Below are 57,671 nucleotides of genomic sequence, written 5' to 3'. Positions count from 1 at the left end.
GCATTCTTTGCTTAATTACGCTATTCAATGGGGAAAGGATAATGGTGCCAGAAGAAGTTTTCTAGCTTGTGACGTTCAGAATGATAAAGCTATGAGCATTTACCAGAATTTTGGATACGAAAGTAATGAGGGAAGAGGACAAATTAATATGAAATATTGTTCCCAAGATTAATATCATATAAGTTAAAGACGCTGGAATGCCATGAATCAGATAGTAAAAATAATTGATGATGATGAGGTGGGATATTTATGAATAAATTAACTAGATGGTTAATCAGATTATTAATAGTTGTAGTTGGATTAATAGCAGTTATACTTCTTGTTAATATTAAGGGATCTGGGGAGAATGTTATTGATAGAGTCTTTATCCTTGGATTATTGGTCACCTTATTTAGTGTAGCAGGTATGGTAAAAGCCTCAAAATTTATGGGTGGACCTGTATCTTCAGCCACTAATGACAAAGGGAATGTTAATTTACATCAAGTAACATCCGCTTGTGAAGCTAATTATTCGACATCAAAACATATGGATAATAGGGCAGAATATTTGAGTAATGGTGGTTTCATTTTTGGGAAACCTAATGCATACTTAGTGACGATTGGCATATCACTCATCATTCTTAGTTGCTTAGCATATAGATATGAGTTTTTCTTTGAATTGTTAATAACGGAATCATTTTAATGCTTATAGAGATATAAGATTGATCTACTTCAGAAGATATGAAAAGGACTTTAGGTCCTTTTCTTGTTTTAAATACCAATAATAGTTGACTCTGTTAAAGGAAAACATTACAATGATTAGTAGAAAGAACTCATGTGATGAATGCAACACAAAAGCAAAATACGAATCAGTAAAGTATATTTTTACAGAAATGAGGGATGAAAATGGTCGAGAAATATGTTACAGAGCGTTTGGAACTACGTATATTAAAACCTGAAGATGCAAAGTTGGTTTTAGATTTTTATATTAGAAATAGAGAATTTCTTCAGCCATGGGAGCCTCTTAGGGATGAAAGCTTTTTTACTCTTGAACAACAGAAAGAAATGTTAGAAATGGAATACAGTAAAATAAAGGCTGAAGAGTCTTTACGATTATGGATGTTTAAAAAAGGTGAGAAAAAAGCCATTGGTAATATTGGGTTTAGTAATATAGTTAGAGGTGTTTTTCAATCCTGTCATTTGGGTTATAAGCTGGATGGAGCAGCAACAGGTAATGGTTATATGAATGAAGCGCTTGTAAAAGGAATTGAACTAGCTTTTAATGATCTGAAACTTCATCGTATTGAAGCGAATATCATACCAAGAAATCATGCGTCGATACATGTAGTGGAAAAGTTAGGGTTCCATGATGAAGGTTTAGCCAAGGAATATCTTAAAATAAACGATGTTTGGGAAGACCATATTCACTATACGCTTTTGAATAAAAACTTTAAGTAGTACATTATAAAATGCAGGTGATAAAGAATGGGGTATGCTGTAGAATTATATTTTGATGAAGATAGTGAAAAAATTATTAAGGATATTTGGCAAGTCCTTTATGAGAAAAATGTAAGCAAGTTCATGTATGAGTCCAATAGTAGACCACATATTACTTTAGCAGTATATAATGACTCATTGACTGATTTAATAACCTTCCAAAAATATGTTGAAACATTTGCAAGTGGCTTGAGGCTGTTTGAGCTCAATTTATCTCATATAGGTATCTTTAATACAGATGAAGGTGTTGTGTTTTTAGGACCAAAAGTTTCTGAGGGACTTCTTCTTATACATAAGCGGTTTCATGAAGCAATGAAAGCATATGAAGAATATGTCTGGCCGTACTATCAGCCCAATCTATGGGAACCACATTGTACTTTGGCCATTGACCTCAGTAAACCAGATGTACTAAAGTGTATTGAGATAATGAGTAAAGACTTTAAGCCAATGATAGTCAGGATTGAAAAAGTCGGTCTTATCAAGTTTAAACCCATTGAATATTTGAGTGAATGGGAAATAGAAGGAGGTACAGGTAATGAGTCAATTAAACCAACTTCCTAATATAGGTAGTATCTTAGAGAACAAGCTTATAAGTGTAGGTGTGAAAACATCAGAGGATTTGATAAAACTTGGTAGTAAAGAAGTATTTAATAGAATTAAGTTGAATGATCCAGAAGCATGCTTGAATAGCCTTTATGCTATAGAAGGCGCTGTTCAAAGTAGAAGGTGGCATGATCTGACAAAAGAAGAGAAGAGAGAGCTTCGGGACTATTATCAAAGCTTATAATATATATAATAATTCTGGGGGAATAACTAATGATGGAGCTAAAAAAAGAACAATTTCATAGAATAGAGCATATGTTATCAGTTGATAAATGTAATTTAGAAATCAAGTCAGTTATTGCATTAAATAATCCTGGTAAGGTATATGTTGATAATGCTAGAGAACCAAAATCTGCAATCATTTGGTCCAAGGGGATAGGGGGCTATTATCTGATTGGAGAAGAAAATAATCCATCTTTTGTAAAGGGGCTCAGTCAATATTTCGATGAGGTTATAATTCCGCAATCACAGGATTTAGATTATAATAATATTGAAATCAGTGGTACAAGTGAGATATGGGATGATATATTAGAAATGACATTTGATAACAGAGCGGGTTATCATAAATCATATCAATACGTGTATCAATTTCAAGGTCTTAAAGATCAAGAAGTAAAAAGACCACCTTTATTGGATGGTGCTGAAGTCAAACGTGTTGATGGACATTTCCTTACTTCCGATGTTAACAATATAGATTTTGTTAAGAATAATATCTTGGAATGGTGGGCCAGCCTCGATTTATATCTCGAAAAAGGTATCGGGTATTGTATTGTATATGATAGCAAAATAGTAGCCAGTTGTGTAACGAGTTTTATGGCAGGTGATGAGATGGAATCTCATATTGAAACAGTTGAAGACTATCAAAGAAAAGGCTTTGCTAAATATCTTATATATGAGTATCTTAAAGATTGTAAAAATAAAAATTTAATTCCTTATTGGGACTGTATGGCAACTAACATAGGATCATACAAGACTGCAGAATGGCATGGGTACAAAAAAGCCTTTGAATATCCGTTATTTACATTTGCTATATAGTAATGAAGAGAAGAATAGTTTATTATTAAATAACAAGAATAAGCTAATGATTAATAAATATTTAAGATGGAGGGAATAAAATGATTGTAACTACTACACCAACTGTTGAAGGTAAAAGTATCAAAGAGTATAGAGGTGTTGTTTTTGGAGAAGTTATAACAGGTGTCAACTTTGTAAAGGACTTCGCAGCAGGTTTGACCAATTTCTTTGGAGGTAGATCCAATTCCTATGAAGGTGAATTGATTGAGGCTAGACAGACAGCTTTAAGAGAATTAGAAAATAGGGCTATGAAGGTAGGGGCAAACGCTGTTGTAGGTGTTGATATTGATTATGAAGTACTAGGTCAAGGGAATATGTTAATGGTGACAGCATCGGGAACAGCTGTAGTATGTGAATAGTGTTTAACAATTAACCCCTGGTGAAGGCTAGGGGTTAACTCATGAAGTTATATCAAGAAGAAAGAGGTGTTATATGGAGAGATATAGATGTTATGGAGACTCACCCTATCAAATAGTTGTCGTTCATGGGGGGCCTGGTGCTCCTGGTTCTGTTGCACCTATATGTAAGCTGCTTTCAAAGGATTTTAGTGTTATTGAACCTTTCCAATCGGCTGATACCGTAGAAGGACAGATTGAAGAATTGAGAGCCATTATTCAAGAGGTTGCCGATAAACCAATAACTTTAATTGGCCACTCATGGGGGGCTTGGCTGGTTTATTTATTAGCTGCATCTAACCCCGACTTAGTCAAAAAAGTAATCTTAGTCGGCTGTGGGGCTTTTGAACAAAAATATGTTAAAGAGATGAACGCTACACGGAATTGTCGTTTTTCAGAAGAAGATCAAATGCTGTTGAATCAGCTTCAAAAAAGATGGTCAGAAGTAGACAGTCTACAGGAAGAAAAAATTATCTTTGGGCAGTTTGGAGAAATTATGTCTAAAGCTGAAACATTCAAACCTATTGAAATATCCGCTAATGATACCATTGATTATCAACCAGAAATCTACAATAAAGTCATGCCTGAGATGTTAAAGCTGCGTCAGAATGGAGATTTATTAAATAAAGGTAGTGAAATTCAATGTCCAGTCTTAGCTATTCACGGTAAATACGATGCTCATCCTTATAAAGGGGTCATTGAACCGCTTAAGAAAGTAGTTAGTGATTTTGAATATATTCTACTTAAGGATTGTGGCCATTATCCTTGGAATGAAGTACTAGCGCATGATAAGTTTTTTGAGATACTCAAAGAGGTTATTTGATAATATACAAAGGGGGACAAAATGTTAAAAGTTGATTTTTATGAGTTAGGAAAAATAACAGAAGAAAAACTAAAATACGTCGTTATTCAGTCTCAATATCAAAATCAGTGGGTTCTTGTACGACATAAACAACGTGATACATGGGAAATTCCTGGAGGGCATATTGAAGAGGGAGAAAGTGCAAGTCAAGCGGCTTCAAGAGAGTTATTTGAGGAGACAGGAGCTAAGGCATTTGAGTTAATCCCTGTTTGTACCTATTCAGTTACAAGAGGTGAGGAGCAGTCTTACGGTCAATTATTCTATAGTAAAATAACTACTTTAGTTGAATTACCAGATTCAGAAATTGCTGAAATTAAGTTTTTTAAAAAGTTACCTCCTAACTTAACTTATTCACAAATCCAACCTCACTTGCATCATCAAGTAATAGATTTTATAAAGGATAGATCTAATTAATCTTCTATAACTAAATTAAAGTTTTGCTAATGTATTTTACTTGAAAGGAAAAAGCATGAAAATTATTAACGAGAAAGAGCATTTTAATAAAAATCATCAATCATGGCTACGCCAACCAGATGATCATGAGAAAAAAATCATAAAAGACATGCTCAATAAATTAAATATAGATGAAAATTCTAAAGTACTTGATATTTGCTGTGGTTCAGGTATTCTTTATCCATATCTGAGATTTAAAAGCATAAAGAAGTACATAGGGCTAGACATTTCTGAGAAACTACTTCAGAGCTTTAAGCTGTGTTTTCATGAAGTTGAAACGATCTGTGAAGACTTTGACCAACCCTTTAAACTGGATCAATGCTTCAATAGGATACTCATTTACAATAGTATTCCACATTTTGAGAACCTAGAAACTGTGTTTAGTAATGTAAGAACTCTACTAGCAGATGGAGGGACATTTGCAATAGCCCATGCGCGTTCTAGACAAGGTCTAAAAGAGCACCATCAACGTATTGGCTATAGCTTGGGAAGAGATGCTATTCCTACAGATTTAACCTTAAAGCAGCTATGTCATCAAAATGGTTTCAAAAATATAAGAATTGAAGATGAAAACTACTTTTATTTTAGTGTAGGAAAGTAATGCGTTTTGCTCGCAAGGGACCATACTTTCCTGCACATACTTGAAACGTGACGTTAGTCACTTTTTTGTAGTGTAGGAAAGTAATGCGTTTTGCTTATAAAAGTAATAAAGCATCGAACCTCATTACTTTTGATACATATCGTTACACGAAATGATCAAGCAAGGAACCATACTTTCTCGTAGTTGTGATAGGTAAACCGAAAGCCCGATACAAGTCAATGTATCGGGCTTTAATCAATCTTGACAATACTTATGCCACATAAAAGGTAAGACCAATATAAAGTGCATAGGTAGCGACCATAATAAATCCTGTTAAACGGCTAAAATAACCTTTCTTACTAAAGGTAGCTAAAATAGGTATACATACAATGAGTATAACGAATGGTAGATGCATTGTTAAATAGCTTGGCTCAATATTAATTGGTAAAATAGTTGTTGATAAAGCTATTACCAATAGAATATTCATTAAGTTAGCACCAATGATATTACCTAATGATAAGTCACCAGCTTTTTTAACAAATGCTGTTATAGCAGTTACTAGTTCAGGTAAAGAGGTACCGAAAGCAGTTAGAGTTAATCCAATTACCACGTCTGGTACACCAAGGAGGCGGGCGATTTTCTCACCATTATCAACAAGTAAGTTAGCACCCCATATGGTTAATACTAAACCAATCACAAATAGAACAAGCATTCTCATGACAGTTGATTTACTTTTATCAATGGCTTCTTTTTCACCATCATAAGGCTTCTCCATAGCTACTTTGACATTTGAAATAAGATATAATAATAAGATACCTAGTAAGCCAAATCCAATAAAAAGAGGTAGTTCACCATAATAATATCCAACTCCCATTAATCCTAATAACAAGGAAATGAGTAATAACCCCTTCTTTTGGAAGTCTAATTTCTCATGAATTGATGGTTTTGATAAGAGAATTGTAATACCTAGTATAAAACCAGTATTACATGCAATAGAACCAATAGCATTACCGAAAGCAATATCTGCATTACCTTTCAAAGCAGAACTTGTTGAAACCATGGCTTCAGGCAAAGTAGTACATAAACTCACTAGAGTGGCTCCAATAATAATGTTGGGTACATTAAGTACCTTTGCCACCCAAATCGTTGAATCGATAAACCAATCACTACCTTTGATGATCATTATGAATCCGACAAAAAAGAGTATAAATGGTAGCAGTTGTTCAATGTCCATGAAAAATTCCCCCTTAGTTATTTGTGAAAGTCCTCTTATGTCTAGAGCTAGCGTAATTTTTCCAATATAAAAAAGACCTCCACTGTATGTGAATACAGTAAAAGTCTTGCTTTCATTGACCAGTCAATAAAGAATCTATTGACTACTATGTATCCAATGATTGTTGACCGGGATAAACCGTATTGACGACCAACAATGCAAATATTTGCCAGCTACTCCCTTTTACTACAATAATTATTATATGAAAAGAAGCAAAGAAAGTCAAGTTATAACTTCGGGGAGTTTTAACTATAATGGTCATAAGATTGTGTAAAATGTCTGTATGTGTTATAATGATATGATCAAAATTAGTTTATTTGTTAAAGGAGAATTTGTATGAGACCTTTCTCATTATTAATAAAACCATCATCTGCAGATTGTAATTTACGATGTGCTTATTGCTTTTACTTAGATCATGCATCAATGTATCCAGAAACCTATAAACATCGTATGTCTGACGAAGTATTGGAGCAAATGATTAAGAGCTATATGGCAACTGACCAGCCAGTATATTCCTTTGGATGGCAGGGTGGTGAGCCTACTTTGATGGGGACCGATTTTTTCAAGAAAGTTGTTAGTTTACAGAAGAAATATGCAAGGGGTAAACAGGTGAGTAATGGTCTTCAAACCAATGGTACCTTGCTAACTGATGATATGGCTAAGTTATTTAAAGAAAACAATTTTTTACTTGGAGTAAGTTTAGATGGACCTGAGTATATCCATGATCGCTATCGAGTAAACAAAGGTGATAGTGGAACTCATGCTAGTGTAATTAAAGGGATTGAAACACTCAAAAAACACCAAGTTGATTTTAATATTTTAACGCTTGTTAGCCAATCTAATGTAGGACATGCTAAAGAAGTGTATCATTATCTTACCGACAATGGACATTATTTTCACCAGTACATACCTTGTGTTGAATTTGATATACATGGTAAACATGTTCCTTACAGTATAACTGGTAAGCAATGGGGACAATTCTTAATCGACATATTTAACGAATGGAAGAAAGAAGATACCTATCGGGTATCTATACGACGTTTTGATGCTATATTATCATTTATGATACTGGGTCAAATTAATGTCTGTCCTATGAGTGGTAACTGTTGTCAATACTTTGTTGTCGAACATAATGGTGATATATTCCCATGTGATTTCTTTGTAGATAAAAAGCTTCAAGTAGGTAATGTTACAGCAGATAACTGGGAAGACATGCAAGACTCTCAGATTTATAAGCAGTTTGGATGTCAAAAGAATCAATGGAATAAGGCATGCCAAAAATGTGAGTATCTTTATTATTGCTCAGGAGACTGTCTGAAGCATAGAGTGTATGGCGATAATCAACCGGATCACATCAGCTGGTTATGTGAAGGTTGGAAGATGTTCTATGAAGCTACATTAGATGAGTTTCGAGCTATAGCAAAGGATTATATAAAGAATCATATGCATAATCAAAGTCCGATACTCTTTGAAAATAGACGTATTGACAGAAATGGACCTTGTTTCTGTGGAAGTGGAAAAAAGTATAAACATTGTCATGGATGATGACTGGAGAAGATAGTCTTGTAATGGGACTATCTTATTTTGGAATAGGGTTAATCTTTTTTTAAAAATAAATAAGGTTCTTGATTTTTTATCGCTGTAAAGATATAATATAGTAAACGATTACTATTACTTAAAGGAATGAGTAAGATGGCAACGATAAAAGACGTAGCAAAAGAAGCCAGGGTTTCCACAGCCACAGTCTCAAGAGTTTTGAATGGTAACTATCCTGTCAGTCAAGATGCAAAAGAAAAGGTTGAAAATGCGATTAAAGCTCTGAATTATCATCCTAATGCAGTAGCTAGAAGTTTAAAACAAAATAAGACGTATTTAATCGGTGTCTTAGTTCCTGATATTGCCAATCCTTATTTCATGGATTTGGCAAGAGGAATAGAGAGTGTGGTTAGTGTAGAAGGCTATAACTTGGTTTTTGGTAGTACTGATGAAGATGCATCGAAGGAAATGAATTTATTAAGAGTCCTCAACGAAAAGCGTGTTGATGCAGTAGTAGTTGCAACACGGCAAGAAAAACCTGATAAGATTAATGAGCTGATTAATCAAGGGTTAAATATCTTAATGGTAGATACATATATCAAAGATATCAAGTGTGATTATGTCGTTGAAGATGACTATGATGCTGCTTATAGACTTGTCAAACATTTAATTGAACATGGGCACACTCAGATAGCTATTGTTAATGGTTTACTCTCAGTGAGTACTTCACAACAGAGATTACGAGCTTATAAGGATGCATTAGAAGAATATGGGATTCCTATTAATGATAAATTTTTATTGCAAGGTGATTATAATAGAGAATGCTCATATCAATCCATGAAGCAATTACTAAAAGAAGAGGTATTACCAACAGCAATTTTTTCAACGAATAACATTATGACGGAGAGTGTTATGCTAGCAGCTAAAGAAGCAGGGCTCAGTATTCCAGAGGATCTTTCTTTAGTTTCATTTGGAAATATTACATTACCAGGTCTTATTGAACCTCAACTAACTTATATTAAGCAAAATTCATTTGAAATGGGAAAACGAGCAGGTAATTTGATACTGGATAAGCTCGATCATACTTTCTTTGAGTCAAAAGAACATATTATTCATCTTGATATGCAAGCAGGTGACTCAGTCAAAGACATGCATTAAACTGAATGAGTGGCAAGATTAAAGACATAATTTTACTATGAATTATCTTGTGGAGATTCAGATAGGAGTAGTTGTATTCCTATATTGGAATAGTAAACGTTTACTATAGGTATTCAAAGCACATCTTCAGTAGTTTTAGGAGATAGCATTAATTATATGAAGGAGGAGTTTTCATGAAAAAGAATGAACCAATTAGCAGACTTAATGGTGACATGCCTAAGATTGGTATTAGACCTACAATCGATGGAAGAAGAAGAGGTGTTAGAGAAAGTTTGGAAGACCAAACAATGGGGATGGCAAAAAGAGTTGCAGAATTTTTATCATCAAATTTAAGACATTCTAATGGTTTACCTGTCGAATGTGTTATCGCTGATTCAACAATCGGAGGTGTCTCTGAAGCTGCTCGTTGCGCTGATAAATTTGCAAGAGAGGGTGTAGGTGTATCGATTACTGTAACGCCATGTTGGTGTTATGGCGCAGAGGTTATGGATATGGACCCCTTTATGCCAAAGGCAGTATGGGGCTTCAATGGTACAGAAAGACCAGGAGCAGTTTTCTTAGCGGCAGTATTAGCAGGTCATGATCAAAAGGGATTGCCAGCCTTTGGAATCTATGGTCAAGATGTTCAAGATTCAGATGATGATACTATCCCAACTGATGTACAAGAAAAATTACTTCAATTTGCAAAAGCAGGTTTAGTTGTTGCTACTATGCGTGGAAAGTCTTATTTATCAGTAGGTGGCGTATCCATGGGTATTGCAGGTTCTATTGTAGATCCAAATTTCTTCGAAGACTACTTAGGTATGCGTTGTGAATACGTTGATATGTCAGAAGTAACAAGAAGAATTGATGAGAAAATCTATGACCATGAAGAATATGAACGAGCACTTGTATGGGTGAAAGAAAACTGTAAAGAAGGATCTGACCTTAACGCTGAAGACCTTCAAGCTACACGAGAAAGAAAAGATTTTGAATGGGAATATGTTGTGAAAATGACAATGATCATACGTGATTTAATGGTTGGCAATAAACGATTAGAAGAATTAGGTTTCGGTGAAGAGGCTGAAGGACATAATGCGATTGCTTCTGGTTTCCAGGGACAAAGACAATGGACTGATCACTTCCCAAATGGAGACTTCTCTGAGGCAATGTTAAACTCTTCTTTTGATTGGAATGGTATACGTGAAGCCTTTGTTGTAGCTACAGAAAATGATGCACTCAATGGTGTGCCCATGTTATTTGGTCATTTATTAACAGGAACTGCTCAAATCTTCTCAGACGTGCGTACATATTGGAGTCCAGAAGCAGTGAAGCGAGTAACTGGTAAAGAGTTAACTGGTAGAGCGGCAAATGGTATTATTCACCTTATCAATTCTGGATCAACTACACTTGATGGAACTGGTCAACAATCAGACGCTAATGGCGAGCCTATAATGAAGCCATTCTGGGATATTGCTGAAGAAGAGGCTGAAAGATGCTTAGATGCTACTTCATGGCGTCCAGCTGATCAAGGTTATTTTAGAGGTGGCGGTTATTCTTCATGCTTCTTAACTAAAGGTGGCATGCAATGTACAATGTCACGAATCAATCTTGTTAAGGGCTTAGGACCTGTATTGCAAATCGCAGAAGGGTATACAGTGGATATTGATGAAGATATCCATAAGGTTTTAGATGCAAGAACAAATCCTACTTGGCCAACAACTTGGTTTGTTCCTAACTTAACGGGTGATGGTCCTTTTAAAGATGTTTATTCTGTTATGAATGCATGGGGAGCTAACCATGGTGCTATCAGTTATGGTCATATTGGTGCAGATCTTATTACATTAGCCTCTATGTTAAGAATTCCTGTGGCAATGCATAATGTATCTGAAGAGAAGGTATTTAGACCAAAAGCGTGGGGTTCTTTCGGAGCATTAGATCCACAAGGAGCTGATTATAGAGCTTGTGATAATTTTGGAGCAATTTATAAAAAATATTAGAGATATAAATTAGAAAACTGACCGAGAGGTCAGTTTTTATATGTCTCATATTTAGGAATATAACAGATACCTATAGCAGAAGAGCCAGTATTGGTACCAATGGTCGTACCTATTGTGAATTCAGGGTAATCTATGTATATACCATACTCCTCATTCAATTTTTTTTCTAACTTATTAATTTCATTAGCTGAATGAACGTGAGCTAGTACGAAGCGATAATCCCCATAAGATCTACCCTCTAAATCAGATACTGTCATGTCGACAATCTTTTGGAGGGCTTTTTTTCGTCCTCTTATAACACCAGAGGGAATTAATTCGCCTTCTTTCATAACAATTAAGGGTTTAACGTTTAGAATACTACCAGCCAATGCACTTGCTTTACCAATACGGCCACCCATTTGAAGATACTCTAAAGTATCTACTGTAAACTGAATCCTTACATCATTCTTTAGTACTTCGATTTTAGAGAGTGTTTCTTCTAGAGATAGCCCATCATCTCTCATCCTTACTGCTTCTAAAACAATTAATCCTTGACCTGCTGTAGCCTGTCTTGAATCCACCACTTCGATTTTAATATCAGGGTATTCTTCAGATAAGATATTTTTTGCATTTTGTGCGGACTGATAAGAACCACTAAAGACAGAAGATAGACAGAAACAAAGTATGTCTTGACCTTCTTTAGCATATGACGTAAATAGTGTTAAATAGTCCTGCATAGATGGTAAGGATGTTTTAGGGAAAATCTTTTCTTTCTCAAGTTTATAGTAAAAATCTTTAAGTGATATTTCGACGCGTTCCTTGAAATAATTCTCTTTATCAAAGCTAACATAAAAGGGTACCAGTGAGATGTCATTTTCATTCAGTAGGCTATCAGGTATATCACAGGAACTGTCGGATATGATTTTGAAATCTGTCATATATACCTCCATGGTTTTATTTAGACATAATCAGATTCTCATACTGTTCTCCTGTCCTAAAGAACAGCTACTATTGCTCAATTGTATTCATAATTCCAAAAATATTATATCATAGGATGTATTATTTTTAAATAAAAATATAAAGAGATAAAGGGTTAAAGAAGGAGAAGTAAAATGGAGATTAAAAAAGTTGGAAGTTATAATTATTGGGTTAATAAGTCTCCTGATCAATACAAAGATGAAGTTATTAGTGGATTAAAAAAAATTAATTCCATTAAAAATTATGATCAACCTGTTACACCAAATCGGTTATTAGAGCCAGCTATCGACTTCTATGAACGTGCTCAAGAAATTGATTTCTATGGATTGGTAAAAAAATTGCCGAAAAGATACTTTTACTATAAGGGCTATAGTGGTGATATGAATGAAGATGTTTTACGACGAATTTTGAGTGAAATGGAAGTGGTTCTTGAAGATGATCGTGGCGAAAAAGTTGTTAAAGTTGATAAAGATGGCTATTACAAGATTGGACTTGTAATGAATGACTATATCCCAAGATTAGCAACAAATATCGAAGAATTATGTGATGGTGAATACATGCACTTAATAGGTAAAAAAAGGTTTAAATCAGTTGTAGAAGAGTCTTTTAGCCTAATGAAAAAATATACCGATGATAGTCAATGGATTTACACAAGCAATATTTTATTTTTTTTAGATAGATTAAATGTCATTGCTTTAGAAGCAAGATTAATCCAAAGAGATTAAATTGATTTAACAAACTATGTATAATTTGCTTCATAAGGATTAAATTAATAATAAACAATTAAGGAAAAAACTAAAATAATTACTGCCATATAAAATATTAAGCGGTTTGATTATTTTACTTATTTCTAAGGAGGTCTTGAGATGAAGAAACTATTGACTTATATGTTCTTGTTTATGTTTATATTTAATCTAAGCTTTGTAGAATCTCTAGCAGAAGGTGAAGAGTTAGCTGTAGATGCTGATAATGCAGTAACTATTGGCTCAAAATCAGCTCTTTTAATGGAGGCAGAGACAGGTAAAGTGTTATATGAACATAATGCTGATGAACAATTAAGACCAGCCAGTGTAACCAAGGTTATGACTTTGCTTTTGGCTTACGAAGCTTTGGCAGCAGGTAAAGTATCAGAGGATGATGTAGTTACTATTAGTGAACATGCAGCAAGTTTTGGTGGTTCTACTATTTTCTTAGATACCAATGAACAAATCACTCTTGGTTTATTATTGAAGGGTGTTGCTGTCGCCTCTGGTAATGATGCAGCTGTTGCTGTTGGTGAATATATCGGTGGTAGCGAAGAAGGTTTTGTTGCTATGATGAATGCAAAAGCAAAAGAGCTTGGTATGGTTAATACCAATTTCGTTAATCCCTGCGGTCTTGACGCAGATGGGCACTTAACTACTTCACGTGATATAGCATTAATGAGCCGCGAATTAATAACCAAATACCCACAAGTACTAGAGTTATCCAGTATATACCATGATACATTAACTCATCAAAGAAAAGATGGTACACAGGAAACTGATTTAGCTAATAGAAATAGATTAATCAAGTTCTACGATGGTTGTAATGGATTAAAAACTGGATGGACATCTAAGGCCATGTATTCTATATCCGCAACTGCAGAGCGGAATGGTTTGAGTATCATTGCTGTTATTATGGGTGCAGAAGATAAGAAGACAAGAACAAAAGATGTTGTCACATTGTTTGACTATGGATTTGGTCATTATCAAATGGTTATTGAAGAAGATGCTAATAAATTAGTAGGTCAAATTGATATTAAACAAGGTGTTAAAGACAAAGTAGATTGTTATATCAAAGAAGATTTTAAAACTCTTCTTGATAAATCAGCTGGTAGTCCAGAAATAACAAAGGAATATATGATGGAAGAAAAGATAGCTGCACCAGTTGAGAAAGGTCAAAAGATTGGTGAAGTCAAATACTATTTAGGTGAAAAAGAAATTGGTACAGGAGATATTATCATTCAAGAAGATATTGAGAAAGCTACTTTTAAAGGAATGATTGAACACCTAATTGATATGTGGTTATAAGTCCAAGTTTACTTGGGCTTTTTCTTTGCTTTTGTTCCCTGTTTAACTTGCATTTTCTATAATAAATTAGTAAAATAAGATGTACATGTTCTATTAAGGTCTTAAAGGTAAGCCTAATTTTATAGAGAAGGTGAGTAAGTGGAAAGTTTGATAAAGTTTGGTTTGAGTATATTAGCTGCACTTTTAGCTATATCTATACATGAATATCCTAAAGCGGTAATGGCAGTTTTTCTTGGAGATGAAACACCAAGGTATACGGGTAAATTGTCTTTCAATCCTTTTAAACATATGGATCCTATTGGCTTCATTTTGTTGATAGCTCAAAATGTTGGGTGGGCTTATCCAGTTGAATTTAATGCTAATAACTTCAAGAATAAGAAATTAGGAACAATCATGGTAGCTTCCATTGGTATCGTAACCAGTTTGGCAGTGGCCTATGTCTTCGTTGTTATTTATGGTTATTTAGATAATCCAATGTACTTAGATGGTTACAGTAGTTATTTCAAATTCTTTATTCAGTATTTGATTTACTATAGTATATCCATTTCTGTGTTTAATTTAATACCTGTACCACCTTTATCCATTACTAAAATGATATCTGTCTATTCACCTCGAACATATTTTAAGTTGTTACAATATGAGAAGATGTTTCACGTGGTTTTCTTTTTACTATATTTTCTAGGGTTTATACCGATAGTAGTTAACGCGATTTCAAGTACGCTATTTATTCTATTTACATGATTGGTGATAATTATGGCAATTAATATAAAGTTAGAAGTATTTGAAGGTCCTATGGATCTTCTCTTGCATTTAATAGAGAAAAATAAACTTAATGTATATGATATTCCTATTGTAGAAGTTACTGAACAATATCTACAATATTTAAAAAGACTAGAAAAACTTAATATGGAAGTAACCAGTGAATTTTTGGTTATGGCAGCTACACTACTCAATATAAAAGCCAAAATGCTTTTACCCACCCATGAGGAAGAAGAAGAAGATCCTAGAGAAGAATTAGTTCAAAAATTAATTGAGTATAAAAAGTATAAATATGCTGCATCGAAGATGGGGGACATGATTCTTGGTCCCAATCTCATTTTAACCAAGAAACCTACTATTCCAGAAGAATTAGTTGATCAACCACAAAAGCCAGAGTTGGATGATTTGCTAGGTGGAATTAGTTTAAAGTTATTATACGATATTTATATGCGTATGATGAAGAATCAAAAAGAAAAGATTGACCCCATCCGTAGTAAATTTAACTCCATTCAAAAAGATAAATTTACTGTTGAAGAAAAAATTCAGTTTTTATTAGATGAATTGAATAAGTTAAAGAAGATTTCATTTAGTCGTGTGATGAATAAAAAATCTAAAAGTGAAAGTATAACCACCTTCCTGGCTTTACTAGAGTTAATTAAGATGAATGAAGTTTTTATTAGTCAGAATGGTGTTTTTGAAGAAATTGAAATTGAGATCAAAGGTGGTAAACCATGAGTATAGATAAGTTTGAAAGAGTTATTGAAGCAGTTTTGTTTGCTTCAGGTGAGCCAATACATATCAATAAAATCGCAGAGGCTATTGAACAGGATACTAAAACCACTAAGAAAATTGTAACTAAGCTTAAAGATTGGTATGATTTAGAGAATAGAGGTATTCAGATTATTGAAATAGAGGGTAAATATCAAATGGCTACAAGGAAAGATTTTTATCCTTATATTAAGACGATCGTTGATACACCTACGAAGTTTGTCATGACAGATGCCTTAATAGAGACCTTAGCTATTATATCCTATAAACAACCTATTACAAGGACACAGATAGAGGATATAAGGGGCGTACGTTGTGACCACGTCATTAACAAATTAATTGAGTATGAGTTAATCAGTGAACAAGGTAGATTACATGCACCAGGTAGGCCTATTTTATTTGGAACGACGGATGAATTCTTGCGTTACTTTGGTCTTAAAGACACCAATGATTTACCAGAAATTAGTCAAGAAATGGTTAATGCATTCCAACAAGAAGTGGCAAGTACTTTAGAAAGTGAAGAAGATGAAGAAGAATAAGAAGAATAAAAGTTAAACTACGCATAGTACAAGTTCCTAAATACTATATATTTCATAAGTGGTCTGTTCTGAGGAGAGAAATATGAAAAAGGGACTTGTTATATTTTTGCTGATTTTATATTTTGTAACGAATGTGGTCATAATAGTTAAGGCAGAAGAGAATTTAAATCTACATGCACTTTCCGGTATATTGATAGAAAGAGAAAGTGGTAGGGTATTATGGGCTCTAAATCCTTATGAAGAGCGATCGATGGCAAGTACAACTAAGATAATGACTTGTATCGTTGCACTGGAAAATGGAGACCTTGATGATCTAGTAACAGTAAGTAAATTAGCTGCATCAGCACCTCCAGTGAAGTTGTATATTAAACCTGGTGAAAATTATCGCCTTGAAGATCTGCTTTATGCCTTAATGTTGCAATCATCAAATGATGTGGCAGTTGCAATTGCAGAGCATGTAGGTGGTTCAGTAGAAGAATTTTGTAAGATGATGACTGAAAAGGCAAATGAGATTGGTGCTTTATCAACAAGCTATAAGACCCCAAATGGTCTTGATGCAAATGGGCATTACAGCACAGCTTATGACTTAGCCATCATAGCTAATTATGCTTTAAGTAACGAAAAATTTCTTGAAATCATCAATACACCTAGTTGGCAGATGACAAGAGATAATGGTAATTCACGTGTTATTGGTGTAACAAATAAAAATAATTTCTTATACAGTTATGACGGGGCATATGGTGTTAAGACAGGATTTACAAGCAAAGCAGGGTACTGTTTTGTTGGTGCTTCAAAACAGAATGGTATGGACCTTATATCCGTTGTACTTGGTTCAGGATGGCCGCCAAACAGAAATTATAAATGGTCTGATTCAAGGAAGATTATGAATTATGGCTACGCAAAGTATCAACTAAAACCTGTTTTAGAACAGGATATAGATTTTGAACCTGTAACAGTTATAAAAGGGAAAGAGCAACAGGTGGATACATATATTGACGGTATGCTTAATCTACCTCTATGCGAAGAAGATGATGTCAATATTAAATATAAATTAGCTAAAGAAGTAGGTGCACCCATCAAAGAGAATGAAGTTCTTGGTATTGCTACCGTATATTTAAATAGTGAGATACATGACAGTTTTTACATTTGTGCAAAAAGTGGCGTAGAACGTGAAGATATGCGATATAACTTTGAGAGAGTATTAAATGAATGGTGTAATCTGTTTGAAAGTTGGTTCGCGACTCCATAGTACGCTTTATTTGCTTTTGGTGCTGCCATAGAATAGTTCAAGTTTTGGGTGCGCAAATAGAATTCGATGACTTTAGGAGGAAGAGTAATGGAAGTACGATTACAGAAATATTTGGCTGAAGCGGGCATTGCCTCTAGAAGAAAAGCAGAGCAATTTATACTTGAAGGAAAAGTGTCTGTTAATGGTAAGGTTGTTAAAGAGATGGGGGTTAAGATTAACCCTAAGAAAGACGTTATTAAGTTCAATGGTAAGCCTGTTAAGAAGGAACAGAAGATGGTTTATATTCTTTTAAATAAACCAACGGGATACATTTCTACAGCGAAAGAACAGTTTGATAGACCTACTGTGATGGATTTACTTAAGGGAGTTGAAGGAAGAGTTTATCCTGTTGGTCGGTTGGATAGTAATACTTCAGGATTATTGCTTTTAACCAATGACGGCGATTTCACTTATCGTGTAACGCATCCTAAACATGAGTTGAAGAAAACTTATAGAGCTGTTGTAAAAGGAATTCCTAATGAAAAGAAAATAGAAATCTTGAGAAAGGGAATTGAAATTGAAGACTATAAAACAGCACCTGCAAAAGTGAGAATTACGGATAAGAGAAAAGGGAGCTCTGTTATTGAGATCACCATACACGAAGGTCGTAATCGTCAAGTAAGGAAAATGTTAGAAGCTATTGGGCATCCAGTCTTACGTTTAAGACGTGTTGCTATTGGAGATATTCATATCAATAAGCTTAAAGAAGGTACCTATAGACATTTAACTACTGCAGAGCGAAAAAGTTTATTACAATAAAATAAATTGCATTCAAAATCTCCTTTCTGACTTTTTACCAAGTCAGAAAGGAGATTTTATAGAATTGAAGGAGGAAAAAGTATGATATTTACTGGTCGTATAACTACAGTTGTTCATAGAATTATTGAAGATTCAGTACGTGAAGGTAGCATCGTATTGGATGGTACTGTTGGTAATGGTAATGACACTTTATACTTGGCACATAGAGTTGGTAAGACGGGTAAAGTGTATGGATTTGATATTCAAGAGCAAGCCATTGAATGCACAAAAGAAAAGCTTATAAAAGAAAAGGTAGTAGAACGAGTAGAACTTATACACGATACACATACTAAGATTCAGAGATATGTAAAAGAAGAGTTAGATTTAGTAATTTTTAATCTCGGTTATTTACCAAAAAGTAATAAGAAAATAATTACCAAAGCTGAAAGTACACTAGATGCAATCCTTCAAAGTCTCGATTTATTAAAGAATGGTGGAATACTTGCAATAACATCTTATTATGGTCATGAAGGCGGCAAAGAGGAAAAGGATGCAGTTGAAGAAGTTGTCAGTAAATTAGATTCGAAGTTCTATAATGTTGCAAAAGTGGACTTCCTTAACCGACCCAATAACCCTCCGATAATATACATGATTGAAAAAAATTAAGCCAATTACAAAAATATAGGGAAAAAACTATCAAATTCTTTCTTGCAAGTTGCCCGGCATTGGTTTATAATTTATATTGGTGAAAGTTGCATTTTAGATATGTATTTCTATGAAATACGGTTCTACGTGAAAATACGTAGATTTAGGAAGTATAGACAAATGTTTATACTTCCTAAGCCAATGTTTTATAAAAATGTTACTATATATTTTTAAAAATGGAGGGTAACGATGAGCACAATGGATAAAATTAACGACCTTAATAATCGTCGCCATGAGATCGAACAGGGTGGAAAAAATTCTGGGATTAATAAAGCAAGAGAAAGAATAAATTTTTTAGTTGACCCTGACAGCTTTGTTGAAGTAGGTGCCTTTGTAAGACACCGTTCTACTAATTTTAACATGGTTGATAAAAGTGCTCCTGCAGATGGAGTTATAACAGGGTATGGTACAGTTAATGGACGTCTAGTTTATGTATATAGCCAAGATGCATCTGTATTAGGTGGATCATTAGGTGAAATGCATGCCAAGAAGATAGGTAACATTTATGACCTAGCCATGAAAATGGGAGCACCTATAATAGGGATTCTAGATTCTGCAGGGATTAGACTTCAAGAGTCTACTGATGGTCTACAAGGTTATGGAGAGATTTTCCTAAAGCAAACCGTTGCTTCAGGAGTGATTCCACAGATTACTGTTATATTGGGAGATTGTGCAGGTGGAGCATCAATCATACCAAACCTATCCGACTTTACATTCATGAATAAAGAAAAGGCTAAATTATTTGTGAATAGTCCTAATACTATGGAAAAAGCAACAGAATTTGATGACATCGGTTCAGCGAAGATTCATAGCGAACAAACAGGTATCGTTGATTTTGTTTCTGCAAATGAAGGAGACTGTTTTACCAATGTACGTTTATTAGTAGATATGTTACCAGCTAATAATATGGAAGATGCACCTGTTTATGAATTATCTGATGATTTGAACAGAGTATCTGACGTATTAAATGAACAAGACATTGATTGTTTTACAATTATAAATGAAATTGCTGATAACAATATATTTTTAGAACTAAAAAAAGACTTTGGAACAGCTGCCATTACTGGATTCATCCGTGTAAACGGCATTACTGTCGGTGTAGTTGCCAACAAGAACAATGTTTTAAATATTGATGCATGTGAAAAGAGTGCTGCTTTCGTTAATATTTGTGATGCTTACAACATTCCTGTGTTAACACTAACTGATGTCGTTGGCTATGAGGCGGCCATCGCTCAGGAACAAAAAGGTTTATCTAAAGCTATTGCTAAATTAACCTATGCCTTTGCTAACGCTACTTGCCCGAAGGTAAATGTTATTATTAGAGAAGCTTTTGGTAGTGCTTATGTTGCCATGAATTCAAAGCATATTGGCGCAGATATTGCATATGCATGGCCACATGCTAAAATTTCGGTAATGAATGCTGATAGTGCGGTGAGAATCATGTATGCTGAAGAAATCAAGGCTTCTGACGCAGCTAATGAAGTGATCCGTGAAAAAATGCAAGAGTTTGATGAACTTCAAGCGAGTCCATATGCTGCTGCAAGTCGTGGTTATATAGACGATGTTATTGAACCAGCATCTACTCGAAAGAGAGTTATTGTTGCTTTAGAAATGTTGATTTCTAAACGAGAGCAAAGACCAGCTAAAAAACATAGCACGATGCTATAGTTGAGGTGATATTTAATGGTATTAAATACAGCATTATTATCAAGTATTGTTGAAATTGGGATTTTAGGTACCATAGCTGGTATGCTAATGGTATTCTTAGCACTTATACTTATTGCTTTAATTCTTGCACAATTTAAGCATTTAGGTAATTTAGGAAAGAAGAACGAAGCACCACCAGTCGTTGAAAATAAAGTTGTTGTTGAAGAAGAAAGAAAGGTTCAGAGTAACCAAGAAGATGAATTAGAACTTGTTGCTGTGATCACTGCTGCCATAGCTGCATCAATGAATACCACAAGTGATAAACTTGTTGTTAAATCATTAAGACGTGTATCAAGTAATAAATCTGCTTGGAATGCTACTGGCAGACATGAAAATATTCACAATAATTTATATTAGAATTAAATGAGTTAATTTGCTAATAAATCTTTAATCGTCACTATAAATGAGGATTAGGAATACGCAAAATTGCGTATAAATTTTGATCGATTTTGAATTAGGAGGATGTAATCATGAGAAAATTTCAAGTACGTGTGAATGGAAATACATACGAGGTTGAGGTAGAAGAGTTACAAGGAGGACAAAGTGTTACTCCTGCCGCTCCAGCTCCTAGTGTAGCTCCTGTAGCTCCTAAAGCAGCACCAGCACAACCAACTGCTGCTCCTAAACCAGCGCCAACAAGCGTACCTAGTGGGGCTACAACTATTACGGCACCAATGCCTGGTACTATTCTTGATATAAAAGTATCTCAAGGTCAGCAAGTATCAGAAGGTGATGTAGTAGCTGTTCTAGAAGCAATGAAAATGGAAAATGAAATTGTTGCTCCTGCTTCAGGTACAATAAGTTCAATCAATGTATCTAAAGGAGCATCTGTAGAGTCAGGAGATGTTATTCTCTCAATTGGCTAATATGAAGGAGGTCTACTAATGGATTTTTTCGCAACTCTTGGCGATACAGTAATGAAATTCATCAGTGATTCGGGTTTTGCGGCCTTCTTTATCGGTGAAGGTTGGAAAAACCTGATTATGGTTATTGTTGCGTTAGTTTTATTGTATTTAGCAATTAAAAAAGAATACGAGCCATTATTGCTCGTTCCTATAGCATTCGGAATGCTTTTAACAAATTTGCCTTTATCAGGCTTAATGAATCCGCCAGCTGGGGGAGAGCATGATATAGGAGGATTATTTTATTATCTCTTTATGGGAGATGAATTAGGGATATTCCCACCTTTAATTTTTATGGGGGTAGGTGCTTTAACAGATTTTGGTCCTCTAATTGCCAATCCTAAGAGTTTACTACTCGGAGCAGCAGCTCAGTTTGGTATTTTTACAGCCTTTTTGGGTGCATTATTCTTCGGTTATATTGGCATAGCAGAATTTACACCTGAAATTGCTGCAGCTATCGGTATTATTGGTGGTGCGGATGGTCCTACAGCTATTTATACCGCTACACAATTAGCACCCGAGTATCTAAGCCAGATTGCTGTTGCTGCTTATTCCTATATGGCTTTAGTACCTATTATACAACCACCAATTATGAAAGCATTAACATCAAAAGAAGAAAGAGCAATCAAAATGGAACAATTACGTCCTGTTTCACAAACAGAGAAAATTTTGTTCCCAATCATAGTAGCATTACTAGTTATCTTAATCTTACCTTCAACAGCACCATTGATTGGTATGTTGATGTTTGGTAATTTATTAAGAGTATGTGGTGTTACTAAGCAATTAGCTGAAGTAGCTTCTAATCAACTTATGTACATCATAACAATTTTATTAGGATTAACAGTAGGTGCATCTGCTGAAGCAAGTATTTTCTTAACGACAGATACATTATTAATTTTAGCATTAGGATTATTTGCTTTCTCAATAGGAACAGGAGCAGGTGTATTATTTGGTAAAATCATGTGCAAGGCCACAGGTGGTAAGGTTAATCCATTAATTGGAGCAGCTGGAGTTTCTGCAGTCCCAATGGCAGCACGTGTTGTTCAAAAAGTTGGTCAAGAAGAAAACCCATCAAACTTTTTACTAATGCATGCTATGGGACCTAATGTAGCTGGGGTTATTGGTTCTGCAATAGCGGCAGGTATTTTCTTATCAGGTACGATATTTTAAAGTACTTTCTTAAACAACTAATAAGAGAATCGTATAATTGCTGATGTGCGCACTAAGTAATTTGCGATCTCTTTTGTACCATGATCTATAAGGAGGTCATACATATGGCAGAAGAAATTAAAAGACCTGTAAAGATTACAGATACAATCCTTCGTGATGCTCATCAATCATTAATTGCTACACGAATGAAAACGGAAGAAATGCTTCCTATTATAGAAAAACTTGATCAAGTAGGTTATCACTCCGTTGAATGTTGGGGTGGAGCAACCTTTGATGCCTGTCTACGTTTCTTGAAAGAAGATCCATGGGATAGATTACGTCAACTTCGTAGTGGTTTTAAGAATACAAAACTACAAATGCTATTAAGAGGGCAAAACATTCTTGGCTACCGTCACTATGCTGATGATGTTGTAGAATATTTTGTTCAAAAGGCAGTAGCTAATGGAATTGATATCATACGTATTTTTGATGCTTTAAATGACATACGTAATCTTGACACTGCTGTTAAAGCTACTAAAAGAGAAGGCGGACATGCTCAAATTGCTATTTCTTATACCTTATCAGATATTCATACATTGGATTACTATGTTAATTTGTCTAAAGAAATTGAGGAAATGGGTGCTGATTCTATCTGTATTAAAGATATGGCTGGCTTACTAGTACCATACGAAGCTGAAAAGTTAGTTAAGGCTTTAAAAGCTAATATCAAAGTACCTATACAACTACATGGTCACTACACTTCAGGTGTAGCTGCAATGAGTTATTTGAAGGCTGTTGAAGCTGGTGTTGATATTATTGATACAGCTATGTCTCCATTTGCCATGGGTACAGCACAACCAGCTACTGAGGTTATGGTTGAAACATTTAAAGGCACACCGTTTGATACAGGGTATAATCAAGAGCTTTTAGCGGAGATAGCAGATCACTTTAGACCGTTAAGAGAAGAAGCTCTTTCTACTGGACTCTTGAATCCTAAAGTCTTAGGCGTTAATATTAAGACTTTATTGTATCAAGTACCTGGTGGAATGCTTTCCAACCTTTTATCACAGCTCCAAAAACAAAAAGCTGAAGATCGTTTCTATGAGGTTTTGGAAGAAATTCCTAGAGTTCGTGCAGATTATGGATACCCACCCCTTGTAACACCATCAAGCCAGATTGTTGGAACCCAAGCAGTATTGAATGTTCTAACTGGGGAACGCTACAAAATGGTAACAAAGGAATCGAAGTCAATCGTTCGAGGCGAGTATGGTCGTACACCAGCTCCAATCAGTGAAAAGATTAAGCAAAAAATAATTGGCGATGAGAAACAAATTACATGTCGTCCAGCAGATCTAATTGAACCAGAGCTTGACAAAATAGAAGCAGAAATGCTTCATTATAAAGAGCAAGATGAAGATGTCCTGTCTTATGCGTTGTTTTCTCAAGTTGCAGAAGAATTCTTTAAGTATAGACAGGCTCAAAAGAGTAAAATAGATCCTAAAGCTGCTGACGAAGAAAATAAAGTATATCCAGTTTAGATATAAAGTTAGACTATGGATAAAGAAATGACTCAGTCAGATGACTGAGTCATTTTAATATTTTTCTTGCTTTTGTGAAACAATTGAAAGATGCTCATATCTTTTAATTCATAGTCTAGTCGAATTCATCACTTGGGCACTAAAATTGTATTAAACATTAAAATATACACCTTAGTTGAGAAGTTTTATTAAAATATTATTGTAATAATTCTATTTTTATATATAATATAAGTATAGGTTATTATATTCACATAAAAATATAAAAATGAGTAGACGATATGAAAAGAAAGATCTATAAGCTAATGATGTGTGGTTTTATACTTTATAGGTTGAATAGATTCCTTATAGAATCATAGATTGAGGGATGAAATACATGATTATAAAAGCAAAGCATCTTTTTTAGCTGAATAGTTATTATAACTTTTTATATCTCTATAAATTTGCAGTTGTGAGGGATTAATTATGCATAAGCAAAACGATTTAATTAAACGCATTAATGAAAAATACCCTAAATTAAGTAAGGGTCAAAAATTACTAGCTAATTACATTTTAAAAAACTATGAGAAAGCTGTTTTTTTAACAGCTGCAAAACTTGGTAGTATAGTAGGAGTTAGTGAATCTACAGTTGTTCGATTTGCTAATGAATTAGGTTATGATGGATATCCCAAACTTCAAAGAGCATTACAAGAGTTGGTTAAGACGAAGTTAACTTCTGTGCAACGTATGGAGGTGACTTCAGGTAGAATAGATCAAGAGCATGTTTTAAAGTCTGTATTACAAACGGATGCAGAGAAGATTAAGCACACTCTCGAAGACATTGATGAAGAGGTTTTTGATGAAGCAGTTAATATGATCATAGACGCTGACAAGATCTATATCTTAGGTGTAAGATCATGTGCTTCTCTAGCAGGATTCTTAGGATTCTATATGAACCTAATATTTGATAACGTAAAACTTATCCATACCAATAGTGTTAGTGAGATGTTTGAGCAAATACATCGTATTGGTCCTGATGACGTGGTAATAGGTATTAGTTATCCTAGATATTCAAAACGAACGATCAAAGCAATGGAATTTGCACGATCAAGAAATGCTAATTTAATTGCTGTGACAGATAGTGCTTTATCACCAATTACACAATATGCTGATTTAAGTTTGTTAGCAGCTAGTGATATGGCATCATTTGTTGATTCATTAGTTGCACCATTAAGTTTAATTAATGCTTTAATCGTATCTTTAAGCTTGAAGAAAAAAGATAAGATTAAAAAATCACTAGAAGATCTAGAGAGAATATGGAAAGAATATGATGTCTATGATGATGATGAATTAGAAATCTATCCAAGTAAGAAAGGATTTTAGATTTGAAGAAGGTTATTGTAATAGGAGGAGGGCCAGCAGGTATGATAGCTGCTGGCGTTTCTGCGTCTAATGGAAATAGTGTTATACTGATTGAGAAGAATGAAAGATTAGGTAGAAAGTTAGCGATTACAGGTAAAGGCCGCTGTAATATTACTAATGCAAGTGATATTGACACCATTTTGAGTAATATAATAACTAATAAAAAGTTCATGTACACCTCTTTATATACCTTTACTAATGAACAAGTAATTGAATTCTTTGAAGAAAGAGGCGTGAAGACAAAGGTTGAAAGAGGAAATAGGGTTTTCCCATGTTCAGACGATGCAAAAGAAGTTGTTAATAGTTTAGAAAAATATTTACGTAAGAATAAAGTAAAAGTCCTTAAAGGCTGTACAGTAAAAAAACTTATAATAAACGATCAAGTAGTGACTGGTGTTCAAACGACAGATGGTCAGACCATTGAAGCTGATGCTATCATCGTTGCTACAGGAGGCAAAAGTTATCCTGGTACAGGTTCTACTGGTGATGGCTATCAATTTGCTAAAACTTTAGGTATTGATGTGAAACCTATAAAACCAGCTTTAGTTCCTCTGAATGCAAAAGAAAGCTGGGTTAAAGAGTTACAAGGTTTATCACTTAGAAATGTGAAGGTCGCTATTAAGAATAATCATAAGATCATCTATGAAGACTTTGGTGAAATGCTGTTTACTCATTTTGGCGTTTCTGGTCCACTTATTCTGAGTGCCAGTAGCACACTTATTGACCAACTTAAACAACCCCTACAAATGATCATTGATTTAAAACCAGCTTTAGATGATTCGGCATTGGACAAAAGAATTATTAGGGATTTTGGGAAGTACATCAATAAAGATTTTAGTAATTCCTTGGTGGATCTCTTGCCTAGGAAATTAATTCCTGTTATTATAGAGAGAAGTGGAATTGACCCAGCTAAAAAAGTGAATACCATAACCAAGGAAGAGCGTCTAAAACTTCTAGCATTAATCAAAAGCTTTGACTTAACGATTACTGGAGCGAGAAGTATCAAAGAAGCCATTATTACTTCTGGAGGCATCAATGTTAAAGAAGTTGATCCTCATTCAATGGAAAGTAAGAAAATAAAAGGCTTATATTTTGCAGGGGAGGTATTGGACGTGGATGCCTTAACAGGTGGGTATAACTTACAAATTGCTTTTTCAACAGGATATTTAGCTGGCATTTCAATATAATGTAGTATACATTATATTTCCTATAAGAAGGGGTGTTAACTATGATAGCTGTAAGAGGAGCTACTACTGTCAAAGCAAATACAAAAGAAGATATTTTAGAAGCTACTAATGAATTAATAGAAATGATCATAAAAGAAAACAATATGGATATGAATGATATAATTTCTATTACGTTTACTGCCACAAAAGATTTAGATGCGGTATATCCAGCAGTTGCTGCAAGAAACTTAGGTATTACTACAGCAGGTCTTTTATGTATGCAGGAGATGTATGTTGAGAAGAGTCTTAAAAAGTGCATTCGAGTTTTGATTCATGCTTCTTCTGATAGAATGCAAAAAAATGTTATACACATCTATTTGAATGAAGCAGTACGATTAAGACCTGATTTAGATACATCAATTCAATAGGTTATTGGGAAAGATGATCTAATTACTGAATAGAGTATGGAGGCTTTTTATGAAAAAAGTAAAAGCTACTATGCAAGATATAGCCAATCAAGCTGGTGTATCAAAGACTACTGTTTCAATGGTTCTGAACAATAAGGATAGTAGCATAAGTGATACGACTAGAAAAAAGATTTTAGAAATTGCGGAAGAAATGAATTACATTCCCAATTCTATTGCTAGGAGTTTGAGTACCAATAAATCTGGTACAATTGGTATTATGGTACCTGATATTACTAACCCGTTTTTTTCGGAGATTGCAAGGGCTATAGAAGATGCAGCGAACAAGTATGATTATAATGTTATATTTTGTAATCTTGATAATGAAATCGTCAAAGAGGATAAATACGTTAAATTGCTAGTGAGTAAATTAGTTGATGGTGTCATATTCATAACCGGGGGAAATAGTGATAAAAGTATTGATATTTTGAAGGGGAATAATGTTCCTTTTGTTTTTGTTGACCGTTATGTTAAAGGTTATGAACAGTACTATGGGGTCTATAGTTTAAATAAAGAAGGTATGACTGAAGGTATTGATTATTTGTATAGAAATAACAAAAGGAAAATTGTTTTTGTATCTGGTGACCCTAACTTAGGGGTTTCAAAATTAAGATATGAAGGTTACAAAGAAGCCATGGAGAAATATGGACTCTATAATGAAGAGTTAATATTTGAAGGAGATTTTAGTCTTGATGGTGGGAAAAAAGTAACAAAAGACATCATCGAGCAAATTAAAGATTTTGATGCTATCTTTTTTAGCAATGATCTTATGGCAATAGGAGGCATGAAGGTATTAGTTAAGAATGGGTATAGAGTGCCAGAAGATGTTGGCATTATTGGCTTTGATAATATACAAATAGCCGAAATGATGGAACCAGGGTTGACAACTATAGGACAGCCGATTTATGATATGGGTAAGGAAGCTTGTGAATTATTAATAGGCTTCATTCATGGCGAGGATAATAACGAAAAAATTATCCGCTTCAAGCCTAAGTTAATTGTAAGGGATTCAGTATAAGCAATAATTTTACGAAAAATTTACAGGAGTTTATAAGTAAAATGTATATGAATGATGTATTATTATAATTAGAGATAGATAGAACTAAGATAATGCTGGAGGGGGATGAACTTGAGTAGATTATTTAAAGCCATCAGAACCGGTGATCAATATATCTTATACGTCATTAATAAAAGGATAAAATGTTCCATACTAGATCGTGTTATGCCTAAAATTACTCATTTAGGTAGCTTGACAGCATCTGTAATTATTTCTTTAATTATGATTGGATTAGATTACCTTCGAATTCTTACTGCTGGATTATCCGTTGTAATTTCATTAATTATTAGCCAAATTATTATTCACTCAATAAAGATCATTGTTAATCGACCACGACCGAATAAAGTCTTTGCAGACATCAATACTTTTCAAATTAAACTATACAATTATTCCTTTCCTTCAGGTCATACTACCGCTATATTTGCAATATCTATGACGTTGTCAATATTATTAACGTCCAGTATCATTACTTTAGCACTATTATTCATTGCAAGTGCTGTCGGGGTATCTAGGATATATATCGGTGTTCATTATCCTACTGATGTTATGATTGGTGCAACCATAGGATTTTTTACATCTTCTTATGTGAGTGGTTATTTAATGACCATCGGTGGAATTATATAAGTTCTTAAGAGTAAGCAAACTCTCTTAAGAGCTTTTTTTTATGCCCGCATATGTAAGAAAAGTGAAGTAAGTACGCATTTCTTAAAAAAAATATAATAATTTAAGGGATAAAAGCTGAAAATATTATCAAGATATCCCTTTCGTATGTGCAAAAATAAATGATGTAATAAGTCGAATTGTACAATATATTATAAGAAGTGAGGAAATAATAACATTTTTTGTTGACATACCACATAAGGGGTGCTATAATCAACTTAACCGGTTCAGTAAACCGATTAAGTGAATTGGAGGGTGAACTGTGAAAAAAGTATGCGTAGTAGGAAGCATGAATTTAGATATTGTTTTAAATGTTAAGAATTTACCTAAAAAAGGTGAAACATTTTTTGTAGATACCATGGAGAAAATTCCTGGTGGTAAAGGGGCTAATCAAGCTGTTGCTGCTAAGAGATTGGGATGCGATGTGCATATGATTTCTCAAATTGGTGATGATGATAATGGAGAGTTACTACAAAGTTATCTTCAAAAAGACGGTATTCATACACAATATGTCTTTAAAGATAAAACACAACCAACAGGAACAGCCATCATCACTGTTGATGAAAATGGAGATAATACCATTGCTGTTATTTCTGGAGCTAATATGACCTTGAAAGCAAGATCTATCATGAAAGCCAAAGAAATTATTGAAAGTTGTGATATTGTTATTGCTCAATTTGAAACACCGATGAATGTGACTAAAGAGGTTTTTCAAATTGCCAAAAAAAGTAATGCCATAACAATTCTTAATCCTGCACCTGCTAGTAAGATGCAAGAAGACTTATTAAAGGTTACTGATATTATTGTTCCTAATGAAACAGAAGTATTGGAATTAACAGGATTAGAAGTAAGTGATTTAGATAGCGCAAAGAAGTCAGCTGAGATCTTTTTTGAGAAGGGTGTAAGTTATGTCATCGTAACCTTAGGTGAAAAAGGCGCAGCTTTAGTCTCTAGAGAAGAGGCAGAATTGATTAAAGCTTATAAGGTTGATGCCATTGATACAACAGCAGCAGGAGATTCATTTATTGGAGGCGTTGCTAGTCAGCTCAGTCAAAATAAAGAGATTAACTTCGCTATTATTAAGGAAGCAGTAAGGTTCGGTAATAAAGTTTCATCTATAACCGTAACAAAAAAAGGTGCACAGATTTCGTTGCCTTCTCTTGAAGAAGTAAATGAAAAATATGCGGAGGAGTAAAATATGAAAAAGACTGGATTATTAAACTGTCATATTTCTGATGTTATTTCAAAAATGGGTCATACAGATACCTTAGGCATAGGCGATTGTGGTCTTCCCATTCCAGACGAAACAAAACGTATAGATTTAGCATTGGTTAAAGATATTCCTCGTTTCATTGATGTTCTTAAAGCTGTCTTGGTAGAACATGAAATTGAAGAAGTACTTTTAGCTAAAGAAACAAAAGACATTAATCCAAAAGTTTATGACGAAATCTTACAAGTCATAGGTGATGTCAAAATAACTGAAATAAGTCATGAAGAGCTTAAGGAGAGTTTAAAAGCCTGTAAGGCTGTGATTCGAACAGGAGAACAAACCCCTTATGCTAATATTATTTTAAAATCTGGTGTAGTCTTTTAGGAGGGATAGTATGAGTTCAAATAAACTTCTATTAGAGATGAAGGATGTTACAAAATCATTTCCTGGAGTTAAGGCTCTTAAGGGAGTGAGTTTAAGAGCTTATGCTGGTGAGGTCATGGCCTTATTAGGTGAAAATGGAGCTGGTAAGTCAACTTTAATGAAAATATTAAGTGGTGTATATAAGCGTGATGAAGGGGTTATTTTCATTGAAGGCAAAGAAGTGGAGTTTAAGAATATTAAAGAAGCTCAACATGCAGGAGTATCTATCATTCATCAGGAACTCAGTGTATTACCAAATCTTAAAGTTTATGAGAATATTTTTCTCGGTAGCGAAGAATATTCGACTGTAACAAGACGATTAAACAAAAAAGACATGATAGCCAAGACAAAAGAATATTTAAAAGAAATTGGTTCAACTATTGCTCCAGAAACAGAAGTAAACAGTTTGACTGTAGGAGAGCAGCAGATGATCGAAATTGTTAAGGCAATATCAAAAAATGCGAAGATCATTATAATGGATGAACCAACTACTGCTCTTACAGATGTAGAAGTTAAACATCTTTTTAAGGTCATTCAAAAACTAAAATCTCAAAATATTGCTGTCATCTATATTTCCCATCGTTTAGAAGAGATATTTGAAATGTGTGATAAAGTTACGGTTTTGAGAGATGGTAGTTTTATCGGAGAAGAAGTGGTTAATAATATAGATAAAAATCATTTGATTAAGATGATGGTAGGAAGAGACCTAGAAGAACAATATCCTTATATTAAAGTACCAGTAGGTAACACCATACTTAAAGTGAAAGGTCTTTGCTATAAAGATTTTATTAAAGATGTATCCTTTGAAGTAAAAGCTGGTGAAATTTTAGGGATGGCTGGACTTATGGGGTCAGGAAGAACTGAAGTTGCCAAATTAGTATTTGGAGAATATAAGAAGGACAAAGGTCAGGTATATATTGATGGTGAATTGGCTGAAATGCGAGCACCAGGTCAAGCTATTCAAAGAGGTATTGCATACCTATCTGAAGATCGAAAAGGTGAGGGCCTTATATTAGGTATGTCTGTAGAAAAAAATATGACGTTATCTAATTTAAAGAAATATGAGAATTCAATCAAGAGAATTGATAAAAAAATGGAACGCGAAGATTATGAAATCCATGCTAAGAAGCTTTCAGTTAAAACACCTAGTGGTGAACAATTGATAAAGAATCTTAGTGGTGGTAATCAACAAAAGGTGATACTAGCCAAACTCATTATGTTATCCCCTAAGGTACTTATAATTGATGAGCCAACCCGTGGTATTGATGTTGGGGCTAAAAAAGAAATCTATGACATTCTAAATGAACTTAAAAAATCTGGTAAGGCGATACTAATGATTTCCTCAGATTTAGAAGAAGTACTTGGTATTAGCGACCGTGTTTTAGTTATGCATGAGGGTAAACTAACAGGTGAAGTAAGCCGTGAGCATGCTAATCCTGAAATGATAATGAAATATGCAGTAAATGTTGATGAGGAATAGAAGAAGGGAGGAGCAATCATGGCAACTTTAAAAAAATTAGCTGTAAAATATAAATCATTATTAGGATTAATAGTGTTATGTATTATTATTGCATTATTGAATCCTAGATTTTTAACTATCAGCAATCTACGTAATGTATTTACACAGATATCTGTTAATACCATCATTGCTATGGGGATGACATTTGTAATTCTTACAGGTGGTATTGATTTATCAGTAGGATCTATACTAGCCTTTTCTGGTGCAGTTGCTGCGTCAGTAATGAAGAGTACTGGAAATGTCTTTTTATCAATAATTGTTGCTCTAGTTATTGGTGGTCTTATTGGTGCAATTAATGGTGTTGTTATATCAAAAGGGAAGTTACAGCCTTTCATTGCTACATTAGCTACGATGACGATCTTCAGAGGAGTTACTTATGTCTTCACCAATGGGATTCCTATTTCAGGTTTGGACCAGTCTTTTATGATAATTGGAAACGGCCGTTTATTTGGGATACCATATCCTATTATTATTACGATCATCATTTTTATCATAGCTGCTTATATTCTCAATGAGATGAGTTTTGGAAGATATGTTTACGCTATAGGTGGTAATGAGGACTCAGCTCGTCTTTCTGGTATAAGTGTCAATAGAATAAAATCGATGGTTTATGTTATTTCTGGTATAGCTGCGGCATTTAGTGGAATAATAGTAACGAGTAGAATAGGCTCTGCTGGAGCAACAGCAGGTACAGGCTATGAATTAGATGCCATTGCTGCGGTTGTAATAGGTGGAACCAGCTTATCTGGAGGAGAAGGATCAGTAACAGGAACTATAATTGGTGCATTAATTATAGGGGTTTTAAACAATGGACTGAACTTAATGAATGTAAATCCTTTTTATCAATCCATTGTTAAAGGTACAGTAATACTCATTGCAGTATTATTGGATAAAAGAAATAAATAACTGAAGGGAGAAGTAAATATGAAAAAAACTAGAAAACTTTTAAGCATCATCTTAACGATCTTAATGTTATCATTTGTATTTGTGGGGTGTGATAATGCGGTTGATGATAACGGTAATAATGGGACAGATGTAGAAACACCTGGTGATACAACAGATGACCAAACTGATACTAACCAACCTACTGATACTGAAAACAAGAAAATTGGTATGATACTTTCAACATTGAATAATCCTTTCTTCGTAACGATGAAAGATGGAGCTGAGCAAAAAGCTAATGAGTTAGGTTACGACTTAATTGTATTAGATTCAAAAGATGACGCCCCAACTGAAAGAGCCAATGTTGAGGATTTAGTACAACAAGAAGTAGCAGTGATTATTATTAATCCAACAGATAGTGATGCAGTAGGTAATGCCATCATGGTTGCAAATGAAAGTAATATTCCTGTTATAACAGTTGACAGAAGTGCAAATACTGGCGAAGTTGTTGCGCACATCGCTTCAGATAATGCAGCTGGAGGAAAACTTGCAGGGGAATATATCCTTGAGCAAATCGGTAATGCTGGTAAGTTAGTTGAACTTCAAGGTATTCCTGGTGCTTCAGCTACTAGAGATAGAGGAGCTGGTTTCCATGAAGCTGTTGACGGTGTTGAAGGTGTGGAAGTTGTAGCAAGTCAATCAGCAGAGTTTGATCGTCAAAAAGGATTAAATGTAATGGAAAACATTATCCAAGCAACACCAGACTTTAATGCAGTCTTCGCACATAATGATGAAATGGCTTTAGGGGCTTTACAAGCAGTTAAGAGTGCAAACATGGATGTTGTTATCGTTGGGTTCGATGGAACTGATGATGCAGTACAGGCTGTTCAAGATGGTGATATGGCAGCTACAGTTGCTCAACAACCAGATGTAATGGGAAGCCTAGCAGTAGAAAATGCTATGAAACATTTAGGTGGCGAACAATTAGAAGAATATATTCCTGTAGATCTAAAATTAATTACTAAGGAATAATAGATGAATGATAGACAAAGCCGATGGGATAATAACCGTCGGCTTTTATGTTCTTATTGGAAAGTTAATCAAAAAACATTTAATTAATGAATAGGAAACTTTCCTAACGATACAAACTTCCAATGAAGACTCAGTCATGAGTAGTATTCGTTGATTTCACAGGTTATTTATTGTAGGGGTTGAACAAATTATTTGCATATAAAATTGTATATTTTTTAATTGTATGGTATACTAGTTTGCGTGTGTGCCTAGCCACCTTAATCATTAACGGTGTGGATCGTTTTAGGAGGATATATATGAACTATATTTCTATTGCAATAGATGGACCTGCAGGTGCTGGTAAAAGTACTATTGCAAAAAATGTGGCAAACGTATTAGGAATTAATTATGTTGATACTGGATCCATGTATCGCACCATAGCTTATTATTGTCTACAAAATAATATAGCTTTTGATGATCAGGAGAAAGTGATTGCTTCACTTAATCAAATTAATATCCAAGTTAAATATATAAAAGGTGAACAACGCATGTTTTTATGCGACGAGGATGTTACAGATAGGATTCGAAGCCAAGAAGTTGGAAATGGCGCATCAGCTGTTGGTGTTTATAAAGAAGTTAGAACAAAACTTGTTGCTCTACAGCAGGATATCGCTAAAAGTAATAGTGTTGTCATGGATGGGAGAGATATTGGAACATTTGTGATTCCAAAGGCAGATTTAAAGATCTATTTAACTGCTAGTGTTAAGAAGCGTGCTGAGCGACGTTATGCTGAACTTATAGCGAAAGGGTTACAAGCTAATCTTCAACAAATCGAAAGAGAGATTGAAGAAAGAGATTACCGCGATATGAATCGTGAGTATGCCCCTCTCGTAAAAGCTGAGGACGCTGTTGAACTAGATACCACTTTTTTAGATATTGATGATGTAACCAATAAGGTCATTGATTTATATCGAAGATAAAAGTTATAAAGTGTTGTTGTGTACCATTGTGAGTATTCATCTCTGGCAATTTTAAAGGAGTGAATGAAATGGAAATAATTCTAGCAAAAACTAGTGGATTTTGTTTTGGTGTTGATCGAGCTGTTAAAGCTGTTGAAGAAAATCTCAATAATGAAGAAGTTTATACTTATGGACCTATCATTCATAATCAACAAGTTGTTGATGAGCTAGCTGATCGTGGATTGAGAATATTAGATGATGTTGAAGGAGACTATTCAGGAACTGTTATTATACGTTCTCATGGTATTAGCCCTCAACTGCAACAACAACTTGAGAAGCGACAAGTTGATTTAATAGATGCCACGTGTCCTTTTGTTAAACGGATTCATAAGATAGTTAGAAAGCACTATGAGTTAGGACAGCGAATTGTTATTGTAGGTAACAAGAGTCATCCAGAAGTACTGGGTATCAATGGATATTGTGATAATGAAGGTATTATTATATCTTCTATCGAAGAAGCTAAAAACTTACAATTATCCAAAGACAAAGACATTTGTCTTGTCAGTCAGACAACTTTTGATCTCTTTAAATTTAACAAAATAGTTGAGATATTGAAAAATTTAGGGTATAATCTTAATATGTTTTCTACCATATGCAAGTCTACCTATGATAGGCAACATGAGGCAATAGAATTAGCTAAAACTGTTGACAAAATGATTGTTATAGGTGGCAAGCATAGTTCAAATACGATGAAGCTTTATCAGATTTGCAAAGAACAATGTGAAAATACGTACCATATTGAAACCGTAAAAGATCTTTCTCTGCAAGATTTTAAAGCCTCAGACCGAGTAGGAATAACTGCTGGAGCATCGACTCCAGAAAAGCTCATAGAAGAAGTTATAAACACATTGAGGAGGGTTTTTTGACATGAGTGATTTACAGACTGCAGTTTCTTTTGAAGAATTGCTAAATGCATCTTTTGTTGAAATTAAAACTAGAGAAGTAGTAAAAGGTAAAGTTATCGAGGTAACACCTAATGAAATTATCGTAAACATTGGTTATAAAGCTGATGGTGTTCTTACTAAAGAAGAATATTCAAATAATCAAAGCATAGATTTAACAGATCATGTTAAAGTTGGAGAATCAATTGAGACATTAGTTATGCGTGTTAACGATAGAGATGGTGTTGTTAACCTATCTCGTAAGAGAATATTAATGAATGAAGGCTATAAAGCAATTAAAGTTGCTTATGAAAATAAAGAAAAAATGAGTGGTATTGTCAGTGAAGTGGTAAAAGGTGGCGTTATTGTCGTTAAATTCGAGGTACCTATCTTTATTCCACAATCACGTTTCGATATCGCATATAGAGAAGATTTACACCAATTTGTAGGTCAAGAAATATCATTCGTTATTACTGAGTTTAATGAAAGAAGACGTAAAGTTGTCGGTAATAGAAGAGTATTACTACAAGTAGAGCATGATAAGAAAGTCAAAGAAGCTTTAGAAAATATTAATGTTGGTGATCGTATCTTAGGTACAGTTAAATCATTAACTAAGTATGGTGCTTTTGTTGACTTAAATGGTGTAGATGGTTTATTACATATTTCAGAAATGAGCTGGGGTATTGTAACTAATCCAATGCAAGTTGTTAAAGAAGGACAAGAAGTTAATGTTCTTGTTAAAGAATGTGATAAAGAGAAGAAAAAAATTGCATTATCATTAAAGTTCCCAGAAGAAAATCCTTGGAACAATGCGGAAGATAAATTTGCCGAAGGTAATGTTGTAACTGGTAAAGTAGCTCGCTTAACAGATTTCGGTGCTTTCATTGAAATCGAAAAAGGTGTTGATGCTTTATTACACGTTTCTCAAATTTCTGTTAATCATGTTAAGCAACCTGCCGATGTATTAAGTGTGGGAGATGAAGTTACAGCTAAAGTAACATTACTTAACTTGGATGAGAGAAAAATCGGCTTAAGTGTGAAAGAATTAGAATTAGAAAAGCAGCAAGCTGAAAGCCAAGAAGCTTAATCATAAAAAGACAGCCCACGGGCTGTCTTTCGTACATACAGAAATCCAATTTAATGTTTCCTAAGTAAGTATGAGAGATTGAGGTGATTCTAATGACTTATGATGGCTTTAAAGAAGAAGTCTATCGTGTTACAAGTATTGATCTTAATGCCTATAAAGAACGTCAAATGAAGAGAAGAATTGAATCTTTAATTAATAAGAAGAGCTTAAAGGGTTACAAAGATTATATAGAACTAATGAAAAAAGATCCACTAGTACTGAAAGAGTTTCTTAGTTATATGACCATCAATGTATCGGAGTTTTATCGGAACCCTTCACAATGGGATGTTCTAGAAGAGGAAATATTACCTTATTTAAATGAACGCTCGAGAACTAATCTTAAAATTTGGAGTGCAGCATGTTCAACGGGCCAGGAGCCTTATTCACTTGTCATGTTACTTAGTAAATTTTTACCTCTAAATAGAATTTCAATCCTTGCAACTGATTTAGATGAAGTCATATTAGAAAAAGCTAAATTAGGACAATATGATGAAAAAGATATTAAAGGTATTCCAAGTGAATATATTGGTAAGTACATCCACAAGAAGAATGATGTTTATGTTATTTCTGATGAGATTAAGAAATGTGTGACCTTTAAAAAGCATAATCTATTAAAAGATTCCTATCCTAATAATTACGACTTGATCGTTTGTAGAAATGTGCTCATTTATTTTACTGAGGATGCAAAGCATGACATCTATAAAAACTTTAATAGGACCCTTATTGATGGAGGCGTTTTATTTGTTGGAAGTACTGAGCAAATTATCAACAGTCAAAATTATAAATTTAAACCTTTAAGAACATTCTTTTATAAGAAAGAGGGAGATGCATAATCTCCCTCTTTAACTTTTATCATGAACTAAATATTACTTTTAAATCTTCATCAGGTGTTGACACATGTTTTAGGTTAAATTTTTCTACTAAAGCTTCCAAGATATTAGGAGTTACAAAAGCAGGTAAAGTTGGTCCTAAGTAAATATGTTTAAGACCTAAAGAGAGCATCGTTAGTAAGACTGCAACAGCTTTTTGCTCATACCATGAGACAATATAAGAAAGAGGAAGTGCGTTGACATCGCATTCAAAGGCTTCAGCTAATGCTAGTGCTACCTCTATAGCCGTGTAAGCATCATTACATTGACCACAGTCCAATATCCTTGGGAATCCTGCACAGGAACCTAAATCAAGTTTATTGAAACGGTACTTACCACATGCTAAGGTAAGAATAATGGTATCCTGTGGTGTCTTTTCAGCAAATTCTGTGAAGTAGTTACGTCCAGGTCTCGCACCGTCACAACCTCCAATTAAGAAAAAGCGACGTATTTTACCTTCTTTGACTGCGCCTACGATAGCTTCAGCATTACTTAATAAAGCATTTCTACCAAATCCCATAGGAATTCTCTTCTCTGGTTCATCATCTGGGAATCCATTTAATTCAAGAGCTTTTTCAATAACTGGAGTAAAATCTTTCTTTCCACCTGGTCCTGTTGGTATATGAGTCACTCCAGGCCATCCAACTATACTAGAAGTGTAGATTCTGTCTTTATAATTATCTCTAGGTTTCATTAAACAGTTACTGGTCATCAATATAGCGCCAGGGAGATTGTCAAATTCTTTTTGCTGATCTTGCCAAGCACCACCATAGTTTCCAATAAGGTGCTTATATTTTTTTAATCCAGGGTATGCATTGCATGGGAGCATTTCACCATGTGTATAGATATTAATACCTTTACCTTCTGTCTGCTCTAGCAAGTCACCTAAATCATTTAAATCGTGTCCAGAAACGACAATGAAAGGTCCTTTCTTATGAGTGATTAACATTTCTGTTGGTTCTGGATTACCAAATGCATCCGTATTAGCTGCATCTAATAGTGCCATACATTTAAGGTTGGTCTTACCAAGATCCATATTTAACTGAAATAATTCATCTACAGAGATATTTGGGTCAAGTGTTCTACCTAAAGCTCTAAACATGAAATAAGAAACTTCCTCATCATATTTGTCAAGACAATAAGCATGATGGTGATAAGCTCCCATACCTTTAATTCCATAAATCATGAATTCTCTTAAAGAGCGAACATCCATATCTAAATCAGGATCATCCATTACACCTAAATTCTTCATAAGAGGAATATCAAGAATTTCTTCTACTGTTTCAGGAGCTAGATAATCAGCACCCTCAGGTGCTTCAACATCCCCTGCTTCCTCCATAAAATCTTTCTTTACTTCATTAGCTTTTTTAATATAGTCTACAAATCGCTCTGGGTCAAAATTGACATTGGTCAAAGTAGCAAAAACACATTCAGTATAAAATTCTCCAATTTCTCTAGGTATTTTACCACCGTTCTCAACGACTTTAGTAGCATAGAAGCCAATGCCTTTACATAGAAAAATCAATACATCTTGCATTTTTGCAACAGCAGGATCTTTTTGACATACACCAATTTTAGTACAGCCCTTTGAACCAGCTGTTTGCTCACATTGATAGCAAAACATAGCATTGTCCATGGTGACAACCTCCTTGTATTAAGTATTAATCAAAACTTATTAACCTATCATTAGTATAAATAAAAATACTACTTTTATACAATAAAGGATAAAAGAACTGTCTTTTGAAATAATAATACGGTGAATATAAGTAAAACTAAAAGAGGTGAACTATGAAGAAGCAATATATTATCATTGGTAATGGTATTGCAGGTGTAACAGCAGCCTCTGTGATACGAGAATTAGATCATAAGTGTCATATCTACTTAATTGGAGAAGAGCAGTATAAACCCTATAACCGCATGCGTTTATCCAAGGGGATACTTCAGAATTTAAATGAAACTAATACCAGATTAAAAAAAGAAGAATGGTATGATGAACAGAAAATTCACTTAATATGTGATAAGAAAGTTGATAATGTTGACCCAATCAATAAATGTGTGTACCTAGAAGATGAAAGTTCCTTAACCTATAACGGGTTACTCATTGCATCAGGAGCAAATAATAGAGAACTCACTATCCATGGTCAGAAAAAAGGTACGCACACGATTAGAAGGCTTGAAGATCTCAATCAAGCTAAAGATGATTTAGAGAAAGCGGAAAATATATTAATTGTAGGAGGAGGCATTCAAGGACTTGAGATGGCTTGGGAACTTTCAAAAGGGAATAAACATGTTATTATAGTTGAAAAATCATCTAACTTGATGCCTAAGCAACTTGATAGCGAAGCTGCAAAAAGAATAGAAGAAAAGTGTAAAAGTCACAATATTGAGCTCTTACTAGGGACGTCGATAGACTCTATTTTTGGGGAGAATCAGGTAACGTCATTCACAACAAATACTGGTAAAAGTTATAATGCTGATATGATTATCTATGCAATTGGTATCAAAGCTAATGTACCTCATTTTAAAAATATTGAGCTAAAAACCAAAGAAGGTGTTCAAGTTAATGATAGAATGATGACGAATATAGATCATGTTTTTGCTGCTGGTGATGTTGCTGAATACAATGGGCATATCTTTGGACTATGGAATATAGCCATGGAACAAGCTAAAGTGGCAGCACATAACATGGTTGGACATGAAAGTTTATACAATCCTCCTACACCTGTTACAACTATGAATGCATTTAATCTTCCTCTATTTTCAATGGGCGTCATTAATAAAAGTGATAGTGATGAAGACGTAATAGACTATTCAAAAGATCAATACCATCGAATTCTATTAAAGGATCATCAAATAATTGGAGCAATTTCTATTGGAGATATCAAACATTCACCAGTATTGAAGAAAGCTATAGAAAGAAAAAGAATCATTAACAATAGTGATGATGTATCCTTTAACGATTTATTACAGATACTAAAAGAGAGCAAATAGTAATTCAAGTGATAAAAACTAAATTAGAGAGGAAAGAATCAATGGCAGAAATAAAGTTTTGTGAAAATAATTTTACTTTTGGAACTGAAGAAACAGTTAATAAACTTCGTGAGAAGGGTATAGAAGTTGAAGTAGAACCCTGTCTAGGCTATTGTGGAGATTGTGCTGAAAGTCCCTTTGCACTTGTAGATGATGAACTTATCAAGGCTAGTACAGCAGAAGAATTATTAAGTGAAATTGAAGGAAAGCTCTGAGAGAAAGATTAGTTTCTTTCTTTCAGAGCTTTCAATAGATGCCTAGCATAGAAATCTAGCTCTTCTTTGAAGAGGTTAATAGTAATATATTCTTGTTTATCTCTACGACTCTTTTTAAAGATCTTCAAACCTTCAAATACGTCATAGATTGGAAGGAATGTACTTTCGTGTTTAATATAACAGTTAGATGCTTTAGCTTTTTGCTTCATATCGTTTGGTAAAAATGCAGCCATATTTTTGTGGATGACTTCATCTTTTTCTGGAATATAATAATAATTCTTATAATCCTTAATGAAATAAAATAAAATATCTTTTATTAAGGGAATTCTTACTTGAAGATTTCCATCGATGAGCATCTGCATATCTTTGATAGTTACCACATGTTTGATAGAAGGAACTCTTCTAAAGGTATAGTGAATGATTACATGGTTTTCAAGGATTTCATGCTCTACATAAGTAGCCTCCTGGATTTCGCTAATGATATTAAGATAGTCATAAATAGCCATCAAATCTAACAATGCAATCATATCTTCTTTATTATGAAGAAGGAGATTGTATTCTAAATCACTATCCTTTGTCTGAGTATATATTTTATATTGTTCTATTAGATCTCCACCTGTATATGGATCTTCACGATAAATGCCTACAAGCTTTTCGATAGTTTTTAGTTTATAGTTTTCAAGACCTAGAAAAGTCTTATATTTTTTCACATCTTTATAAATATCAATAGACATATAATTGTCCACTGGAGGTAGCTCATAGGATGATAGTTTATGATTAACATAAGGAAAATCGAAGGAATCTCCATTGTAAGTTATAACAACTGCCTTATCTTTAATTAATTGATATAGTGCTTTAAGAATTTCTAATTCTTCACTTGGATTTTCAGCTAAATGTTGCTCTACATACCAGACATTCTTTTCAAAATAAACATAACCTAATAGATATAGTTGAGAATAATCTCGATGAAACCCTGTGGTTTCTATATCAAAGAATATAACATCTTCATTTTCATATGGAATATAGTCTTTAATATGAATGTTCAAATTTAAAGCTTCTTTTATAATTTTCATGTCACACCTCAATGTTTTCACATCAGTTTTAATGATATCTTATCATAATTCAGTACATTTTGGAATTAATGAAGTGGGAGTTAGTTTATTAAGAATGGTAAAGATAAGTGCGATTGTATTGAAATGAACACAAAAATATAATAATATGATTATATATAGATATATGAATGTTGGTAAATGATTGATTTAGTGAACCGGTTGTTTACCCGAATACATAGGAGAAGGAAGTGGAATATGTACAAACCCGAGTACATGCGGCGAGTAAGAGCAAAGCGGCGAGAGCAAGGTTTATGCCCTGGCTGTGGAGCAGAGCGCGATAAGGATGGACGTATTTATTGTAGTAAATGTATCGAAAGTGGTGTAAGGCGTAAGCAAGAAAGTCGAAAAAGACAAAGAGATAATGAATTAGAAGAAAAAAGTAGCTAGATGCTGCTTTTTTCTATTTGTCAAAATAGCTATATGAATCATATGATATACAGTAGGTAAGGAGGTGGGAGAATGAACCCTTATGTTTTATATCGTATGCAACAGCAACCCCAATTAATGCGACAACATCAAACTGAATTGACTGTTGAAGGAAAAGGATTAATTGAAGTTGAGCCTGATATTGCAATCATTACATTGGGTGCTGTTACTGAGGGGGAGGATATTGAAGAAGTACAGATGAGGAATGAGGAGATTATGGAAAATATTGTTGGGTCTATTAAAGAGTATGGCATAAAAAGTGAAGATATTCAAACTGTCCAATACGACATATACCCTAAATATGATTATGTTGATGGGAAACAAACGTTAAGAGGTTATGAGGTAAGTAATGTTATTGAATTTAGACTCAGAGACCTTAATAAAGATGATGATGTCATCCGTAGTGCAGTAGCGGCTGGCGCTAATATTCAGTTGGGAATTATATTTACTGTTAGTGAACCTGAAAAATACTATAATCTAGCACTAAATCAAGCTTTAGTTAATGGAAGACAAAAGGCTAAGGAAATGGCAGATACAATAGGTGTAACCTTGATTCCCGTTCCTGTGCATGTCATTGAAAAAAGTACTTATATGGGAGAAGTTCGAACAGCAAGAGCGAGTACGTTAATGGAAGCGGGGAGTATCCAGGCTGGAACTATAGATGTAACAGCAGCAGTTGAAGAGAAGTTTAAATTGATGGAATAATCTTGCGTTTAAAGGTTATCAAATGTATAATAAATAAGTTATTTGACTTAAGAAAACAGATATTTACACCAAGGAGAAGAATAGATGGCTAGAAAGAAAAAAAACAATAAGTTCCCAGGGTTTATTAGAATGACTATTGGCATCTTAGTATCTTACTTTTTAATTATTCAGATAGCAAAGATGGACGTAGATAGTATTACATTTAAAAACGAGGAAGTTATTCCAGTTAATACGGATATTTCAATGGTCGTTCATTTTATTGATATTGGTCAAGGAGATAGCACACTTATTGAGTACAAAGATTGGGATATACTTATTGACGGTGGCGATAATAGAATGGCTACTGAATTAATCGATTACTTAAATCAGCAAGAGATAGATGATATTGATTTAATGATTGCTACCCACATGGATGCGGATCATATTGGTGGGTTAGATATAATATTGGCTGAATACCAAGTTGAAGAAATTATAGATTCTGGTACAGAAAAAGATACAAAGACATATAGAGATTATGCGAATGCAATAAGTGCAGAAGGGGCAGTATATCAAGAAGATAAAGATTACGTCTATGAAATGGATGATCTGTTTTCGATAGAAATAATTGAAACAGGTGATGACTATAAAGATGAAAACGATAATAGTGTGGTTTGTCAAATCAATTATGGGAATATGAACTTTCTTTTCACAGGAGATATGGAGAGCGAAGCTGAAAAAAACAGTTTACAGAAGTACGGTGATGTTGACGTTCTAAAGGTTGGTCACCATGGCTCTAGAACATCAACAACAGATATGTTCTTACAAACAACGCGACCGGAATATGCCATTATCTCTTGTGGAGAGGGTAACAAATATGGGCATCCACATTCGGAGACAGTAGACAAACTTAATAATATTGGAGCTAGAATTTATAGGACAGATGAGAAGGGGACTATTGTTCTAAAAACTGATGGAAATTCAATTACACTACAACGTTAATATTTCTTACTGTGACCATGCTCAAAATTTTAGGTGAAGTCATAAAATAAAGAAAAAGATAAAATGAGTGTTGAGTATGTATCGTATATCACGGGAGTATCTCATGAGACAAAATAATGCTGATGAGATAGTTATGGAGGGGACTGGTATTGTAGAAGCTATACCTGATACAGCTATTATAACCCTTCTCGTCAAAACAGATGGTTCAAAACCCTTAGATGTGGAAATAGCCAACGATAATAAAATTACTAATTATAAGAAGCAATTAGAAGACTTTGGTATAAAGGATAGAGATATAAAAGAAGTAAAAAGCTCGATTGTCCCAGTTACAGATGAAAACGGAAACGTCAAGTATTATGAAGGATTCACCTATTTAAATGTCTATCTATATGAACTATCACTTCTTCGAGAGTACTTGTACAATGCAGAGAACTTAGGACTTGAACCTATTAGAGTGAATTTTACAGTTAAAGATCCCTCCTATCACTACGATCAAGCATTACAAAAAGCTACATTAGATGGTATTAATAAAGCAAAGCAAATAGGTGAATTATTAAATATGTTTGTTGATCTGAACCCTCATCGAATAGTTGAAACAACCAGCGTTCATGATATGATAGAAGAACTTTCAGTTAAAACTCAAGAGGATTTAAGTACATTGAATTATGGAGCAATTACTTTTCATGCTTCTGTAACAGAATATTTTAATGTCAAGCAATAGTATAAAGTGAGAAGCACTATCTAGGTGCTTTTCTTACTAAAATACTATTTCTCATTGAATAGGATACATTGATGCTATTGTTAAATAATTGTGTCATATGATGGACAAGTTTCTATGCCAGTACATAATATAATATATCAAGGTTAACGAAATGAGATTAATAGATACAAAAAATGGATTGTCTCTCTAAATATCAACGCTCAATAGATGTTATCAAAATAAAGGAGAGGATTAAAAATTGTGAATCTATATGAGGATTACGAAAGTTTCATTTTGGTTGTGATTTTTTGTATTAGTTTACTTGGATTGTTAGCTATTTCGATAAAAGGATTTCATTCTAGAAAAAAAATTCAGCGTTATAAAACTATAACATATCAGTTAATGCTCTCAGCAGAAAAAAAATACTCATTTGGAGATAAGAAATTTATTTATGTCGTAGAAAGTTTATATATTATGCTTCCAGAAAGAATAAAAACTAAACAAACAAAAGATGACGTTCAAAAGTGGGTTCAACAAATATACAATGAGTTTAGGAAAGAATATTTAGATAATAGTTAGATTGAAGGAAATGGCTTTATAGCTACCAGTGCAATATTGGTAGCTATAACTATGTGAAGAATTATTTGTTACTTATAACTAATGGTATTGGGTATTGTAATAAAAATGAAAAATAGCTAATATTGACAAAAATTGATTAGAGTGATATAAATGAAGAATCGATAAGAAACAGCTATACTATTTAGAGAATATGAGGAGGTTAAGGATGACAAGATATATAGCAACTTGTATGTGTTTGATTTATATGCTAATGAGCTCCACCTATTTTGTATCTTTTGCTAGCCAGAAGGAAGTAACTAAGGACTTTAAAGTAATGGGATACTTCTCTGAGTCACCTTTTGATGACCCAATTGATGAATCAATCGAATTTGAAGGATTAACACACCTCATTTATGCTTTTCTAAAACCAAAAGAGGATGGGAGTTTTTATGAAATAAAAAAGCCTGAACGCCTTAAAGAACTCGTAGAGAAGAGTCATGAAAAAGGTGTTAAAGTTATTATTTCAGTTGGTGGTGTTCGAGTCAATGATCAGCCTCTGGTTACGATATTTGAAACCTTGGCCAGTACTGAGCAGGGGAGAAAGAATTTTGTAAATGGCATAACTGAATTTGTTGAACTCTATAATCTAGATGGGGTAGAGATTGATTGGGAATATCCAACAAACCTTTCTTCTGACAATTATGAAAGATTAATTCTAACCCTGGATGAGAATCTAGAAAAAAGGGGTAAAACTTTAAGTGCAGCAGTTGCAGGAGCAGGGTCACCAGATACTAAAGCAGAATCGGTGGAAGCTATCACGAGTAAAAGTTTAGAGTGCTTTGATTGGATTAACGTGATGGCTTATGACTTATATGGGGGTCAACACAGCCCTTACTGGTTTTCAAATGTTTCAATTGATTACTGGGCTAGTAGAGGTGTTCCTAGTAATAAAATAGTACTTGGTATCCCTCTCTATGCTAGACCAAGTTGGAAACAATACAGACATCTTGTGCAAATGGATCCAGAATATGCTTATTTAGATTATGTAAAGGGTGAGAAATTGGATTCTTATTACAACGGATTGAATACTATTGCGGAGAAAGCAAGGCTGGCCCTCAATAAAGCTGGAGGAATCATGTTTTTTGATATCAATGAGGATACACATGACGAAACCAGTGCACAAAAGATAGCTCTTGAAATGATTAATAGATATGATAAAAATAAATTAGAAGAGTTATTTATCGTTGTTGAAAATAAGGAATTGTTATTTAGTGAAGAAGAAAGCTTAGGCAAACCTTTTATAGATGAAAATAATAGAACGCAGGTGCCTGTTAGAAAAGCTCTTGAGACAATTGGTGCAAGTGTTTACTATGATTCATTCAATCAAACTGTTACAGCTAAAAAAGATGATATAAAAGTTACTTTTGCAATCGGTGAAAACTTTATTGAAGTTAATGATTCAAAAGTAGAGATGGATACTATCGTGATTCTGAAGGAAGATCGTACTTACTTGCCTCTTAGATGGATATATGAAAGCTTCGGTTATCAGGTGACTTGGCATGAAGGAAGCAATACGGTTATTGTTAATCAATAACTTATTTCTTTTATAAATTACTAGATAGAAAGGAGAGACAGATGAAAAGTAATATACATCAGAGTATGTCAATAATAATATTAGCAATTGCTGTTGCTTTTGGTAGCTATTATATCGGAAGTCAAATTAGAGAAACACCCAATATTGAATCACAGAGTCTTTTATTAACTGAAGAAGAGGCAGCGGAATATTTAGGGATCTCACATTCGAATTTATTTAGAATTCTTAGTCTTGAGTCAGAAGATCGTAGTAGAGTAAGTGTCTATGACTCCTATGCTTACATACCATTTATTGAAATTCAAGGTGTGAGGTATTTTACAATTAGGGAGTTTGATAAATGGGTAGAGTATAAGATGCACAATAAGTCATTAGTTTATTAGATTGATTGTTTCATACCACTGGTCTTTATGACCTGTGGCTTTTAATTGGTGTAAAAAGTACTCCGTTTTACTCGAAAGGAAGCAAAAAACTACTGTCTACTTTTATTATGATAGCCAGTAGTTTTTATATAATATAATAAAATTAAGAGTCCTTTGCTGTAATTGTATCATAGACAGCATTGTAGACTGAACATATAGATTTTTCTTCCAACCAAGATTCATCTAATGAGTTTTTTGCCATTACTGTTCCAATAGATTCTATCCATTGAACAACGATTTCAGCCGCCAATTCTTTATTAGATTTGGACATATAGAAACACCTCCTTTATACAAAATATGTCTATAATTGAATAGGTATAACATGATTTAAGCGTTATTCAATTCTCTGTTTACTCAAACTAATAGAAAGATTATATAGTGTTAGAGTAGCGTCTACAAAGTGACTGACATAACATAACTATAAGAGAAGAAGGGAGAGAAATGATGTATAGTATGTCTAGATCTTATATAACACGGCAAGAGCGGAGTGAAATAAATGTTAAAGGAGTAGGGTCAGAGTTTACAGTACCTGATATTGCTATAGTTTCCATCGATATAGTGACTAGAGGTGAAGATCCTCTTGATATTGAGACATTTAATAGTAATAGGGTAGAACAGGTTTTGAGATGGCTTAAACAATTCGGAATACAGGATAAAGATATCAATATACAAAAAGAAATATTGACTCCCATTTTGGATGAAGAAGGAAGAACAACAAGTTATCAAGCATCTACTTTTATAACAGTAACTTTCTATGATTTTGCAACGATAGGTGAGTTTTACTATAATATTCATGGAACAGATATAGAATATAGTCAAATCATATTGACTCTAAAAGATGTAGATAAATATTACTATACAGCTTTAAATCGAGCAATTAAAAGTACTTATGAAAAAGCTAAAGTAGTTGCAGATAGTATGGATGTTCAACTCGTCCCCATACCAGTGATAGTTACAGAGACTTCAAATATAGAAGATATACTTGATCAAATAACGATAACCGAAGTAGAGCAAGCAGAAGACATAGCCTTAAGTACAATCATTATTTCTGCAACTGTTGAAGCTAAATTTTTGGTTCAAAGTAGCAATTCTAAAAAAAGCACCTAGTCCTCTAGGTGTTTCATTTTAATTAAAGATCTCCTTGTTTTGTATTAACCGACGTTTCATGTTGCTCATTTCTTTCAAATCTTTGGAATTATACTATTATTGCTCAAATTAATAATAAAAATGATTAATTGTCTATGATACAATATATTAAACAATTAAAACAGACTTTTCTTTTAGGAAGTATTAGTTAGACTTATGTTAGAGAGGAGGGGATAAAGTATGAGAGCTCCTTTTCAAGTATTAGTTATCCCTTACAAGAAAGTCAATGGAATACCACAATACTGCATTTTTGAGAGAAGTGATGCTAATTATTGGCAATTTATAGCTGGAGGTGGAGAAGACGAAGAAAGGTCACTTGATGCAGCTAAACGAGAAGGATTTGAAGAAGCTAAAATAGATAAAAAGCTTTTTTATTATCAATTAACATCAACATTTTCGGTACCTGCTGAGTGCATTTCAAAAATACATAGAGTGTATTGGTCAGCGGATACTTTTGTTTTACCAGAGTATTGCTTTGCAGTAGATATAGCTGATCAGCCAATAGAATTATCAGAGGAGCACCTGGAGTATCGTTGGGTTACATATGGAAAAGCAAAAGAAATGTTACATTGGGAAAGTAATAAGGTAGCTCTATTTGAGCTACATGAGAGAATTAATTCAAATCTCTTTTAGTCTCAATGGTATTGTTATTATTACGAATATACAACCTCCATCCAGTAAAGTGCTATATGATTAGAATGCTCTCTAGCATTTCAGCTCATATAGCACTGCTTCCTTTAATTCTCTTAAAAATAGTTTTAATTAGTTATATGGATTATAAAGGTAAGTTGAGCTTACAGGTCCATTTTGCGTTAAATTATACTTGTTATTATAATATGATACAGGGTCATTTAACGAACCCCAAGGGAAATTACCTCCTACAGATTGATCCCTGCCATTTAATGTTCCATAGCTCTCAAATGTATCGTAATCACCAATATTATATCGTCTATCCCATATCTCATCGATCATCAGTACTTGATAAGTATATGAATTTGTGAATTTACCTGAAATATCGGTTGGAGCCTCTGCAACATCACCAACATTATAAATGATAGCATCATTTCCAATAACAGTATCTGTTGTGTGGAAGTTAGGATCAAAAGCAAAAATGGCGTGACCCTTTGCATTAAAGTCAAATTGATTATTCAAGACATCGCCATTGCTACTGATGAATACTTTTGGATGACATCCATTTGTTGTATTAAAAATAACATCATTGGAAGTGTATTCACCTTTAGTGCTATGGATAGTTGTTTCCATAACTTCAAATGTTCCATAACCATCATTTTCTGTTCCTTTTCGAATGACAAGATTTACGTTTTCCACATCATTTTCATGTCTGTCTGCAGAAAAAAAAGCATCATCCATAGAGTGATAATAACAATAGGTTAAGAAATAATGTGTTTCTGTTTCTATAAAGATACCATAGGCATATGCTTTCATCATACTGAAATCGCCACTCCTAGGTGTGTTATCCCAGTTGTTACCAGCATCCCAATCATCATCATAGTTCACATTTGTAATCATATCCCCTGCAGGATAATACTGATGCCAAAGCACTTTGTCTTGTCTTAAATCCTGAAAAACTTGCGGCGCCCAGTATTCTAAGACATCTTCTCTGTTTTCTCCACTTGCTAAAACGGTAATACTAGGATTCAAACTAAAAAAGGTTATAACGAGCAACAAGCAAGTTAAGAATAATGATACTGTAATTCTTCTGAAGTTCATTGTAGATCCCCCTCAATAATTATTTTTTAGCCTTTTACATCAACTAGAGTAAACATGTACACTATAATATATTATCTACTCTAATCCTTTATTACTATATGAAGTTATTAGAATAAGTGCTACATAGTTTTTATTTTGCTTTTAAGGATTTACAGATGCATAAGTCGTATTAAGTTGGTAATGATATGGTTAAAATCAGTAAAGTAAAGGTTGGCGATCCTCAATGAGAAATACAATAATGTACAGTACGCTTTTTCTAGTAATGGGAGCAAGCTACTACATTATAGAAATACTTTTTGATGGCACATCTCACTGGTCAATGTTTTTGCTAGGTGGGGTGTGTGGGGTAGGTATAGGTTTGCTGAATGAGCAAAGATTAACTTGGGATATGCCCTTATGGAAGCAAGTATTATATGGCGAATGCATAGTATTGCCATTAGAATTTATTACTGGTTGCATAGTAAACTTGTGGTTGAAGCTTAATGTTTGGGACTATTCAGGTCTGCCATTCAATATATTAGGACAATCCTCCTTACTATTTGCATTATTATTCATACCTGTCATACTTCTAGCGATACTTACGGATGACTATATAAGATATTTGTGGTTTGGAGAAGAGAAGCCAAAATACAAAATCTTTTAATTAATTATTATATGTATAGCAAATATAAAATACCTGGGGAGTTGTGTTTTTTTAGATGGATAACTTAATGATTCTAATGAAAAGTTATCGGGATAATACCTGATAGCTTTTTTCAGTTATAATGTATACTAATATCAATATAATATATTAAAGGTCTTAAAATGAATGGTGCAGAAGAATGAGAAAATTAATTATAAGCATGATAAGTTTAATCATAGTGATTATTTTAGGTTTATCATTTGATGCAATATCAAAAGAAAATACGATAGTTATAGGGACAAAAGACTATCCAGAGCAGATTCTTCTTGGAGAAATGTTGTCTTTACTAATTGAAGAATACACTGACCTTGAAGTTGAAAAGAAGTTTGGATATGAAATAGAAGAGATACATGAACCTTTAATGAAGGGGGAAATTGATCTATATCCCGAATATACTGGAACTGGATGGGGAGCAACATTAAAGAAACCTCTCATTTATAATAAAGACATACTATATCAAGAGGTAAAAAAAGCTTATGCCAAGGAATTTGATGTTGAATGGCTAGATAGATATGGTTATAATAATGCGTTTGGTTTAGTTATGAAGAATGATAAAGCGAAAGAACAGGGAATTTACTCATATTCAGATTTAGCTTTAAAAAGCCGGCCGTTAATCATTGGCGGCGAAAGTAGTTTTTTTAATCGAGTAGATGCTTATCCAGGATTAGAAGAGAAATATGGTTTTGAATTTAAAAATAAAATGATTCTTGATATCAATGCAAAGTATGATGTAATCGATATAGGCGAAGTAGATGTAATAGATGTGGGTACAACTGATGGGTTATTACGTAAGTATGACTTAATATTACTATATGATGATCAAGAATATTTTACGCCATATGAACCTGCAACAATTATCCGAAAAGATACGTTAGAGGAGCATCCTGAATTAGAAGAAGTTCTCAATAAATTAGGAGGACAGATAACAGATGAAGAGATGTCCAGGCTTAATTATTTGGTAACAAATAGTGATTTAGATGTTAATGAAATCGCAAAACTTTTTTTACAATCAAAAGGTTTATTGTAATAGATGATGTGAAAAGAGTAGTGCAGTCAATAAAAGTTACAATAAGTACTAGGTCTAATTTTAATGTGCATATATAATGGATAAAGACGATTCACTGGACTTTGCTGAGTCTAAAGCTACCAGGTTAATACCTAGTAGCTTTAGAAAATAACTGAAATTAATCACAATATTTATTATCATGTATGCAACGTCTTGAGCACCTACATAAGCAGTAAATAACAAGTAGTGTAAAAAAAGGTATAGTATTTATTAATAAACCTGTTCTTAGCATTTCCTCAAATTGCTCTAGTAATGAAGGGTTTCTTGAATATGCTAATATTGTCATACCTATTGCAGCTCCATTTCCAATGGCAATACCCGATAATACTTTTGCAGCTGCACTAGTAAAGCAACAACAAGTATCATTCTTCATAATACTCCTCCTTTTATTATAGTTTAATATATTCTATGTTTAAGATGCTGGACATGCTACAAAGTATAATAAACCTATTTGTTGATTATATTATTTCTAATTGTTTTATTTCATCTATCAAAGTACTTTCAAGTCTTTTTAGTGTTATCATTCAATCCTCCCCTTTGTTTCTAACAAGTATATACTTAGCTAAACTTTCTAATGATACATCAAAGTCTTATTGATAGTTATTGAATCTTCACAGTGGGATTTGCACCTTGCAACAGCCTTATCAATTAGGATGGGGTAATGATCTTCATTAGAGAAATAGTAAGTCTTAAAGTTTATACTTCTAAGATAAAAGTAATCTCTGTTTTATAGATGTCCTTAAACTCTATTTCTTTTATCATCCCCACCCCCTATAAAATTATTGAGTAAATTATATCACATTATAGATTAAATCGGAATTTACAGAAGTAAGAAAGTGCGTTGTAACATAAATATTGTACAAGCATATAGTGAAGTAAGACCTTTAGAAGGAAGTGTTTTTATTATGTCTTTTAAACCTGAACACAAATGTGATAATTTACGTGATTGCAAATGTCCTGTTAGCAGTACGCCGGGGTTTAGTGGATCTTTTAACTTAAAATGTGGGGAATGCTTAAAAATATTTGAAAGCGACGAGCCTGTTGAGGTCGAGATGGAAATAGGAAGAGTTATTAATTCAAATGACTGCAGTATACTCATATTCGTAGAAGTACAAAATGGGAAGGACCTCGTATTCGAGATTCCTAAGAGTGATAACTCATTCACAAATAATAGAATTTTTTTTATTACTAAACAAGCTCGTAAAGTTACTATAGAATGTAAAAATGATAACCTTGATGGAGGTGTTTGCATTGGAGTTTGGGATATGAAAATAATACTCAGAGGTTCAGATACTGATAAAAAATGTGAATGTCCTGTCCAAAGCACACTTGTAGGTAGTTCATCTTTCCAGCTAAGCAGTGGGAATAAGCAAACAATATTTGAGAGCGGTGAACCCACTGAAATATTTATGATTGTAGATTTAGAACCAACTAATGAGCAATGTACTCTAACAGTAATAGTGGACCTGGATAATTGCTCTTGCTTAAAATTCGTTATTCCAGAACCAGAATCTATAGCTAACGATATAACTTTCTATAGTAAAAATGTTGTAAGGGTAACTATTGAAAGTTTGGCTTTAACAAGTTGTTTAGGACTATGGGAGAGAGCTATTATTTTAAGAGGTGCCTAAAATTAATTTACAAGATTGAGCTATATAAAATAAAATTGCATGCAAAAACAATACATAATGACTACAATGTCTAGGTATGATGTATTATTTTTCATGCAATTCACAATAATTTTTGATTCTTATATATTGTATAAGGGCCATATCATTTTTTACATGAGTAAGTTTCGTCGTTTTAAATTACTCTGAATTTAAAAGGCATTATAGACCATTTTTTTTCAAGGTAATTTCGAATTATTATATGTAAAAGAGTTCGGGTATGCTTCGAGAAGGTACATAAAATGAAGACAAAAACTAAAGCAGAAGATAATAAGGTGTTTTATAATAGTATGAAACTAAATAATTAACAATAAAAAGCATAACATATGGTGTGCTTTTTTCTTGCTTTAAAGAACTTTTTTTTGTACAATATATATAATGAGAATACTATGTCTTAAATTTGATAGATATGGAATTTTAAGGAGGATTAATTATAGATGGCAACGCAAATTTCACTTGAAGAATCAAGAAGGCAGAAAGATATTATCAAAGATTTACGAATGATGGCAGATAAAGAATATGCGGATAGTGGCGAAAAGAAAAAGTATTTTATCACTACATTTGGCTGTCAGATGAATGCCAGAGACTCTGAAAAGCTTCGTGGCATACTTGAAGAGATCGGTTATGAAGAAGCTTCAGAAGAAAAAGAAGCAAACCTTGTCGTTTATAATACATGTACTGTAAGAGAGAATGCGGAGCAACGTGTATATGGAAGACTAGGCTTTTTAAAGAGTTATAAAAAACATAAGAAAGATTTTAAAATTGTTATGTGTGGCTGTATGATGCAGCAACCAGATATCCTTGAGTCTATCCGAACTAAATATAAACACGTAGATGTAATTATGGGAACTCATAATCTTTACAAATTTGCAGAGTTATTAAAAACAAATATAGATACTGGTGAAATTATTATTGATATTTGGGATTCGCATGGTGAGATCGTAGAGGATTTACCAAGTATTCGTAAACATCCATTTAAAGCAAGTGTGAATATTATGTTCGGCTGTAATAACTTTTGCACTTATTGCATTGTTCCTTATGTTAGAGGTAGAGAAAGAAGCCGAACACCTGAAGATATTGTTAATGAAATTAAGGAATTAGTGGCTGATGGCGTTATTGAAGTGATGCTTTTAGGTCAGAATGTTAATTCCTATGGCAAAAACTTAGATAATCCATGTTCCTTTACGGAGTTATTAAAGAGTATAGAAGAAATAGAAGGACTAGAACGTATTCGATTCATGACCTCTCATCCAAAGGATTTATCAGATGAACTGATTGAATGGTTCGGTCAATCAAAAAAATTATGTAATCACTTGCACTTACCTGTTCAAGCTGGAAGTTCTAACTTACTAAAGAAAATGAATCGTCATTACGATCAAGAGAAATATCTTGAATTGGTAAATAAAATTAAAGAAGTTCGTCCAGATATCTCCCTAACAACTGATTTAATCGTTGGTTTCCCTGGAGAGACTGAAGAAGATTTTGAAGCTACTTTGGATATCGTTAAAGAAGTAGAGTATGATAATTCATTTACATTTATCTACTCTAAAAGAACTGGTACACCAGCAGCAGAAATGGAGAATCAAATTGATGAAGAAGTGGTTAAAGAACGCTTTAATCGTCTTCTAGAAACCCTTAATGAAATTATTGCAAAGAATAATGCTAAAAAAGTTGGACAGGATTTTGAAGTGCTTGTAGAGGATAAGAATAAAAATAAAGAAGGTATGGTTAGTGGTCGAACAACATCCAACCATCTCGTTCATCTAAAAGGTGGGGAAGAATTGATTGGTAAAATTGTTAAAGTTCACATAACAGGATCTAAAACATTCTATCTAATAGGAGAGATGGTTTAATGGCAAAATTAACACCAATGATGCAGCAGTATATGAGTATTAAAGAACAACATAAAGATTGTTTGCTCTTCTTTAGATTAGGTGACTTTTATGAAATGTTTTTTGATGATGCTGTAACCGCGTCCAGAGAGTTAGAGATTACATTAACAAGTAGAGGGAAGGCAGGAAATGACAGGTACCCTATGTGTGGCGTACCTTTCCATTCTGCTGAAAATTATGTACAACGTCTTATTGAAAAAGGTTATAAGGTAGCTATATGTGAACAGGTAAGTGATCCGAGTGCAGGCAAAGGTATAGTTGAAAGAGAAGTTGTGCGTATTGTTACACCTGGTACAAATATCAATACAGACAATATCGAAGACACAAAAAACAATTATCTACTTTGTATTGAGTTAAAAGATAACAAAATTGGACTTGCTGCTGCAGATGTAACGACAGGGGAGTTCTTTGTAACGGAGATGGAAGATGAAAAGAAACTCTTTGATGAACTTGCTAAGTTTTTGCCTTCTGAAGTACTTGTTAGTGATGGACAAAGCGGAAATAGTTCTCTTCAAATAGAAGAAGCAAGAAAACGATTTGACTTCTTCTTAAATCTCTATCCTGAATGGAATTTTGACCGAAATAGATGTGAAGAGAAATTACTTAAACACTTTGGTGTGCTAAAATTAGACGGTTTGGGATTAGGTAACTATGATGTTGGTATTATAGCTGCAGGGACATTATTAGGTTACTTGTATGAAACCCAGAAGCGACAACTTAATCATTTATCCAAGATCACGCCTTATTCTGTTAATGAATTTATGATGTTAGATATCTCAACCCGTCGTAATCTGGAATTAACAGAAACTCTTAGGGAGAAAAAGCGAAGAGGATCTTTACTTTGGGTATTGGATAAAACACGTACTGCTATGGGTGGTAGGATGTTGAGAAAATGGATCGAGCAACCTCTTATCACTGAAGAGAAAATTCAAAAACGTTTAGATGCAGTAGAAGAATTAATCAATGACCCTATTAATCGAGAAGAGCTAAAAGAATACCTAGATGAGATATATGATATGGAAAGATTGATGGGGAAAGTAGCTTATGGCGCAGCTAATGGCAGAGATTTAATAGCGCTGCGTAATTCTTTACGTATGTTACCTCATATTAAATCTTTGATGGAATGTTATGAGACTAGTTTATTAAAAGATATTCATGTGAACATGGATGAATTAGAAGATATTCACCAACTCATCGATAACTCGATCATGGAAGAACCTCCAGTAACATTAAGAGAAGGCCGCTTAATTAAGGATGGTTATCACCAAGATGTAGATAAGTACAGGAAAGCAAGTACTGATGGGAAGCATTGGATTGCTGAGTTAGAGGCAAAAGAGAGAGAATTAACTGGCATCAAAAACCTTAAAATCAAATATAATAAAGTTTTTGGTTATTATTTAGAGGTAACTAAGTCCTACTTAAATTTAGTTCCTGATCGATTTGTAAGAAAGCAAACGTTAGCTAATGCAGAGCGTTATATAACACCTGAATTAAAGGAAATAGAGGATACGGTTTTAGGTGCTGAAGAAAAGATTGTTGAACTTGAGTACCAACTCTTTACTGAAATTCGTGATAA

Annotated in this window: 63 protein-coding genes (2 of these 63 only partly in view); 56 read left to right on the top strand and 7 right to left on the bottom strand. The window is 33.7% G+C overall.

Translation table 11 applies throughout. From position 1 onward, the window contains the following. From C1Y58_RS11105 to C1Y58_RS11060, 10 genes are all read left to right on the top strand, one after another. Positions 1–172 carry the 3' portion of a GNAT family N-acetyltransferase gene (locus C1Y58_RS11105; protein ID WP_105616112.1) on the top strand. It extends 626 nt beyond the left edge of the window, so only the last 172 of its 798 coding nucleotides appear in the window; its start codon lies off the left edge, out of view; the stop codon is at positions 170–172. A 77-nt stretch (positions 173–249) separates the two neighbouring features. Then, positions 250–681: a hypothetical protein gene (locus C1Y58_RS11100; protein WP_105616111.1), complete on the top strand. Its 432-nt coding sequence runs from the start codon at positions 250–252 to the stop codon at positions 679–681. 203 nt (positions 682–884) lie between these two features. Further along, positions 885–1,436 carry a GNAT family N-acetyltransferase gene (locus tag C1Y58_RS11095; protein ID WP_105616110.1) on the top strand — a complete coding sequence of 184 codons (552 nt, stop codon included), beginning with the start codon at positions 885–887 and terminating at the stop codon, positions 1,434–1,436. A 27-nt stretch (positions 1,437–1,463) separates the two neighbouring features. Then, positions 1,464–2,036 (top strand): 2'-5' RNA ligase family protein, encoded by a 573-nt coding sequence (locus C1Y58_RS11090; RefSeq protein ID WP_105616109.1) that lies wholly within the window; start codon positions 1,464–1,466, stop codon positions 2,034–2,036. Beyond that, positions 2,011–2,262, top strand: a complete 252-nt coding sequence (locus C1Y58_RS11085; protein ID WP_105616108.1) for a TfoX/Sxy family protein — start codon at positions 2,011–2,013, stop codon at positions 2,260–2,262. Before C1Y58_RS11090 ends, C1Y58_RS11085 begins: the two co-directional genes overlap by 26 nt. A 29-nt stretch (positions 2,263–2,291) precedes the next feature. Then, positions 2,292–3,113 carry a GNAT family N-acetyltransferase gene (locus tag C1Y58_RS11080; RefSeq protein ID WP_105616107.1) on the top strand — a complete coding sequence of 274 codons (822 nt, stop codon included), beginning with the start codon at positions 2,292–2,294 and terminating at the stop codon, positions 3,111–3,113. An 80-nt stretch (positions 3,114–3,193) separates the two neighbouring features. Further along, positions 3,194–3,511: a putative heavy metal-binding protein gene (locus C1Y58_RS11075; RefSeq protein ID WP_105616106.1), complete on the top strand. Its 318-nt coding sequence runs from the start codon at positions 3,194–3,196 to the stop codon at positions 3,509–3,511. Between the two features lie 73 nt (positions 3,512–3,584). Next, positions 3,585–4,370, top strand: coding sequence for an alpha/beta fold hydrolase (locus tag C1Y58_RS11070; protein ID WP_105616105.1), 786 nt, complete (start codon positions 3,585–3,587; stop codon positions 4,368–4,370). A 21-nt stretch (positions 4,371–4,391) separates the two neighbouring features. Further along, entirely contained in the window at positions 4,392–4,823 is a 432-nt protein-coding gene (locus tag C1Y58_RS11065) for an NUDIX hydrolase (protein ID WP_105616104.1), read from the top strand. A gap of 55 nt (positions 4,824–4,878) precedes the next feature. Further along, positions 4,879–5,463 (top strand): class I SAM-dependent DNA methyltransferase, encoded by a 585-nt coding sequence (locus tag C1Y58_RS11060; RefSeq protein WP_105616103.1) that lies wholly within the window; start codon positions 4,879–4,881, stop codon positions 5,461–5,463. Between the two features lie 250 nt (positions 5,464–5,713). On the opposite strand, the gene C1Y58_RS11055 is transcribed toward C1Y58_RS11060, so the two are convergent. Next, complete coding sequence (locus tag C1Y58_RS11055; protein WP_105616102.1) at positions 5,714–6,676, bottom strand: calcium/sodium antiporter; 963 nt, start codon at positions 6,674–6,676, stop codon at positions 5,714–5,716. A gap of 375 nt (positions 6,677–7,051) precedes the next feature. Here C1Y58_RS11055 and C1Y58_RS11050 point away from each other — a divergent pair, with 375 nt between their 5' ends. From C1Y58_RS11050 to C1Y58_RS11040, 3 genes are all read left to right on the top strand, one after another. After that, positions 7,052–8,260 carry an anaerobic sulfatase maturase gene (locus tag C1Y58_RS11050; protein ID WP_105616485.1) on the top strand — a complete coding sequence of 403 codons (1,209 nt, stop codon included), beginning with the start codon at positions 7,052–7,054 and terminating at the stop codon, positions 8,258–8,260. A gap of 147 nt (positions 8,261–8,407) precedes the next feature. Then, positions 8,408–9,409, top strand: a complete 1,002-nt coding sequence (locus C1Y58_RS11045) for a LacI family DNA-binding transcriptional regulator (protein WP_105616101.1) — start codon at positions 8,408–8,410, stop codon at positions 9,407–9,409. Positions 9,410–9,582: 173 nt separating this feature from the next. Beyond that, positions 9,583–11,388, top strand: a complete 1,806-nt coding sequence (locus C1Y58_RS11040; RefSeq protein WP_105616100.1) for an L-fucose isomerase — start codon at positions 9,583–9,585, stop codon at positions 11,386–11,388. A 29-nt stretch (positions 11,389–11,417) separates the two neighbouring features. Here C1Y58_RS11040 and C1Y58_RS11035 read toward each other — a convergent pair whose 3' ends face one another. After that, complete coding sequence (locus C1Y58_RS11035; protein ID WP_157950051.1) at positions 11,418–12,305, bottom strand: DegV family protein; 888 nt, start codon at positions 12,303–12,305, stop codon at positions 11,418–11,420. Positions 12,306–12,479: 174 nt separating this feature from the next. Here C1Y58_RS11035 and C1Y58_RS11030 point away from each other — a divergent pair, with 174 nt between their 5' ends. The 27 genes from C1Y58_RS11030 to C1Y58_RS10905 all read left to right on the top strand — a co-directional run bounded on the left by C1Y58_RS11030 (position 12,480) and on the right by C1Y58_RS10905 (position 38,138). Then, positions 12,480–13,070, top strand: a complete 591-nt coding sequence (locus C1Y58_RS11030; RefSeq protein ID WP_105616098.1) for a hypothetical protein — start codon at positions 12,480–12,482, stop codon at positions 13,068–13,070. A 141-nt stretch (positions 13,071–13,211) separates the two neighbouring features. Then, positions 13,212–14,396 (top strand): D-alanyl-D-alanine carboxypeptidase family protein, encoded by a 1,185-nt coding sequence (locus C1Y58_RS11025; protein ID WP_105616097.1) that lies wholly within the window; start codon positions 13,212–13,214, stop codon positions 14,394–14,396. Positions 14,397–14,534: 138 nt separating this feature from the next. Further along, positions 14,535–15,137, top strand: coding sequence for a site-2 protease family protein (locus C1Y58_RS11020; protein ID WP_105616096.1), 603 nt, complete (start codon positions 14,535–14,537; stop codon positions 15,135–15,137). A gap of 12 nt (positions 15,138–15,149) precedes the next feature. Further along, positions 15,150–15,890: a segregation and condensation protein A gene (locus tag C1Y58_RS11015; protein WP_105616095.1), complete on the top strand. Its 741-nt coding sequence runs from the start codon at positions 15,150–15,152 to the stop codon at positions 15,888–15,890. Then, the gene (scpB, locus tag C1Y58_RS11010; RefSeq protein WP_105616094.1) at positions 15,887–16,462 is read left to right on the top strand and encodes an SMC-Scp complex subunit ScpB; all 576 of its coding nucleotides are present in this window, start codon (positions 15,887–15,889) and stop codon (positions 16,460–16,462) included. The genes C1Y58_RS11015 and scpB overlap by 4 nt, the downstream gene beginning before the upstream one ends. 82 nt (positions 16,463–16,544) lie before the next feature. Then, positions 16,545–17,711, top strand: coding sequence for a D-alanyl-D-alanine carboxypeptidase family protein (locus C1Y58_RS11005; RefSeq protein ID WP_105616093.1), 1,167 nt, complete (start codon positions 16,545–16,547; stop codon positions 17,709–17,711). A gap of 87 nt (positions 17,712–17,798) precedes the next feature. Then, positions 17,799–18,509, top strand: coding sequence for a pseudouridine synthase (locus tag C1Y58_RS11000; RefSeq protein WP_105616092.1), 711 nt, complete (start codon positions 17,799–17,801; stop codon positions 18,507–18,509). An 81-nt stretch (positions 18,510–18,590) separates the two neighbouring features. After that, on the top strand, positions 18,591–19,154 hold the full coding sequence (locus C1Y58_RS10995; RefSeq protein WP_105616091.1) for a tRNA 5-(aminomethyl)-2-thiouridylate-methyltransferase MnmM: 564 nt from the start codon (positions 18,591–18,593) through the stop codon (positions 19,152–19,154). A gap of 237 nt (positions 19,155–19,391) precedes the next feature. Beyond that, positions 19,392–20,861 carry an acyl-CoA carboxylase subunit beta gene (locus C1Y58_RS10990; RefSeq protein ID WP_408646594.1) on the top strand — a complete coding sequence of 490 codons (1,470 nt, stop codon included), beginning with the start codon at positions 19,392–19,394 and terminating at the stop codon, positions 20,859–20,861. 15 nt (positions 20,862–20,876) lie between these two features. Next, positions 20,877–21,257, top strand: coding sequence for an OadG family transporter subunit (locus C1Y58_RS10985; RefSeq protein ID WP_105616089.1), 381 nt, complete (start codon positions 20,877–20,879; stop codon positions 21,255–21,257). 113 nt (positions 21,258–21,370) lie between these two features. Further along, complete coding sequence (locus C1Y58_RS10980) at positions 21,371–21,766, top strand: biotin/lipoyl-containing protein (protein ID WP_105616088.1); 396 nt, start codon at positions 21,371–21,373, stop codon at positions 21,764–21,766. A gap of 18 nt (positions 21,767–21,784) precedes the next feature. Next, entirely contained in the window at positions 21,785–22,972 is a 1,188-nt protein-coding gene (locus C1Y58_RS10975; protein WP_105616087.1) for a sodium ion-translocating decarboxylase subunit beta, read from the top strand. Positions 22,973–23,076: 104 nt separating this feature from the next. Continuing rightward, positions 23,077–24,489 carry an oxaloacetate decarboxylase subunit alpha gene (locus tag C1Y58_RS10970; RefSeq protein WP_105616086.1) on the top strand — a complete coding sequence of 471 codons (1,413 nt, stop codon included), beginning with the start codon at positions 23,077–23,079 and terminating at the stop codon, positions 24,487–24,489. A gap of 462 nt (positions 24,490–24,951) precedes the next feature. Continuing rightward, the gene (locus C1Y58_RS10965) at positions 24,952–25,848 is read left to right on the top strand and encodes a MurR/RpiR family transcriptional regulator (RefSeq protein WP_105616085.1); all 897 of its coding nucleotides are present in this window, start codon (positions 24,952–24,954) and stop codon (positions 25,846–25,848) included. 2 nt (positions 25,849–25,850) lie between these two features. Continuing rightward, the gene (locus C1Y58_RS10960) at positions 25,851–27,074 is read left to right on the top strand and encodes a BaiN/RdsA family NAD(P)/FAD-dependent oxidoreductase (protein ID WP_105616084.1); all 1,224 of its coding nucleotides are present in this window, start codon (positions 25,851–25,853) and stop codon (positions 27,072–27,074) included. Between the two features lie 41 nt (positions 27,075–27,115). After that, positions 27,116–27,481 carry a chorismate mutase gene (gene aroH, locus C1Y58_RS10955; RefSeq protein WP_105616083.1) on the top strand — a complete coding sequence of 122 codons (366 nt, stop codon included), beginning with the start codon at positions 27,116–27,118 and terminating at the stop codon, positions 27,479–27,481. A gap of 49 nt (positions 27,482–27,530) precedes the next feature. Beyond that, the gene (locus tag C1Y58_RS10950) at positions 27,531–28,535 is read left to right on the top strand and encodes a LacI family DNA-binding transcriptional regulator (protein ID WP_105616082.1); all 1,005 of its coding nucleotides are present in this window, start codon (positions 27,531–27,533) and stop codon (positions 28,533–28,535) included. A gap of 111 nt (positions 28,536–28,646) precedes the next feature. Then, complete coding sequence (locus tag C1Y58_RS10945; RefSeq protein WP_157950050.1) at positions 28,647–29,198, top strand: phosphatase PAP2 family protein; 552 nt, start codon at positions 28,647–28,649, stop codon at positions 29,196–29,198. Between the two features lie 298 nt (positions 29,199–29,496). Further along, entirely contained in the window at positions 29,497–30,429 is a 933-nt protein-coding gene (rbsK, locus tag C1Y58_RS10940; protein WP_105616080.1) for a ribokinase, read from the top strand. Positions 30,430–30,432: 3 nt separating this feature from the next. Beyond that, on the top strand, positions 30,433–30,828 hold the full coding sequence (gene rbsD, locus C1Y58_RS10935; RefSeq protein WP_105616079.1) for a D-ribose pyranase: 396 nt from the start codon (positions 30,433–30,435) through the stop codon (positions 30,826–30,828). A 10-nt stretch (positions 30,829–30,838) separates the two neighbouring features. Continuing rightward, positions 30,839–32,347, top strand: coding sequence for a sugar ABC transporter ATP-binding protein (locus C1Y58_RS10930; protein WP_105616078.1), 1,509 nt, complete (start codon positions 30,839–30,841; stop codon positions 32,345–32,347). Positions 32,348–32,365: 18 nt separating this feature from the next. After that, the gene (locus C1Y58_RS10925) at positions 32,366–33,292 is read left to right on the top strand and encodes an ABC transporter permease (protein ID WP_105616077.1); all 927 of its coding nucleotides are present in this window, start codon (positions 32,366–32,368) and stop codon (positions 33,290–33,292) included. A gap of 18 nt (positions 33,293–33,310) precedes the next feature. Next, entirely contained in the window at positions 33,311–34,300 is a 990-nt protein-coding gene (gene rbsB, locus C1Y58_RS10920; protein WP_242985381.1) for a ribose ABC transporter substrate-binding protein RbsB, read from the top strand. 296 nt (positions 34,301–34,596) lie between these two features. Beyond that, positions 34,597–35,259 carry a (d)CMP kinase gene (gene cmk, locus C1Y58_RS10915; RefSeq protein WP_105616076.1) on the top strand — a complete coding sequence of 221 codons (663 nt, stop codon included), beginning with the start codon at positions 34,597–34,599 and terminating at the stop codon, positions 35,257–35,259. A gap of 68 nt (positions 35,260–35,327) precedes the next feature. Next, a complete protein-coding gene (gene ispH / locus C1Y58_RS26720) occupies positions 35,328–36,164 on the top strand; it encodes a 4-hydroxy-3-methylbut-2-enyl diphosphate reductase (protein ID WP_170311577.1) in 837 nt (278 codons plus the stop codon). Between the two features lies 1 nt (position 36,165). Further along, the gene (locus tag C1Y58_RS26715) at positions 36,166–37,266 is read left to right on the top strand and encodes a 30S ribosomal protein S1 (RefSeq protein WP_170311576.1); all 1,101 of its coding nucleotides are present in this window, start codon (positions 36,166–36,168) and stop codon (positions 37,264–37,266) included. A gap of 92 nt (positions 37,267–37,358) precedes the next feature. Next, entirely contained in the window at positions 37,359–38,138 is a 780-nt protein-coding gene (locus C1Y58_RS10905; protein ID WP_170311588.1) for a CheR family methyltransferase, read from the top strand. A gap of 19 nt (positions 38,139–38,157) precedes the next feature. Here the strand turns inward: C1Y58_RS10905 and hcp are convergent, their stop codons facing one another. Beyond that, positions 38,158–39,810, bottom strand: coding sequence for a hydroxylamine reductase (gene hcp / locus C1Y58_RS10900; protein ID WP_105616075.1), 1,653 nt, complete (start codon positions 39,808–39,810; stop codon positions 38,158–38,160). Positions 39,811–39,962: 152 nt separating this feature from the next. On the opposite strand from hcp, the gene C1Y58_RS10895 reads away from it, so the two are divergent. Both C1Y58_RS10895 and C1Y58_RS10890 read left to right on the top strand, forming a co-directional pair. Next, complete coding sequence (locus tag C1Y58_RS10895) at positions 39,963–41,165, top strand: NAD(P)/FAD-dependent oxidoreductase (protein ID WP_105616074.1); 1,203 nt, start codon at positions 39,963–39,965, stop codon at positions 41,163–41,165. Positions 41,166–41,206: 41 nt separating this feature from the next. Beyond that, positions 41,207–41,419 carry a DUF1450 domain-containing protein gene (locus C1Y58_RS10890; RefSeq protein ID WP_105616073.1) on the top strand — a complete coding sequence of 71 codons (213 nt, stop codon included), beginning with the start codon at positions 41,207–41,209 and terminating at the stop codon, positions 41,417–41,419. 8 nt (positions 41,420–41,427) lie between these two features. Here C1Y58_RS10890 and C1Y58_RS10885 read toward each other — a convergent pair whose 3' ends face one another. Continuing rightward, complete coding sequence (locus tag C1Y58_RS10885; RefSeq protein WP_105616072.1) at positions 41,428–42,492, bottom strand: ribonuclease H-like domain-containing protein; 1,065 nt, start codon at positions 42,490–42,492, stop codon at positions 41,428–41,430. 234 nt (positions 42,493–42,726) lie between these two features. Between C1Y58_RS10885 and C1Y58_RS10880 the strand changes: the two genes are divergently transcribed. The 7 genes from C1Y58_RS10880 to C1Y58_RS10850 all read left to right on the top strand — a co-directional run bounded on the left by C1Y58_RS10880 (position 42,727) and on the right by C1Y58_RS10850 (position 47,872). Beyond that, the gene (locus tag C1Y58_RS10880) at positions 42,727–42,918 is read left to right on the top strand and encodes a hypothetical protein (protein WP_105616071.1); all 192 of its coding nucleotides are present in this window, start codon (positions 42,727–42,729) and stop codon (positions 42,916–42,918) included. 72 nt (positions 42,919–42,990) lie between these two features. Beyond that, the gene (locus C1Y58_RS10875) at positions 42,991–43,662 is read left to right on the top strand and encodes an SIMPL domain-containing protein (RefSeq protein ID WP_105616070.1); all 672 of its coding nucleotides are present in this window, start codon (positions 42,991–42,993) and stop codon (positions 43,660–43,662) included. An 84-nt stretch (positions 43,663–43,746) separates the two neighbouring features. Next, positions 43,747–44,640, top strand: coding sequence for a ComEC/Rec2 family competence protein (locus C1Y58_RS10870; RefSeq protein ID WP_105616069.1), 894 nt, complete (start codon positions 43,747–43,749; stop codon positions 44,638–44,640). 103 nt (positions 44,641–44,743) lie between these two features. Continuing rightward, positions 44,744–45,361 (top strand): SIMPL domain-containing protein, encoded by a 618-nt coding sequence (locus C1Y58_RS10865; protein WP_157950049.1) that lies wholly within the window; start codon positions 44,744–44,746, stop codon positions 45,359–45,361. 240 nt (positions 45,362–45,601) lie between these two features. Then, positions 45,602–45,919, top strand: coding sequence for a hypothetical protein (locus C1Y58_RS10860; protein ID WP_105616067.1), 318 nt, complete (start codon positions 45,602–45,604; stop codon positions 45,917–45,919). 205 nt (positions 45,920–46,124) lie between these two features. Further along, positions 46,125–47,492: a glycosyl hydrolase family 18 protein gene (locus C1Y58_RS10855; protein ID WP_170311575.1), complete on the top strand. Its 1,368-nt coding sequence runs from the start codon at positions 46,125–46,127 to the stop codon at positions 47,490–47,492. A 41-nt stretch (positions 47,493–47,533) separates the two neighbouring features. Next, positions 47,534–47,872: a hypothetical protein gene (locus C1Y58_RS10850; RefSeq protein ID WP_105616065.1), complete on the top strand. Its 339-nt coding sequence runs from the start codon at positions 47,534–47,536 to the stop codon at positions 47,870–47,872. A 142-nt stretch (positions 47,873–48,014) separates the two neighbouring features. Here C1Y58_RS10850 and C1Y58_RS26430 read toward each other — a convergent pair whose 3' ends face one another. Beyond that, positions 48,015–48,182 carry a hypothetical protein gene (locus C1Y58_RS26430; protein WP_157950048.1) on the bottom strand — a complete coding sequence of 56 codons (168 nt, stop codon included), beginning with the start codon at positions 48,180–48,182 and terminating at the stop codon, positions 48,015–48,017. Positions 48,183–48,352: 170 nt separating this feature from the next. Here C1Y58_RS26430 and C1Y58_RS10845 point away from each other — a divergent pair, with 170 nt between their 5' ends. Then, positions 48,353–49,018 carry an SIMPL domain-containing protein gene (locus tag C1Y58_RS10845; RefSeq protein WP_105616064.1) on the top strand — a complete coding sequence of 222 codons (666 nt, stop codon included), beginning with the start codon at positions 48,353–48,355 and terminating at the stop codon, positions 49,016–49,018. Between the two features lie 219 nt (positions 49,019–49,237). Then, on the top strand, positions 49,238–49,690 hold the full coding sequence (locus tag C1Y58_RS10840) for an NUDIX hydrolase (protein ID WP_105616063.1): 453 nt from the start codon (positions 49,238–49,240) through the stop codon (positions 49,688–49,690). Between the two features lie 129 nt (positions 49,691–49,819). On the opposite strand, the gene C1Y58_RS10835 is transcribed toward C1Y58_RS10840, so the two are convergent. Then, positions 49,820–50,788 carry a hypothetical protein gene (locus C1Y58_RS10835; RefSeq protein WP_105616062.1) on the bottom strand — a complete coding sequence of 323 codons (969 nt, stop codon included), beginning with the start codon at positions 50,786–50,788 and terminating at the stop codon, positions 49,820–49,822. Positions 50,789–51,011: 223 nt separating this feature from the next. On the opposite strand from C1Y58_RS10835, the gene C1Y58_RS10830 reads away from it, so the two are divergent. Together C1Y58_RS10830 and C1Y58_RS10825 are read left to right on the top strand one after the other, a co-directional pair. Further along, positions 51,012–51,431 (top strand): putative ABC transporter permease, encoded by a 420-nt coding sequence (locus tag C1Y58_RS10830; protein WP_105616061.1) that lies wholly within the window; start codon positions 51,012–51,014, stop codon positions 51,429–51,431. Positions 51,432–51,609: 178 nt separating this feature from the next. After that, positions 51,610–52,497: a glycine betaine ABC transporter substrate-binding protein gene (locus tag C1Y58_RS10825; protein ID WP_105616060.1), complete on the top strand. Its 888-nt coding sequence runs from the start codon at positions 51,610–51,612 to the stop codon at positions 52,495–52,497. 157 nt (positions 52,498–52,654) lie between these two features. Here C1Y58_RS10825 and C1Y58_RS10820 read toward each other — a convergent pair whose 3' ends face one another. Continuing rightward, the gene (locus C1Y58_RS10820; protein ID WP_105616059.1) at positions 52,655–52,909 is read right to left on the bottom strand and encodes a hypothetical protein; all 255 of its coding nucleotides are present in this window, start codon (positions 52,907–52,909) and stop codon (positions 52,655–52,657) included. Between the two features lie 463 nt (positions 52,910–53,372). Here C1Y58_RS10820 and C1Y58_RS10815 point away from each other — a divergent pair, with 463 nt between their 5' ends. From C1Y58_RS10815 to mutS, 3 genes are all read left to right on the top strand, one after another. Continuing rightward, positions 53,373–54,167, top strand: coding sequence for a hypothetical protein (locus C1Y58_RS10815; RefSeq protein ID WP_105616058.1), 795 nt, complete (start codon positions 53,373–53,375; stop codon positions 54,165–54,167). Between the two features lie 473 nt (positions 54,168–54,640). Continuing rightward, on the top strand, positions 54,641–56,056 hold the full coding sequence (gene miaB / locus C1Y58_RS10810) for a tRNA (N6-isopentenyl adenosine(37)-C2)-methylthiotransferase MiaB (RefSeq protein ID WP_105616057.1): 1,416 nt from the start codon (positions 54,641–54,643) through the stop codon (positions 56,054–56,056). Continuing rightward, a protein-coding gene (gene mutS, locus C1Y58_RS10805; RefSeq protein WP_105616056.1) for a DNA mismatch repair protein MutS crosses the window boundary here: on the top strand, positions 56,056–57,671 show its 5' portion. Its footprint extends 1,054 nt past the window's final position; the window shows 1,616 of its 2,670 coding nt (coding positions 1–1,616); its start codon is at positions 56,056–56,058; the stop codon falls past the right edge of the window. Before miaB ends, mutS begins: the two co-directional genes overlap by 1 nt.

The organism is Vallitalea okinawensis (assembly GCF_002964605.1).
Lineage (GTDB): Bacteria > Bacillota > Clostridia > Lachnospirales > PQDH01 > Vallitalea_A > Vallitalea_A okinawensis.
This window is presented reverse-complemented; position numbering and strand designations above follow the sequence as displayed.

Excerpts from the sequence above, each read along its gene's own strand:
- C1Y58_RS11100 (WP_105616111.1), top strand. The coding sequence starts at position 250 with ATGAATAAATTAACTAGATGGTTAATCAGATTATTAATAGTTGTAGTT.
- C1Y58_RS11095 (WP_105616110.1), top strand. The coding sequence starts at position 885 with ATGGTCGAGAAATATGTTACAGAGCGTTTGGAACTACGTATATTAAAA.
- C1Y58_RS11090 (WP_105616109.1), top strand. The coding sequence starts at position 1,464 with ATGGGGTATGCTGTAGAATTATATTTTGATGAAGATAGTGAAAAAATT.
- C1Y58_RS11085 (WP_105616108.1), top strand. The coding sequence starts at position 2,011 with ATGAGTCAATTAAACCAACTTCCTAATATAGGTAGTATCTTAGAGAAC.
- C1Y58_RS11080 (WP_105616107.1), top strand. The coding sequence starts at position 2,292 with ATGATGGAGCTAAAAAAAGAACAATTTCATAGAATAGAGCATATGTTA.
- C1Y58_RS11075 (WP_105616106.1), top strand. The coding sequence starts at position 3,194 with ATGATTGTAACTACTACACCAACTGTTGAAGGTAAAAGTATCAAAGAG.
- C1Y58_RS11070 (WP_105616105.1), top strand. The coding sequence starts at position 3,585 with ATGGAGAGATATAGATGTTATGGAGACTCACCCTATCAAATAGTTGTC.
- C1Y58_RS11065 (WP_105616104.1), top strand. The coding sequence starts at position 4,392 with ATGTTAAAAGTTGATTTTTATGAGTTAGGAAAAATAACAGAAGAAAAA.
- C1Y58_RS11060 (WP_105616103.1), top strand. The coding sequence starts at position 4,879 with ATGAAAATTATTAACGAGAAAGAGCATTTTAATAAAAATCATCAATCA.
- C1Y58_RS11055 (WP_105616102.1), bottom strand. The coding sequence starts at position 6,676 with ATGGACATTGAACAACTGCTACCATTTATACTCTTTTTTGTCGGATTC.
- C1Y58_RS11050 (WP_105616485.1), top strand. The coding sequence starts at position 7,052 with ATGAGACCTTTCTCATTATTAATAAAACCATCATCTGCAGATTGTAAT.
- C1Y58_RS11045 (WP_105616101.1), top strand. The coding sequence starts at position 8,408 with ATGGCAACGATAAAAGACGTAGCAAAAGAAGCCAGGGTTTCCACAGCC.
- C1Y58_RS11040 (WP_105616100.1), top strand. The coding sequence starts at position 9,583 with ATGAAAAAGAATGAACCAATTAGCAGACTTAATGGTGACATGCCTAAG.
- C1Y58_RS11035 (WP_157950051.1), bottom strand. The coding sequence starts at position 12,305 with ATGACAGATTTCAAAATCATATCCGACAGTTCCTGTGATATACCTGAT.
- C1Y58_RS11030 (WP_105616098.1), top strand. The coding sequence starts at position 12,480 with ATGGAGATTAAAAAAGTTGGAAGTTATAATTATTGGGTTAATAAGTCT.
- C1Y58_RS11025 (WP_105616097.1), top strand. The coding sequence starts at position 13,212 with ATGAAGAAACTATTGACTTATATGTTCTTGTTTATGTTTATATTTAAT.
- C1Y58_RS11015 (WP_105616095.1), top strand. The coding sequence starts at position 15,150 with ATGGCAATTAATATAAAGTTAGAAGTATTTGAAGGTCCTATGGATCTT.
- scpB (WP_105616094.1), top strand. The coding sequence starts at position 15,887 with ATGAGTATAGATAAGTTTGAAAGAGTTATTGAAGCAGTTTTGTTTGCT.
- C1Y58_RS11005 (WP_105616093.1), top strand. The coding sequence starts at position 16,545 with ATGAAAAAGGGACTTGTTATATTTTTGCTGATTTTATATTTTGTAACG.
- C1Y58_RS11000 (WP_105616092.1), top strand. The coding sequence starts at position 17,799 with ATGGAAGTACGATTACAGAAATATTTGGCTGAAGCGGGCATTGCCTCT.
- C1Y58_RS10995 (WP_105616091.1), top strand. The coding sequence starts at position 18,591 with ATGATATTTACTGGTCGTATAACTACAGTTGTTCATAGAATTATTGAA.
- C1Y58_RS10990 (WP_408646594.1), top strand. The coding sequence starts at position 19,392 with ATGGATAAAATTAACGACCTTAATAATCGTCGCCATGAGATCGAACAG.
- C1Y58_RS10985 (WP_105616089.1), top strand. The coding sequence starts at position 20,877 with ATGGTATTAAATACAGCATTATTATCAAGTATTGTTGAAATTGGGATT.
- C1Y58_RS10980 (WP_105616088.1), top strand. The coding sequence starts at position 21,371 with ATGAGAAAATTTCAAGTACGTGTGAATGGAAATACATACGAGGTTGAG.
- C1Y58_RS10975 (WP_105616087.1), top strand. The coding sequence starts at position 21,785 with ATGGATTTTTTCGCAACTCTTGGCGATACAGTAATGAAATTCATCAGT.
- C1Y58_RS10970 (WP_105616086.1), top strand. The coding sequence starts at position 23,077 with ATGGCAGAAGAAATTAAAAGACCTGTAAAGATTACAGATACAATCCTT.
- C1Y58_RS10965 (WP_105616085.1), top strand. The coding sequence starts at position 24,952 with ATGCATAAGCAAAACGATTTAATTAAACGCATTAATGAAAAATACCCT.
- aroH (WP_105616083.1), top strand. The coding sequence starts at position 27,116 with ATGATAGCTGTAAGAGGAGCTACTACTGTCAAAGCAAATACAAAAGAA.
- C1Y58_RS10950 (WP_105616082.1), top strand. The coding sequence starts at position 27,531 with ATGAAAAAAGTAAAAGCTACTATGCAAGATATAGCCAATCAAGCTGGT.
- rbsD (WP_105616079.1), top strand. The coding sequence starts at position 30,433 with ATGAAAAAGACTGGATTATTAAACTGTCATATTTCTGATGTTATTTCA.
- C1Y58_RS10930 (WP_105616078.1), top strand. The coding sequence starts at position 30,839 with ATGAGTTCAAATAAACTTCTATTAGAGATGAAGGATGTTACAAAATCA.
- C1Y58_RS10925 (WP_105616077.1), top strand. The coding sequence starts at position 32,366 with ATGGCAACTTTAAAAAAATTAGCTGTAAAATATAAATCATTATTAGGA.
- rbsB (WP_242985381.1), top strand. The coding sequence starts at position 33,311 with ATGAAAAAAACTAGAAAACTTTTAAGCATCATCTTAACGATCTTAATG.
- cmk (WP_105616076.1), top strand. The coding sequence starts at position 34,597 with ATGAACTATATTTCTATTGCAATAGATGGACCTGCAGGTGCTGGTAAA.
- ispH (WP_170311577.1), top strand. The coding sequence starts at position 35,328 with ATGGAAATAATTCTAGCAAAAACTAGTGGATTTTGTTTTGGTGTTGAT.
- C1Y58_RS26715 (WP_170311576.1), top strand. The coding sequence starts at position 36,166 with ATGAGTGATTTACAGACTGCAGTTTCTTTTGAAGAATTGCTAAATGCA.
- C1Y58_RS10905 (WP_170311588.1), top strand. The coding sequence starts at position 37,359 with ATGACTTATGATGGCTTTAAAGAAGAAGTCTATCGTGTTACAAGTATT.
- hcp (WP_105616075.1), bottom strand. The coding sequence starts at position 39,810 with ATGGACAATGCTATGTTTTGCTATCAATGTGAGCAAACAGCTGGTTCA.
- C1Y58_RS10895 (WP_105616074.1), top strand. The coding sequence starts at position 39,963 with ATGAAGAAGCAATATATTATCATTGGTAATGGTATTGCAGGTGTAACA.
- C1Y58_RS10890 (WP_105616073.1), top strand. The coding sequence starts at position 41,207 with ATGGCAGAAATAAAGTTTTGTGAAAATAATTTTACTTTTGGAACTGAA.
- C1Y58_RS10885 (WP_105616072.1), bottom strand. The coding sequence starts at position 42,492 with ATGAAAATTATAAAAGAAGCTTTAAATTTGAACATTCATATTAAAGAC.
- C1Y58_RS10880 (WP_105616071.1), top strand. The coding sequence starts at position 42,727 with ATGTACAAACCCGAGTACATGCGGCGAGTAAGAGCAAAGCGGCGAGAG.
- C1Y58_RS10875 (WP_105616070.1), top strand. The coding sequence starts at position 42,991 with ATGAACCCTTATGTTTTATATCGTATGCAACAGCAACCCCAATTAATG.
- C1Y58_RS10870 (WP_105616069.1), top strand. The coding sequence starts at position 43,747 with ATGGCTAGAAAGAAAAAAAACAATAAGTTCCCAGGGTTTATTAGAATG.
- C1Y58_RS10865 (WP_157950049.1), top strand. The coding sequence starts at position 44,744 with ATGAGACAAAATAATGCTGATGAGATAGTTATGGAGGGGACTGGTATT.
- C1Y58_RS10855 (WP_170311575.1), top strand. The coding sequence starts at position 46,125 with ATGACAAGATATATAGCAACTTGTATGTGTTTGATTTATATGCTAATG.
- C1Y58_RS10850 (WP_105616065.1), top strand. The coding sequence starts at position 47,534 with ATGAAAAGTAATATACATCAGAGTATGTCAATAATAATATTAGCAATT.
- C1Y58_RS26430 (WP_157950048.1), bottom strand. The coding sequence starts at position 48,182 with ATGTCCAAATCTAATAAAGAATTGGCGGCTGAAATCGTTGTTCAATGG.
- C1Y58_RS10845 (WP_105616064.1), top strand. The coding sequence starts at position 48,353 with ATGATGTATAGTATGTCTAGATCTTATATAACACGGCAAGAGCGGAGT.
- C1Y58_RS10840 (WP_105616063.1), top strand. The coding sequence starts at position 49,238 with ATGAGAGCTCCTTTTCAAGTATTAGTTATCCCTTACAAGAAAGTCAAT.
- C1Y58_RS10835 (WP_105616062.1), bottom strand. The coding sequence starts at position 50,788 with ATGAACTTCAGAAGAATTACAGTATCATTATTCTTAACTTGCTTGTTG.
- C1Y58_RS10830 (WP_105616061.1), top strand. The coding sequence starts at position 51,012 with ATGAGAAATACAATAATGTACAGTACGCTTTTTCTAGTAATGGGAGCA.
- C1Y58_RS10825 (WP_105616060.1), top strand. The coding sequence starts at position 51,610 with ATGAGAAAATTAATTATAAGCATGATAAGTTTAATCATAGTGATTATT.
- C1Y58_RS10820 (WP_105616059.1), bottom strand. The coding sequence starts at position 52,909 with ATGAAGAATGATACTTGTTGTTGCTTTACTAGTGCAGCTGCAAAAGTA.
- miaB (WP_105616057.1), top strand. The coding sequence starts at position 54,641 with ATGGCAACGCAAATTTCACTTGAAGAATCAAGAAGGCAGAAAGATATT.